Source organism: Nocardia sp. NPDC058519 (assembly GCF_042719755.1).
GTDB lineage: Bacteria > Actinomycetota > Actinomycetes > Mycobacteriales > Mycobacteriaceae > Nocardia.
This window is the reverse complement of record NZ_JBHXNK010000032.1, coordinates 1-56,685: the sequence shown is the minus strand read 5'-3', so window position 1 is coordinate 56,685 and position 56,685 is coordinate 1. Positions and strand designations below refer to the sequence as shown.

Below are 56,685 nucleotides of genomic sequence, written 5' to 3'. Positions count from 1 at the left end.
CCCATTCCCCGTTCTTGGACATACCTTTGAGCCGGGGTCCGAGTTCGGCCCGATCGTGCAGCTCGAGAATCGGCCAGTAGGCCGGTGTCGATCCGTAGAAAGCCAGCTGCTTTCGGATGGCCTGCCTGGCCGCGGTGAGTTCGCTCGCGGATCTGCCCGTCGCGACCATCGCCGAATGGTGGATCACGATGTCGCCTACGGGTTTCCGCGCGCGCACCGCACCCTGTGCCAGAGCGGGCACGGTCACCTCGCGCAGAAATCTCGGAGTGCAGAACGGGTGCGACATGAATCCGTCGGCGACCTCCCCCGCGACCGCGGTCATCCCCGGGCCGACACCCGCGAGATAGATCGGCGGCGGGCCGAACCCGGCCACCTCGGCGGCGTCGGGGCGGAACAGCGGCGGCATCAGGGTGTGCTGATAGAACTCGCCCTGATAATCGAGCCGCCCGCCGTCCTCCCAGCTCGCCCAGATGGCGCGCACCGCCAGCACCAGATCACGCATCCGGTCGGCCGGTCGGCTCCACGGCATCGAGTAGCGCCGGGTGATGTGCGCGCGGATCTGGCTACCGAGGCCGAGCACGAACCGTCCGCGCGAGTACGCCTGGAGATCCCACGCGATGGTGGCCAGCAACAGCGGATTGCGGGCGAACGCCACCGCGATCGAGGTACCCAGCTCGACCCGTTCCGTGTGCTCGGCGGCAAGCAGTAGCGGCAGGAACGGGTCGTGGGCCCCTTCGAACGTCCAGATACCCGCGTACCCGGCGGCCTCCGCGGCGGCGGCATCCTTGCCCATCGTGGCGAGCCCGCCGGTCAGCGTTGTGTCGATCTTCAAAACGCGCATCCCATCACCGTCGTGTGCCGGAACAATCCGACCATCAACGTATCGCCGCGCAGGCGCCGATCCGGGCTGATCCGGCAAACGCCGATGACACCGACGCGGTCTGCGGATCAGACCGGGACACCGCCGTAGGTCCTGCGGTGCTTGGCCTCGAGGAAGGACAACCCACCGAATGCGATGAGGCCGAGCGCGATCAGCATGAGTAGCCAAGGGCCGAAGGGGTTTCCCGCGAAATCGTGCAGTACCGCGTCGACACCCTTGGCGGCCGCCGCGTCATAGTTCACCGCCGCCACCACGGCGGCGAAGCCGATGCCGATCACGATCGCGCCCCGAGCGAGATAGCCGACCCGGCCCAGCCAGATCGCGGCCTGCCGCATACCGTGCGTCATCCAGCCCATCCGAAGGTCCTCGGCGAAGTCGAGGCGCAGACCGCGCACTGTCTGCCAGACGCCGAAGGCCAGGATGGCGACACCGATCAGCAGCACGACCACCTGCCCGCCGTCCCAGCTCAGGATTCGGCCGGTCAGATCGCGGGCGACCGCATCACTCGGCGTCGGCGTGCGGCCGTGCATCACGAACCGCAGGGTGGCCCAAAAGGCCAGGGCGTAGACGATTCCGGAGATCACGGCGTAGGCGCGGTGTCCGCCCGAATAGGTCCGCCGGGCACCGGCCACCTGCACCACGCGCCACACGACCAGCGCGGCGAAGCCGAACACGAGGATCCACAGCAGCAGATAGCCCAGCGGCTTCGCGGCGATCGCGGCCAGTGCCCCGCCGCCGTCCGGCTCGTGCTCGGCCGTTCCGATCGCCAGCAGGAAGGCGAGAATGCCGATCACGATGTAGGCGATGCCACGCGCCACGAAACCGAAACGGGCGGCTGCCTCCACTCCGCCGGAACCGGTGGACCTGCGCGGCGCCCGTTCATAGGACCGGCGGCCCCAGCCCCGGTTTCGGACCGACCGCCACCCGCGCCGGCCGGACCGGACCCGATCACGTCGTCGATATCTGTTCGCGCTGCGAAATACGCCCATGGTGTTCCCTATCTCTTCCTCTGCGGGAATGCCCGCACCGTGAAGTTCAAACACCATGAAGGAAATTTCGATACGCGAGATCTGCTGCCGGGCAAGCGAATGCGTCGAAACAAGAAAATCCGGTGCGAGTCAGCAGTCGACTCGCACCGGATTTCTGTTGTCTACCAGGTCACTTCAGCTCGGAGCTGGTCTTTCCGAGCACGCGGCGAGCCACGATCAGCTGCTGGATCTGCTGGGTGCCTTCGAAGATGTCGAGGATCTTCGAATCGCGGGCCCACTTCTCGAGGAGGGTGCGCTGGGAGTAGCCGATGGTGCCCGCGAGCTCCACTGCCTTGAGGGTGACGTCGGTGCCGGTGCGGCCTGCCTTGGCCTTGGCCATCGAGGCCTGTAGCGAGTTCGGCTTCTTGTTGTCGGCCATCCAGGCGGCGCGCAGGGAGAGCAGGTAGGCCGATTCGTAGTCGGCTTCCATGCGCAGGAATTCAGCGGCCGCGGCGGACTGGTTCATCGCGGGGGTGTCGTAGGAGATCTCGACACCCGCCTCGGTGAGGATGGTGCGCAGTTCCTCGAGCGCGGCGCGGGTGACGCCGACGGCCATCGCCGCCACGAGGGGGCGGGTGTTGTCGAAGGTCTGCATGACCCCGGCAAAGCCCTTCTCCACGTTGACTTCCGGCGAGCCGAGGATGTTGTCGGCGGGGATACGGCAGTCCTGCAGCAGCAGCACCGCGGTATCGGAAGCCTTGATGCCGAGCTTGTGCTCGAGCCGTGCCACCGACAGGCCCGGAGCGTCACGCGGGACGACGAAGGACTTGATCGCGGCGCGACCGAGGCTCTTGTCGACCGAGGCCCACACCACGATGTGGGTGGCGCGCTCACCGCAGGTGACGAAGATCTTCTCGCCGTTGAGCACCCACTCGTCGCCGTCGAGGGTGGCAGTGGTGGTGACGGCGGCGGAGTCGGATCCGAAGGACGGCTCGGTGATCGCCATCGCGGCCCACACCTTGCCGAAACGCGCCAGCTGCTCGTCGGTCGCGACGGCGGCGATCGCGGCATTGCCCAGTCCCTGGTAGGGGATGGTGAGCATCAGGCCGACATCGCCCCACGAGGTCTCGAGGGAGTTGAGCAGCGCGGACATGTTGCCGCCGTTGGCATTCGCGGTGAGGTCCGAGCCGGCCTCGTCGTTACGGCCGCCCGCGGCGCCACCGATCTTCTGGGTGCCGGAGTCGGCGAGCCCTTCGATCATGGCGGCCATCGTGTCGAGCTCGACCGGGTACTCGTGCTCGGCGAGGTCGTACTTGCGGGAAATGGGACGGAAGATCTGCGAGGCGACCTGGTGGGCCTGGTTGGCGCTCGCCTTCAGCTTCTTGGGGAGTTCGAGATTGATCATGAGGGGGCTCCTTCGAAGGTGAGAAACGGGCCTAGACCAGCACGATGCCTTCGGCGACACCGACGGAACGAAGGTCGCGGTACCACCGCTCGACCGGGTGTTCCTTGGTGAAGCCGTGGCCGCCGAGCAGCTGCACGCCGTCCAGACCGATCTGCATGCCCTTGTCGGTGGCCAGCTTGCGCGCCAGCGCCGCCTCACGGGCGAACGACAGACCCTGTTCGGCGCGGGAGGCGCCCCGCAGAGTCACCAGACGCAGTCCGTCGAGCTCGATCGCCATGTTGGCGACCATGAAGGCCACCGCCTGACGATGCGAGATGGGCTCGCCGAACGCTTCGCGCTCGTTCACGTACGGGATCACGTAGTCGAGCACGGCCTGGCCGGTGCCGATGGCCAGCGAAGCCCAGCCGAGCCGGGCGAGCTGCACGGCGTCGCCGTACTCGGCGGCGCGGGTCTTGGCGTCACCATCGCCGAGGATGGCGTCGGCGCCGACGGCCACGTTGTCCAGAATCAGCCGGCCGAGGCCCGCGGCGCGCAGACCCATGCTCGGATCGGCTTCCACGGACAGCCCGGCGGTGTCGGACTCGACGATGAACAGCGCGGGGCGCCCGTCGAGCTCGGCGGCCACGATGAACAGCTCGGCATCGGCGGCGGCCGGGACCAGGCTCTTCACACCGGTGAGCTTGAAGCCGCTGGGGGAGCGAACGGCCTTGGTCTGCAGCGCGAACGGGTCGAACAGGGCGCGCGGCTCGTTGATCACCACGGACGCCTGCGGCACCGCATCGCCGGTGAAGGCGGGCAGGTAGGTCTGCTGCTGAGCGTCGGTGCCCCACTGCGAGAGTGCGACGGTGACACCGCTGGGTGCCAGAATCGGCAGCGCCAGGCCCATGTCGCCGTGCGCGAGAGCCTCGGCGACCAGGGAGTTGGTGACGGCGCCGCGCTCGGAAGCCGCGCCTTCGAGCTCCTCGGGCACATTGATCAGGGTGATGCCGAGTTCGGCGGCGCGCTCGAGCAGATCACGCGGGGCCTTGGCGGCGTTGTCGGCGTCGTAGGCCGCGGGGCGCAGGATCTCGCCCGCGAAATCACGCACGGTCTCGACGATCATCTGCTGTTCGTCGGACGGGGTGAGATCGAAGTAGTCCTTGGTCTTGGACTCGTTGTCGACCAGACGCTTGGGCTCACCGCCGCCCGCGACCTTGGCGAACGTACGAGTGGCCGCGCCCAGGGTGCGGAACCCGGTCTTGGTGCCCTCGTAGGTGACTCGCTCGATCGGCTTGCGCAGGTTGTACTTGCCCGCGAGCTCCGACCCGGTAATGGTCGTCAAAGCGCGCATCGCGGCGCCCATCCAGTCCCGTTTGGGCTGGCTGAGGCCGACCGCGGACGTGTCGTTCGGACGTCGCTTCGTCGCGCTGTCTCGAGTGCTCATCATCACCTGATTTCCTCGGCTGTCGGGGTGCCTTCGACCCCACCATCTTACTCTTCGGTAAGTCTATCTTACTCCAGAGTAAGATGTGCGCTGACCCATTGTGGGATCGGCGACTTCTGTCACGCTGGTCGAGTGCCCGTCATAGCGTCGGTTTTCGCGCTCGTTCTGCTGGCGACCTCGGGGCGTTACGGCTGCCACCGCGACGAGCTGTACTTTCTGGCAGCTGGTCGGCGACTGGACTGGTCTTACCCCGATCAGCCGCCGTTGTCGCCGTTTCTGGCCAGATTCATGGCTGCGGTCGATCCCGATTCGTTATGTGTCATGAGATTGCCCGCGATCGCCGCGGCCACGTTCGTCGTGGTGTGTGCGGGGTTGATGGCGGGGGAGCTGGGCGGTGGGCGTGGCGCGCGAGCGCTGGCCGCCGGTGCCGTCGCGAGTTCCGCGCTGGTCATGGGCGTGGGGCACCTACTGGGGACCACCGTGTTCGATCTGGCGGCCTGGTCGCTGATCTGTCTGCTGGTGTTGAAGCTCGGGCGGGATCCGCGATGGTGGCTGCTGATCGGGCTGGTTGTGGGAATCGGGCTGCAGAACAAGGTGTTGCTGATCGTGCCGGTTCTTGTGCTGGCAGGGGCGCTCTCGGCGGTAGGAGAGCGAAAGCTGTTCGCCACCAGGTACTTCGGGTTCGCCGTCGGGATCGCGCTGGTGCTGCAGCTGCCGTATCTGTGGTGGCAGGCGGACAACGGGTTCCCGCAGTGGGAGCTGAGCAGGGCGATCGCCGGTGGTTCGTCGGGGACCTCGGATTCACCGATCACGTTCGTGCTCTTGCAGTTCGGGCTGTTCGGGCCCTTGCTGGTGCCGCTGTGGGGGTACGGGTTGTGGCGGTTGTGGAACTCGCGATGGCGGGCGTTTCCGCTGACCTACGCTGTGCTGTTCGCGGTGTTCCTGGTGACCGGCGGAAAGGCCTACTACCTCGGCGGGATGTATCCGGTGCTGCTCGCGGCCGGCGCTGTCGGTCTGTGCCGGTGGCTGGCTGATGACCGAAAGCGATGGGCGGCAGCCACTTCGGTGATCGTGGTGAACGCGGTGATGTCGGCGCTGCTGTTCCTGCCGGTGCTGCCGATCGCGTGGCTGCGGGACTCGCCAGTCCTCGCCGTCAACTACGACGCGGGCGAGACCATCGCCTGGCCCCGCTACGTCTATCAGATCGCCGCCGCACGCCCACCGGGCGCCCCGATCCTCACCGCCAACTACGGCGAGGCGGGCGCGATCGAGCGCTACGGTCCCGAATACGCCCTGCCCACACCGCATTCCGGCCACAATGCCTACTGGTGGTGGGGACCTCCGCCGGACTCCGCGACGGAGGTCCTCACCGTCGGCATCGACCGCGAACGACTCACCGAGATCTGCTCGATCGTCGAGCCCGCGGGCACCCTCGACAACGGCCTCGGCATCGACAACGACGAGCAGGGTGAGCCGATGTTCGTCTGCCGCAACCCGATCCGGCCTTGGTCTCAACTGTGGCCGCAGTTGCGCACGCTCGGATGACCTGGCTCGTTCCCGCATCCGCCGCAGCAGGGATCTAGAGCTCGTTGCGGTCGAGGAAGTCGGTCAGCAGCTTGTGCCACTCGTCGGGGCGCTCGACCATGACAACGTGGCCCGCTTCGATTTCCGCGTACTCCGCGCCGGGAATCGCGGCGGCCAGTGCCCGCGAGTTGGCCGGGTCGACGAGGAGGTCGGCGGTGGTGGCCACGACGAGCGTGGGCACCGCGATGGCGGCGAGGTCGGCTGTCGTGTCGACCGACTCGACGAGCGCCGCCTGTCGGCGGGTGCCGCCGGGAATCGACGCGGCGGTCTGCGCGACGATGTCATCGATGGTGGCCACGGGCAGATCGTTGACGAAGCCGGTGGAGAAGCCGGTGAGCACCACGAGTCGGGCGAAGGACTCGTACTCGCCCCGATCGAGGAGGTCCTGCCAGGACCGCGCGATCAGCCGGGCGCGATTGTCGGGCGTGGCCAGGCCTGCGGTGAGCAGGAGTCCGGTGACGCGTTCGGGGTGGCGGACGGCAGCGCGCACGGCCACCGCGGTGCCGAGTGAGAAGGCGACGATGGTGAAGGTCTCGACACCCGCGTCGACGGCGGCCGCCACCAGGGCATCGGCGAGGCCGTCGAGGTCCAGCGGGGTGTCGTCGCCCGGGTAGTCCGAGGCGACCACGGTGTGCGCCTCGGCGAGCGCGGGAATCACAGTGCCGAAATTGCTCTCGATCCCGCCGCCCGCGCCGTGCGCGAGGACGATTCCGGGGCCGGAGCCATAGACGGTGGTGTGGAGGGGAATCGTGGTCATGGGGGCGACGTTAGGGATACACATGGGTGTGAAGGTCAAGGCGAAGGTGCCGGTGGTCACATGCTGATCGGCGAATTGGCGCAACGCACCGGGGTCGCCACCCGGCTGTTGCGCTACTACGAGGAGCAGGGTCTGCTGCATCCGTACCGCGAGGGCAATGGCTATCGCAGCTATCCCGCGTCGGCGGTGGCCACGGTCGCCCGGATCAGGGAACTGCTCGCCGCGGGACTGAACACCGATGACATCGCCCTGCTCATGCCGTGCGCCGAGGACCCGGGACCGGTCCAGGCCTGCGAGATGTCGGTGCGAGTCATGGCCGAGAGAACCGCTGAGCTGGAACGACGCATCGCCGACCTCGACAGCCAGCGGTCCCGGCTCGCGGCGCAACTCGGCGCGAGCCTCGCACACGACCCCTATTCGCGCACGTAGTAGCGCAGCGTGAGGTAGGCGGTGACGGCGGCGAAGACGATGCCGACGGGGGCGATCGTCAGGGCCACCACCGCGATGTCGTCGCCGGTGATGCGCGGGAAGACATTGCTGTCGAACAGCGGGCCGAGCGCCCGGTCGATCACCAGCGGCCGGGCGATGACCAGTCCGAGGACCGCGAGTACCGAACCGACGAAGGCCGCGGCGACGGCTTCGAGCAGGAACGGTAGCTGGGTGTACCAGCGGGTCGCGCCGACCAACCGCATGATGCCGACCTCCGTGCGCCGCGTGAACGCGGCGATCTGCACCATGTTCAGCACCAGCAGCATCGCGGCCAGCGCCATCACCAGGGCCAAACCGAACGCGGCATTGCGTAGGCCGTCGAACAGGCTGGTCAACCGGTCGACGAACTCCTTGTCATTGGCCACGATCCGCACACCGGGCCGCGTCGCGAAGCTGTCGTAGATGTGCTGATACTGATCGGCATCGGTCATCTTCACCCGCAACGAGGCAGGCAGCGGCGAGTCGGCGATGTACTGCACCATCTCCGGCTGATCCGCGAACAGCTTCTTCGCCTCCTCCAGCGCGTCGGCGCGGTTGAGGAACTGCACGCTCTCCACGCCCGAGGTCTGCTTGAGGTCGGCGAGCAGCGACTTGCACGGGTCGGCGGCGCAGTCGGGATCGGTGTCGGAGACCGCGTCGTCGAGGTAGAAACGCACCTCGAGGCGGCCGATGAAGAAGTTCTCGGTCTTGTCGGCCATCCGCACCGACAGCATGCCGCCGCCGAGCATCATCAGCGACACCGCCGTGGTCAGGATCATCGCGATGGTCATCGTGAGATTGCGGCGCAGGCCGTCGACGACCTCGGTGAACAGGAAACTCAGTCGCATTATCGACCCACCCCGTAGACGCCGGTCGCTTCGTCGCGCACGAGTCTGCCGTGGTCTAGTTCGACCACCCGCCTTCGCATGGCGTCGACGATGTGGTTGTCGTGGGTGGCCATCAGCACCGTGGTCCCCACCCGATTGATCCGTTCCAGCAGGGCCATGATGTCGGCGCTGGTATCGGGGTCGAGGTTGCCGGTCGGCTCGTCGGCGAGCAGGACCAGCGGCCGGTTGACGAACGCGCGGGCGATCGCGACCCGCTGCTGCTCACCACCGGACAACTCCGAGGGCAACCGCTGCCCCTTACCGCCGAGCCCGACCATGTCGAGCACTTCGGGCACCGTCCGTTCGATGAACTGACGGCGCTTGCCGATCACCTCCAGCGCGAACGCGACGTTCTGTTCCACGGTCTTCTGCTGCAACAGCCGGAAATCCTGGAACACGCAGCCGATCCGCTGGCGCAACTTGGGCACCTTCCGCCCCGGCAACTTGTCGACCCGGAAGTCGGCGACCCGGATCTCGCCCGATGTCGGCGCCTCTTCCTTGAGCAGCAGTCGCATGAAAGTCGACTTGCCCGAACCGGACGGGCCGATGATGAAGACGAACTCGCCCTTTTCCACATCGACGGAAACGTTGTCCAGCGCCGGTCGCGTCGAGGTCGGGTACGACTTGCTCACGTTGCGCATGGTGATCACACCAACACCGCCAACGATCCCGACAAAACCCCAGTTGAGGACGAATTCTGTGCTGTTGACCAGTGCATTTGACTCCTGACCTGATCCTCTGCTCGCTCGCTGGAAATCGGCTCAAATCGTGCTCAATCTGCCTCAATTTGTGCCACCACTCGTGCCATGAATTGAGGCAAACCAGCAGCCAGCAAACCACAACCACGCACCGAATGGACGGACCCCCCGTGACCAGCATGAACACCACCAAGCACACCGGGCAAGCTGCCATCAACTACCTGACCAGCCTTCCCCGTACTGCGATCACTTGGACTGCAACCCATCAGCCGACACCCCAACAGGGGCACATGGCGGACATGCTGTGGTTGCTGCTCGTCCACCGGCACAACCCGCAGTGGGTCATGGTCGCTTTCACGCCCGACGAGTTCGGAGAGATCGACACCGCGTACCCGATCCTGCTAACCGTCAACGCGATCAACTGGGCTGAGACCGCGGAGGACGTAGACCAGGGCCTGACCGCAGAGAAGCGCCCAAGGACCGGCTACACGTTCACCATCCACCCCTAACCCCCTACTACCCCACAGCAACACAAAAAGAAGCCCCCAGCGCCTAACTGGGGGCTTCTTCCGTACCTAGCCAACTCAGTCGGCAAGGTCCCTCGATCATGGCCGGTACGACCAACAGCAGGCAACCCGGTCGAGACGGCTACTCATCAACCGGCCAAAACAGAATCCCCAGCAGGGCAGCAGTAGGCACCAGGAACGCGACCAGCAGACCTGCTGACATCAGTAATCTGCTTGTGTAGCAACAGGATTCAGAATCACAGGCTTCTTGTCCTGTAGCTCAGCAGCCGTTAACCAAGCCTCGATGTTCTCCAACGATCCCGAGCAGACGACACGGAACGGGTTTGCCAGCATCCAACCGTATGGCGGCTCATGCACACGACGAACAGTCATTGACCTCAGCGCGGCCCGCTTGTTCAGGGCATCCACCCGATCCTTTACCCGGTCGCTCACGATGCCTTCCGCTCTTGGACCTCGAACCGCTGAAGTGCTTCCAGCAGCCGACGAATGATCGCGGGCGGTGCTACCTCAATCGGGTGCAGGCGTTTCGTGTTCGGGGTTCGTTGTGGGAGCACTGCGAGCCTCCTGGTAGCTAGGTGAGTTCCGCTGACGGCAGCGACTCTGTTTCGTTCAACTGCCGTCAGCGTTGAGGACGACGGTACGAACCACACCAGCGACCAGTCCACAACTATGCTCAGAAATGCTCCACATGCCCCGTACAGCGACGAAACCGCCTTAGGTGGGGGATCATTGGGGGTGCGGAAGCATATCCGCGCATACATGCGACAGGAGTACATGCCATGGAGCTAACTTTTCTCGGGAGCGGCGGAACCACCGGCGGCGGATGCCCGAGCCTCTACGCCACCGACGAACACACCTACGTAGTCCAAGGCTGGAAGACAGACACGCAAGGAACCATCGAGATACCGCACCTGCTTCTTGGGTTCGCTGTCCCTGACACGTTCGTGGGCGCAACCATGACTGATACGGGCAGGGGAACTTTCACCCTCGTAGGCCGACCAGTCACCGACCCTGAGACGCTAGAACAGATGAACATCTATCCCGACGAAACCGTCATCGAGGTAGCCAAGCTAGAGAGGAAGTTCTACGGCCGTGATGCTGCTAGCGCAGAATGACGATTTCCTCAACCTGTTCCGCGATGCCAAGCGGGAAGCGTTTCACCTTGAAGTGTCAGATACCTATGACACACCGGACGAGTCTGAACCGTTCCGCAAATACCTCACGAGTGAACCCGATGATTACGAGTGGTTCCAACCGTGGTTGTCCCATGTTCGGGAGGTCACCGGAAATGGGCTCAGCGTCAAACGTGCGCGCGTAGTCACAACACCCCACACTGACTACACCAGGTTCGCTAAACACGTCGCACGCTTCAACGTAGAGGCAGGGGAAGACGTACGTTACGTGCCGCGCCATCTGATCAACGCGGATGAACTGACCAGGGATGATTGGTGGCTGTTCGATGATGAACGAGTTGCCTTCACCGTGTTCAAACCATCGGGGGAATGGTCAGGTGCAGCAGTCACTACCGATCCGGTCATCGTGGACTATGTTCGCCGTGTGAAAACCCTTGTGTGGTCTAAGGCAACTCCGCTCGGAGAATACGCCGACCAGTGACAAACCCCGTCAATGAGGCAAGAGAAGCCCTCGGCAAAGAATTGCGGGGGCTTCGCCTCAACGCTGGTCTCAAAGGTACCGAACTTGCCCGCCTTGCCGGTTGGCATCAAACCAAAGTGCCCAAGATCGAGTACGGCAAGACCAGGCCGACCGAAACCGATATTCGTGTGTGGTGTTCGCACACGAACAGCGAGGAACACATACCGGACCTGATAGCAACAGTTCGGAATATCGAGGCTGCATATCAGGAATGGCGACGGGTACTCGGAACAGGAACGAAACGACGTCAACAGACACAGGTAAAGCTAGAAGCTGACACTGAGTTCATGCGCTGGTTTGAACCGTTCCTCATTCCCGGTCTGCTGCAAACGGCTGAGTACGCGGAAGAGATCATGAGAAACGTGATCGAGTTCTATCAGATCGCCGATGACCTAGATGAAGGTGTGTCTAAGCGGATGGAACGGCAACAGATTCTGTACAGCCGCCATCACCGGTTTCATTTCGTCATAGCAGAACAGGCCCTACGCACCACGGTAGGGGATGACGGAGTGATGATCGGACAACTAGACCGACTGCTTGCTGTATCGAGCATGCCAAGAGTGACGTTCGGAATCGTGCCAGCATCCACGCGGTACCGAGTACCCCTCTCAAACATGATCTTTTTCGATCGAGACAAAGTGATGGTTGAGAATGTCTCCGCAGAGCTGACCATTACTCAACCGCGAGAACTAGCCCTCTACGGTAGGGCGTTCGATGCGCTGGCGAATCAGGCTGTGTACGGGGAGCAGGCAAGAGGGTTGATCACCAGGGCGCTAGAGCAGCGACGGTAAAGGGTGACCCCAACTATCGGGAACATGATTCTAGTGGCTCAGCGTGGAATCTAGACCCTACTTTTCTGGGCTGTTCAGGACATACAAAAAAAGAACCCCCAGCATCACTGAGAAGTGACACCAGGGGCAATAAACACAACATATTCACGACAAAAAGAACGCTCTCGGTCGCTTCTTTGACTTCTTCACCACAGCAGGCGTGTCACTATTCGATGAGCCATCATCGCTGCTGAATACACCACTAGTACCCGGCTGCTCGCTACTGAACACACCATTATCCGAAGGTGCATCACTCCGGTACGTACCATCATTGCACGGTTGATCGCTGCTGAACTGGCGAGAATCCCACCGACCGTTAAACCCGTAACCCATATCAACCAACCCCTTATGCAGGTTCCGAATCTTCATGCTCGGAATCTGTCAGCAAAGCATCCAAATCGTTCCGCAACTTGTCATTATTTGGCTGCTCAAACGACTTATTCGGGTCAAGCTCCGCAATCCGCGCGTTCAAGTCCATAAACGCCTTAGCAAACTGAGGTACAACACCTGCACTCATCTGCGGGAACCTCTCCGCAAGCTGATCACGCAGAACCTTCAGCGTCTCAAACTCGTTGCCGGTAGAAGCGGCAGCAGCAAGAGCATTTACCTTGTCATCCATATCAAATCTCCTTGTTTCGTCAATATCTGTACTGAATTGGGTATCGTTTGACCCCGATTCCCCTTGTTCTGACCCCCGCCTCCCCCCTCTTCGCGCGCGAAATGCCGGGGGTCTGAGGGTTGGCCGTTGAAGATGGGGGAGGAGGGTTGCCACCCCCTGGTAGGGCAACGTTGAACACGTCCCGCATACCGTTTAGTGGTCGACATGTTTGGATGCGTCAGCGTGGAAGCTGGATACCCTTACGCACCTGTACTGAGTCCGGTCTATGGACTGCTGCTAGTTGGGTTACAACAGGCTGAACGGCTTCCTGTACACACTGAGCTGATCGGACCTGGTGAACTCGGCTGGTATTGGGCTGTTGCCCCAATCAACCTGAATAACTTTACGGGTTGCCTCGAACATTCCTTTTAGCGTGTTTGGATAGAACCATTCAATGGCTTCAATCAGCTCAGGGTTTGTTGCCTTGTTGATCAGCGCTATGTTCTTGAACCTGAGTTGTGCATGTCTGGTGTCAGGTTGTTGTGTGCCTGCTTCACCATCGTGGTATCCAACGTCTGTTGCTTGGCAGTAGATGAGTGCTGGTCGACCAGACAGTTTGTGGTCTGCTCCGTATGATTCGGAACGGTCAGTGTGCAGGCTGAATAGCCATGCTGAGCTGAGTGACTGCGATAGCCTCCACCCGCATATGCAATGTTGATTCGGTGCCTGGTGTGCGTTCTGAGACCAATCAGAGCCGATTAGCCCACGTCTGGTTAGGTCTGCTCGGTAAGCCTCCACACCCGACCAAGCACGAAACTTGCACTCAGCCGGGGGTGTCGTTGTCCATTGGGGGGCACGATCAAACCCTGTCAGTTTGCCGCTAGGTTCTATGCCGTTCAATCGCCACCCCGCGTTAGCGTTTAACCCAGGCACTCTAATGGCTACTGGAACGCGGGCTTAATGCCGAGCTTCTCGAACAGCCCGCGCTCAAGCCCATCTGCGAATGGCGTGTTTTTGCAGTATCGTTCACGGCCCTGATCGGGGTCAGGCGCTGGCGTCTGTCGTCCGTCCATGAAGATCCGAATTGCTTCAGCGCATGCTTTCAGTTCGGTCTCGTTGGTGCCTTCGAGTAGATCAACAGGAACACCATGCTTGTTGGCGATGTCTTCTCGCATGTTGCGGTCGACTAGTGCACTTAGGTCAGCTTCCGCTTTGTCAGCTCGTTGCTTTGCTGCTTCTAGTTCCGGGCCTTCTGTGTAGCCTGCTTCAACCTTGGATTTGATGTCTTCATAGTCTGCGTATTGTTCGCGCAGGCGTCTCTTATTGTCTGCAAGGATTTTATTCACTTCTTCTTGCGTGAAGATCTTTTCTGGTGTTGCGTTGGCAACTTCAAGTGGTGTCGGGATATTTTCGCTCATTGGGGGCTTCCTGCTTGTTGCATGAGTAAAGCGCCCAACTCAGGACCGGATGAGTCAGGCGCTTAAATCGCTGCTATGCGTTATCGGTTAAAGGTTGGATTCAATCTCAATCTCAGGGTCAACCTGACGATTGATCGCGCCAGGAATCCACTCCATTGTCATCGGCTGACGGTAAGGCGTGTGGTCGGCGAGTGTACTTGCCTCGATCTTGATACCGAGCTTGTTCAGTTCGTTCCACCGGTTGTCCGAGTTCCAAGCATCCCAAGCGTTGCGCCTGCCCTTGGGACCAGGCTTAGCGAAGAGGGCGAAGGTTGCCGGAGCGCCATACAGTCCCATACCAATTTGAACACCCGCTAGTTCGGCTGCTGCGATGACCGGTGCCATCATGCTAGTGAGTTCGACACTGAGAGTTTGACCCCTACTCCAGGCCGAACGGATCTCGTCGTTGGCGTGCATCAGGTGAGCTGCTGGCGTGGCAGGGTCAATGACATCGGCACAGTTGGTGAACTCTGTAGCCTTCTCGGCCCACGCTTTTGCAAGCTTGGTGTAGTTGGTTTCGGCTACAGCTTGGTAGGCGTTCCTAAGCGCGATAAAGGTTGGTGGCTGCAACTCCTGGTAGAGGGAAGATTCATCAACCTGGCCGACCATTTCCGCAAGTGCGAGCGCTTTCAGTTCTCCAAGGTCCGCGTTGCTCTTGTGGTCGATGATCGCTTGAATGAGTGCTTCTCGGTTGGGCTTTTCGATATTCTGGTATTCGCGCCACCGGTTGAGGATTGCTCGATAGTTGGCGGGAACTTGTCCGCCTGCCTGTTCTACGGTCTCAACATTGTTGATGTAGTCAATGATTGGATGAATGCCGAACATAGGGTATTTCCTTTATGCTTGTTCTGACGGGAACGGTTGGTTAGCGGTCTACTTGCCGAGTGCGCGGCGCGCGAGGGCGGCGTCATCGTTGAGGGCGATATTGTTACTTCCGATTTCATTCATGAGAATGTCTTTAAGGCTGGTCCGATTGCTGTATGCACTCATGAGCGCAGTAGCTTCCACTTGGTCTTGCTGGCATCGAATTTCAGACTCTGTGGGTTCGTGGGGTTCGTCGTTGTAGCCTTCAAGTTCAGCCATCATGGATGCTTTGAGTTGTTCTCTGGCTGAGATGGGTTCTCCGAGTTCACCGGGAATGTACTTGCTCATTTATGCTGCTACTTTCTGATTCCATTGTTGGATTCCTAGGGCCTGTTCTCGTTCCCGGTTGTCTGCCGCGAGCTGGCGCAGGGCAATCAGTACGTCATTCATTGAGTTGCCTCTGTTCGTATGCGTCCAACAGCTCATCCAAGCGGGCAACAAATTCGGGTAGACAGTCTGTGTTGTCTCGGACGTAGGTTGTGTTTCCGTTGGCATGGTTGCTCGCAAGAATCAAGCTCCCGTTTGCGAGCAGGGTGATTTCCCATCTTCCTTTGATGGCGTGGCCTGTGTGTTGACAGTCCTCGATAGCGTCACGGATTCTTTGTAGGTCTATGTTGGTGGCGTGGATGCTGAATGGTTCTCGGCTGTCACCGATTTCGTATCGCCAACCGCGACGTGACCGTTTCTCGCGTGTGATGGTAAGTGTCATTTGTTATTCCCTGGTGGCGTAGTCGCATCGCGCTTCTCTAGCTGCGACTAGTTCGCTCCATCGGTATTCGAAAAGCCCTCTGCGTTTCCGTCGAGAGATGTAGCCCTTCTGATACCAGAGTTCGAGTGTGCGTTCTGATCGGCCAATTCGGTTGGCTGCTACTACTGCCGCCATCCAGTCATTCGGTATTGGTCCCATGGCTTCTCCGTTGGGTAGTGGAGTGGGCCGACCGAAGCAGTTGGCCTGGTCGGCTATCACTCACTCAAAGGACTACTTGCTGACAGTCCGGTAGAAGCCAAGGTGACCTTCACCAACGATTGCGGTTGGCTGCCAATCTCCATCAAACGTGTAGCCATTGGCAGTGAGGGCCGCATCTTTGGACGCAAGGTCACGGTGATCGGCTTCCGGGTGCGGGGAAACATTCACGACGCCGGGGGTACGGTCGAGCCGGTACCAAGCTTCACGGTCTGGGTAGATGGTGATTCCGTGTTGTGTTTCGCTGGTGAGTGCAATAGCCATTGTCTTCCTGACTGTTGATTATGAATGCGGCATATCCGCAAATCTTTGGGCAAAAAAGAGAGGCCAGGCTTCAGGAGGATCAACCCCAATGCCTGGCCAAGTGCCGAACCTTCGCCCCAAACATCCGACATTACAAATATCTCATATGGGGTGGTCACGTGGTTTTAATAGATCAAACCCAGGGCGTTATCCCTGAGCGCCTTATCCGGTCCTCTGAGTCTCAACCTGGTTGAAGTCGTCAAAGCTGTGTAGTCAGTCGGGATCATTCCCCAACTGATGCAAAGCTGACAGTTTCGACAACAGGACTGTTCTTCATCGTGGAACATCTCGTGTTGCTCGTATTGGTTTCGACAGTACATGCATTGCTTCATCGTTCAATGCCTTCTATATGGCTTCCCGCGGCTTCATATTATCGTTCAAGGGGAAATGGTTAGAGGCTTGCTTTGACTGCTTAGAATCGAACCTACGGCTTGTTGCTCTGACCGGTAATTGACTATGCACTTGAAGGCTGATGTTCGCCTGGCGGCTCGTTCGCTTCGCTCATACGCGGAAGAGGAACAGTCAGGCGTGAAGTATCTGAGACATGACCGGAGTGGTCAGAGATTCACCGATTCAAAAACATGCGTTGAACTCGATCGATGATCCAGCCGGCGGCGATGCCGATTAGTGGTACACCTACGCCCAAACGGTCAGCACTCGTGACGCTCCTCGGCTGTTGGTGTACCTACGCTGTTCCAGGCGCTTCACTGTTCGCCCAAGATGCTTTCTTGCATGATTCCCGTGGGCCGAGAGGTAGCCTCGAATCGGTGAAGACATGATGGTTAGTTGCCCGTTGGGTTCAAGCTCGATTACTGCTTCTACGTTCTCGTCTGATGGGTCGATTGTCAGGAGGCTTGTCCGATTGGTGTTCATGGTTCCGATCCTTGTTGATGAGGGCAACACAGAAATGAGCCGTGTTGCCCTCTAATCGTTGATCTGAGACTGTTCCTAGTTGTTCTCTACTCGGAAGTTCCTGAAGCGCGGTCTGAACGCTTAGAAGCTCACATGGATGCTCTGTGTTCAACCCGAACCTTGAGCTTGGAAAGCTTCTCGATGTCGGAACTATCGCTAGGCTTCCCCACTCCTCCAACCTGCTTCCAGTAGAGAAGTAGATCTTTCGGTTGAATAAAATTGGCTCTGGCAATCTGAATGATGTCGTCAACGATTTCACGGGGACTTAGTTCCTTCTCCGCGTCCGAACCGTCAGGTTCGCTGAACATTGAAGACTGATCAACCGGAGGTTGAACACCAATATTATGAATAGTCTTCTCTTGGTCTTCTATGTAGGTCGTTTTCCGACCTTCGGATAGGTCGTTTTCCGACCTTCTGGCATCAGCAAGAGGTGACGGTAGGTCGTTTTCCGACCTGGGGACATAGGTCGATTTTCGACCTTCGGGCGATCCCTTCACATGGATTGGCCTCGACCACTCTTCGCGCTCTTGCGGCTCAAACTCATGATCTGACACGTGGTAGACAACGTTGACAACCTTTCCGCTCCTGCCATGAACAGGCTGCCGAACGAGATAGTTGCAGTCCTCCGCGTCCGTGATCCCTCCTGAAACGGCAGATTTATGCATGCCCATGTCTGCGGCCATCTCCGCTTTGGTCGGGTGATAGCCGTCCTTGTGGGACATCAGATACATCATGACCGCTTTACCGCGTGGTGAGAGCTTCCCTCTAACCCAACTGTTCCGTACACGTACGAACTGTGCTTCCGCGATGAAGTGCCGTTTGACTTCAATGATCGGTTCACGAGTGCTCATTTACGCACCTCATCCTGAGCGTCGTCTACGTGCTTGCCCTCCATCTCACCGAATATGGTCATGATCTGTGGGTGTGCGATGCTCTGGGCGATTGCAAGGCGGAACATTGACATTGCATTCTCAACCCTGGCTACACGGTCATGCAGCCGGTCAATGTCGAGTTGGGTCACTGGTGCTGGCAGCTGGTCGAGTTCATCGAACAGGCTCGGTGACGAATTGGTCTGTTCCTCCGCGTCATCCACGGGCATTGACCAGACGTTAGACTGACCGACTTTGCGGGTACGGAATCCGCCATTGGAGCGAGCAACGTTGATGGTTCCTATTTTGTAGCCTGCTGCGGTAGCGAGCTTCAGAATGAGTTTCGCTGGTACTTCACCGTTGGCGTCTGCATGGTCTTTGATCGTTTGGGCTATAAACTCTCGTGCTGATGGTTTTGACATGGGTGTGGCTTCTTTCGAATAGGGATTAATGGGCGCTATTTGGCCCGGAGAGAGATGATTAGAAGGTTGGGGTGTACCGGGAAGGGGTTACGGGTTTTCGTCGTTCAGCGGGGGAGTGTTCCCACGCTCAAGCTGCGAACTCGTCTGCACGCTGGAAGGTGTTGGCTTCCTCGTAGGCGTGGATGTCAGACCAGCGGTAGCGGACTGCGCGCCCGTACTTGATGAACACAGGGCCGATGCCCTTGTACCGCTCCTGTGCGAGTGCGTTGGTAGTGCATTGCCGGTAGTCCGCGTACTCGTCGGGGGTTGCGAGCTTGGAGGGTTGACTGTTGGTCTGCTTTTTGTTCCGCATCTGTGGCACAACATCTTTCGTAGAGAGTGGCGAGGATTCCCGGTGATTTGGGAACACCTGAAAGGTAGCCCACTGTGTCCGACAGGTTGTGCACCTACATCAGCTCTGAACTGGGGTTATGTCCTCTGATGTCCTGGCGCATCCTGATAGATCCCTTCATGTCTCGTTGGGGCAGTGATGCAGATCACTCAGCTTCACTTCCTGACGTTGCTGTAGCATGAAAATTCGGCACACCAACCAGGAAGGCCACCATGGGCAGAAGCAAACTCGCAGAAGGCAAACGGGGAGAACCCAAAGCCTATGAAGACGCCACCCGTAAGGCAGCAGGTAAGCCCGACTATTGGCGCGGTGTATGCCCATGGCGTGGCGTCGGCATGCCCAACCCGAAGAACGCACAGGCATACCGGGAAACAGCAGCCAAGGCCAAGCGAGCAGCCAGCGACAAGGCCGACGAGAACCTGAAGGAGTGGAAGCCAACTGACGGCACCCTTGATCCGAACATCACCGTGTTCGAGCTGTGCGACCTCTGGATTGAACGCCACGAGAAGATCAGCGGGATTCGAGGTCAGTCCATCGGGTACTACAAGCGGATCATCTACCGCGCAGTGCAGCGGCCCAAACCGGGGGTTGTGAAGATCGAGGGATCAACGCTCGGGAACATGAAGGCCGTAACTGTGCTGACATCGCATATTGACGCACACGTAGACCTTGTGCGACACACACCAGCCGTAGCGAAGAACCATCGAATCGTGTTGCGTGAAGCCTTCCGGCTGCTCGTCAAAAGCGGGCTGAAGGAATACAACCCGGTCAACGAATCCGACGTCGTGAAGATCGTTCGACCTGAACCCAAACCGTTCACGCCAGCCCAGTACGCCCGGTACTTGGAACTGGAAACCGCCTACTTCATCAAGCGACCGAACGCCAACCGGGAACGGTACGCAGACACCCGGCAACTCATGTACGACATCGTAGGTAGGCCAGGAGAGGCCCTAGCGGTACGCAAGGAAGACGTAGACACCAAGGCGGGGGTTGTGTCTGTCACGGGCACAATCGTCACGAGCGATGCCACTGGGAAGCGTTGCAAGGCGTTCCGGCAGGACATACCGAAGACTGACGAATCTGTTCGGTATGTGAAAGTCAGTGCCCCGACGGCGGCCATGCTCAACCGGCGCATCCTCGCCATGCCGACAGGCCAAGAACTGATCTTCGTGACTCGTGACGGCAACCCGATCGCACCAGGGGACTTCAACGAGACATGGGGAAAAATCGTTGAAGGCTCAGAGTTGGACTGGTCCACACCGAAGGCCATCCGCAAGACCGCTTTCAAGCGGATCGACGAGAAACACGGTGAAGCAGCCGCGCAGGCAGCAGGAGGGCACCGCAAGGGCTCCCGCGTGACGCGCGACCACTACACCGGCAAGGACATCGTTGTTACCGACTTCACGGACGCTTTGCACGGTTGAAATCGTGCTATATTCGCGCCATGACCCCGAGATGCCAACAAACCTGCTGGTTAGAGGCTAGAACCGTGAAGACGCATGGTGATCACGGGGAGCCAGTGTAACCAGCGATGGGGGCGTCCCAGCCGGACGCGACGCGCCGATCAGCGTTCGGGTTCGGAATTCACCCAGGTCGGGACCGCATTGAGGAACGTCGTTGGACCGTCCGCCGCCGTATCGGTGGGTTTGACGAACAGGTACACGACAAATGTCGACAGCCACGCCGCCATCAGGATCGCTGTGGACTTACGTGGTTTCACTGATTCCCTCCTTACGCAGGGCCGCGGCGACGCGTACGCGCAGTTCGCGGCCCACTTCGAATTGTTTGCCTGGCAATGTGCGGGCAACCATCCGGATGTTCATCACGTCGAGCGAGAGATCTTCGACACCCATCACCGACGGCTCGTCGAGGAGCAGCGGTTTGAGGCGGCGATCCTCGTAGGCCTTGGTGCAGACCGCGTGCAGGATCTCGTTGATCTTGGTGATGTCGGCCTGCGCGGAAACCGGTACGTCGATCGCGGCGCGCGCCCAGTCCTTGGACAGATTGGTGACCTTCACGATCTGCCCGTTGGGGACGATGATCACCTCGCCGTCGGAGTTACGCAGCGTGGTGATGCGCAGGGTCACGTCCTCGACCGTGCCCTCGGCCGGATCGGCCGAGCCGGTGACCGAGATCTGCACCACGTCACCGAAGCCGTACTGGCGCTCGGTGATCAGGAAGAACCCGGCCAGAATGTCCTGGACGATGCGCTGCGCGCCGAAACCGAGCGCGGCACCGAGCACCGCCGCGGGCGCGACCAGGCCCGTCACCGCGAAGCCGAGCCTGCGCAGCACCTCCATGCCGACCAGCACGTACACGATGGTCAGCACCACCCAGGTGACGACCTGGGCCAGCGCGTGACGGTGCTTGGCCGCTTCGGTGCGGACCAGGGCGTCGCTCGTCTGGAAACCCGAGTCGATCTTGGTGGTCACCCGGTCGCGCAGGAACGCGGCGAACCGGCCGAACAGCATCGCGCCGACGATCAGCAGAACGATTTCGAGCCCGCTGGAACGCAACCAGCTGGTGATCTCGGATCCGTTGTTGGCCGCGAGGACGTCGGTCATCGCGTCTCCTTCATGGGCCTGTACAGGCACAGTTTCGGTTCGGTCGAACGCACACCAGAAAGGTTACAGGTCGGTCACGGCGTGCGGTCAAACGTGCTGAAGCACACGGTTTGTGAGCGAACAGCTGGCTACGCGTCGTCCTGATCGCGCATCCGCCAACGGATTCCGGATTCGATGAAGCCATCGATGTCACCGTCGAGCACCGCGGTCGGATTGTTGACTTCGTGGTTGGTGCGCAGGTCCTTGACCATCTGGTACGGGTGCAGCACGTACGAGCGCATCTGGTTGCCCCACGAGGCGCCCTCGTTGGTCTTGAGCGCGTCCATCGTGGCGCGCTCCTCCTGGCGCTTGCGCTCGAGCAGCTTGGCCTGCAGCACGCGCATGGCCGAGATCTTGTTCTGCAGCTGCGACTTCTCGTTCTGGCAGGTGACGACGATGCCGGTGGGGATGTGGGTCAGGCGCACCGCGGAGTCGGTGGTGTTGACCGACTGGCCGCCGGGGCCCGACGAGCGGTACACGTCGACCCGGATCTCGCCCTCGGGGATCTCGATGTGGTCGGTGGTCTCCACCACGGGCAGGACCTCGACCTCGGCGAAGGAGGTCTGGCGGCGGCCCTGGTTGTCGAACGGGCTGATCCGGACCAGGCGGTGCGTGCCCATCTCCACCGACAGCGTGCCGTAGGCGTAGGGCGCCTTCACCGCGAAGGTGGCGCTCTTGAGGCCCGCTTCTTCGGCGTAGGAGGTGTCGTAGACCTCGACGGGGAACTTGTGCCGCTCGGCCCAGCGGATGTACATGCGCATCAGCATCATGGCCCAGTCCGCGGCGTCGACGCCGCCGGCGCCGGAACGGATGTTGACCAGCGCGTCACGCTTGTCGTACTCGCCGGAGAGCAGGGTGCGCACCTCCATCGCCTCGACGTCGACGCGCAGTGCGGCGCGCTCGGCGTCGGCGTCGGCGGTGGCTTCGGCGGCGGCCGCGTCTTCTTCGGCCTCGGCCAGTTCGTAGAGCACCGGCAGGTCCTCCAGCCGCTGGCGCAGATCCTCGACGCGGCGCAATTCGCTCTGCGCGTGCGAGAGCTCACTGGTCACCTGCTGGGCGTGCTCCTGGTTGTTCCACAGCTCGGGATCGGCGGCCTGGTGCTCGAGTTCGTCGATGCGGCGGCGTAGCTCCTCGACATCGAGGACCGACTCGACCGTCTTCAGGGTGGTGTCGAGTTCGGCGAGGTCGGCGATAACGTCAGGATGCACGATGTCCTAGGCTACCGGTCCCGTCCGACACGGTGCGTATTCGGCTCAGCTTGCGATGGCCCGCAGGCCGCCGGGGCGGCGTCCGACCAGCTGGTCGAGCGCGCTCGCGCTGGCCTCGTCGGCGGGGAGCAGGACGTAGAGCGACTGGTCGTCGTCGATGGACAGGTCCAGTGATTCGTAGGCCAGCCGCAGCGTGCCTGCCTCGGGGTGGCTCAGGCGATTGATCCCGCCCGACGGTGGCAGTCCGGGCAGGGTCGCGAGGCGATCGGTGAAGGGGCTGCCCGCGGTGACGGTGAGTTCGTCGACCAGGGCTGCGACCATCGGGTCGGCGCGAAACGGGCCCTGTTTGAGCGAGGCGACCAGCTTGTCGGCGGCGGCGTCCCAGTCCGGGTACAGCTCGCGGGCACCGGGGTGGGTGAAGACGAATCGGGCGACGTTGGCGGGTTCGCCCTGCTCGAACAGGCCGCTGGGCGCCATCAGCTTCCGGTAGCCCTCGGTGCAGGCCAGGATCTCGGTGAAGCGGTTGGTGATCGCGGCGGGCGCGGGTTCGAGCTGGGCGAGGATCGCCAGAATCGTCGGACGCACCGTGCGGTTGGGACCGTTCTCGGCGGCGCCACAACTGAAACCGGACACGCCCTTGCTGAGCTGGTGCAGGTGGACGCGTTCGCGCGGGCTCAACCGCAGTGTCTCGGCGAGCGCGGACAACACCTGGGCGGAGGGATGGCTGTCGCGGCCTTGTTCGAGCCGGATCAGATATTCGACGCTGACGCCCGCGAGCATCGCCACCTCGGCGCGGCGCAGACCCGGCGTGCGCCTGCGTTGTCCGGCGGGCAGCCCGACTTCGGCGGGGGCGACCGCTTCGCGGCGGGTCCGCAGGAACAGCCCGAGTTCGTTGTCGCTCACCTCATCGACGGTACCCAGCTCGGCGCGCCGGAGAGTGGCCGTGCCACTACCACTCTCAGCGTGGTCTCCCTGCGATGCTCGCGGTCCGCGAGATTTGGTCGTACCGGCTGATCAGGCCGGTACGACGACAGAGGAGAACATCGTGTCCACACTGAAGCTCGCGATCATCATCGGCAGTGTCCGCGAGGGCCGGTTCGGCCCCGTGGTCGCGAACTGGTTCGCGCAGGAGGTCGACGACCGTTTCGAGGTCGACATCATCGACCTCGCCGACACCGCCATGCCCGCCCTGCCCGCCGTGCCGCCCGCGCTGGACCCCGACCCGGTCCGCCCCGCCGACATGCGCGATCTCACCGAACGCCTGGCCGCCGCCGATGCCTACGTCATCGTCACCCCCGACTACAACCGCAGCTACCCCGCCGCCCTCAAAGCGGCCATCGACTGGCACTTCACCCAGTGGGACGCCAAGGCGATCGGCTTCGTCGGCTACAGCGGCGGCTCCGGCGGACTCCTGGCCATCGAACACCTGCGTCAGGTCTTCAACGAACTCAACGCCCACACCGTGCGCAACTACGTTTCGTTCCCGCGCTACTACATGCTCTTCGACGAGAACGGACAGCTGCGCGACCCGCAGGAGCCCGAAGAGGCCGCCGCGGCACTGCTCGACCAGTTGCACTGGTGGACAAGTGCTCTGGTCGCGGCGAAAACAGCCGAGGTCGTGGCCTGACCAGGCTCTTCGCCACGTTCCTGCTCACCCGGCCGGAGCCGCTGAGTTCGGGCAGGGAACGGCAACGGCGTTCGCGGCGCCGCGAACTTGAGAACGTCGGCTCGGCGAATACACTCCCACCGTGGCTGCCTACTCCGCTGACCTGGACCTTGCCCTGCGACTGGCCGACGAGGCCGACGCCATCTCACAGGAGCGCTTCGGCGCCGTCGACCTCAAAGTCGACTCGAAGCCGGACCTCACCCCGGTCTCGGATGCCGATCTCGCGGTGGAACAGCTGATCCGCCGCGTGCTCGCCGAGGAGCGCCCCGGCGACGCCGTGCTGGGGGAGGAGTTCGGTGGTGACGCCGAGTTCAGCGGCAGGCAGTGGGTGGTCGACCCGATCGACGGCACCAAGAACTTCGTCCGCGGGGTGCCGGTGTGGGCCAGCCTGATCTCCCTGCTGGTAGACGGTGTTCCGGTGGTCGGCGTGGTAAGCGCGCCCGCGCTGGGCAGGCGCTGGTGGGCCGCCGCCGGTTCGGGCGCGTGGGTGCGGGTCCACCCCGGGGCGCCCAAGCCGATCTCGGTGTCGGCGGTCGCCGACCTCGACGCCGCGAGCCTGGCCTTCTCCAGTCTGTCCGGCTGGCACGAGCGTGGCCTGCGCGAGAAGTTCATCGACCTCACCGATGCGGTCTGGCGGGTTCGCGGCTACGGCGATTTCTTCAACTATTGCCTGGTCGCGGAGGGTGCGGTGGACATCGCCGCCGAGCCGGAGGTCTCGCTGTGGGACCTGGCCGCCCTCGACATCCTGGTCCGCGAGGCGGGCGGCGCGTTCACCTCCCTGGACGGACGCTCCGGCCCGCACGGCGGCGACGCCGTGGCTTCCAACGGCCTGCTCCAAGACGAGGTCCTGGCCCGTTTGCGCGGGTGAATCGAGTTATCCACATGTGAGCAACTTCGGCATCCGCCGCCGTCGGCTCCGGTCGACGGGCTGCGCGCCCCGCGCTCGCTCGTAGGATGGCCCGGTGAGCAATTCCGGCGCCACAGCCCCCGATGTCGACGACTTCCCGCCCGAAGACTTCCCGCCCGACGACGCGTACCCGTCCGACGGCGGTTACGTCTCCGAGCACGACTTCGCCGACACCGGCGGCTTCCACTTCGACGATCTCGCCCCGGCCACCCCGGGCCGGGTCGCGGCTCCCGACCGCGCCGAGACCGCCGACGAAGTACTACGCAGGGTCTTCGGTTACGACAGCTTCCGTGGCGACCAGGCGGCCATCGTCGAACAGGTCGTCGGTGGTGGCGACGCGCTGGTACTGATGCCGACCGGTGGCGGTAAATCCCTCTGCTACCAAGTCCCGTCACTGGTACGCGATGGCGTCGGCGTTGTCGTCTCACCGCTGATCGCACTCATGCAGGACCAGGTCGACGCGCTCAGTGCCCTCGGCGTGCGGGCCGGGTTCCTCAACTCCACCCAGTCGCCGGATCAGCGGCGGACCGTGGAGGCGCAGTTCGTGTCAGGCGATCTGGACCTGCTCTATCTGGCGCCGGAACGCCTGCGACTGGAAGCCACACTGCGGCTACTCGACCGCGGCAAGATCGCCCTGTTCGCCATCGACGAGGCGCACTGTGTGTCGCAGTGGGGCCACGACTTCCGGCCCGACTACCTCGCGCTGTCGCTGGTGCACGAGCGCTGGCCCGATGTCCCGCGCATCGCGCTCACCGCGACCGCCACCGAGAAGACCGCCGCCGAGATCGTCGAACGTCTCGATCTCGGCGCCGCGAAACAGTTCATCTCCAGCTTCGACCGGCCCAATATCCAGTACCGGATCGAATCGAAGAACCGCGCCGACCGTCAGCTGCTCGACTTCATCCGCGCCGAACACCCCGGCGACGCGGGCATCGTCTACTGCCTCTCCCGCAATTCGGTGGAGAAGACCGCGGCCATGCTCAACGAGAACGGCATCCGCGCGGTGCCCTATCACGCGGGCCTGGATTTCCGGACCCGCGCCGAGAACCAGTCCAGATTCCTGCGCGAGGACGGCCTGATCGTGGTCGCCACCATCGCCTTCGGCATGGGTATCGACAAGCCCGACGTGCGTTTCGTCGCCCACCTCGACCTGCCCAAATCGGTGGAGGGCTACTACCAGGAGACCGGCCGCGCGGGCCGCGACGGTCTGCCGTCGACGGCCTGGATGGTCTACGGCCTCAATGATGTTGTGCAGCAACGCAAGATGATCGATTCCAGCGAGGGCGACGCCGCGCATCGCAGGCAGCTGCAACTACACCTCGACGCCATGCTCGCCCTGTGCGAGACCGTCGGCTGCCGTCGCGCGCGGCTGCTCAACTATTTCGGCCAGACCGGTGGCACCTGCGGCAACTGCGATGTGTGCCTGAACCCGCCCGAAACCTGGGACGGCACGGTACCCGCCCAGAAGCTGCTGTCCACGGTGCTGCGGCTCAAACGGGAACGCGGACAATCCTTCGGCGCGGGCCATCTCGTCGACATCCTGCTCGGCAAGACCAACCAGAAGATCACCCAGCATCGGCACAACGAGCTTTCGGTGTTCGGCATCGGTACCGACCTGCGCGATACCGAATGGCGCGGTGTGGTCCGGCAGTTGCTCGCGGGTGGCCTGCTCGCGGTGCAGGGCGAATACGGTGTCATCGCGCTGACCGACGAGAGCAACGAGGTGCTGTTCGAGGGCAGGAAGGTGCCGATGCGGCGCGAGCCCGAACGCGCCGCACGCCCCGCGCGCACTTCGAAATCGGCCAAGGCGACCGTCGACCTGCCCGCCGCCGACGTCGGACTGTTCGAGCGGCTGCGGGCCTGGCGTGCCGCTACCGCCAAGGAACAGGGCGTGCCCGCCTACGTCGTCTTCCACGACGCCACCCTGCGCGAGATCGCCGCGCGTAAGCCCGCCGACCTCGCCGCACTCGGCACCGTCGCCGGGGTCGGCGAGAACAAGCTGGCCCGCTACGGCGAGGGGGTGCTGACCACACTGGGCGAGGAGTAACGCGCACTTCCGCCGCCGTCTCTGCGCCCCATATGGGCGTACACGCGCGGCGGAAAGGAACCCGCACCGAATCCGGCGACGCCGAGTTACTGTCGAGTCATGGCGAATGGTGAAGGCTCCGACAGCGATACGTCGGGCAGCAGCCCGAGTGCGGGCGGCGATTCCCCGACACCCCCGATGCCGCACCGCCACATCGACCCGGTCGTCGCGCCCACCCTGCTCGGCGTGCACCACGGCGCGATCCACCGCGGCAGGCCACGGTGGTCCACCATCGCGCTGATCGCCATCTTCGCCACCGCCCTGGTCCTCTACCTCGTACTGAGCCCGGGCTGACGTCCGCGCCCTCGCCGACCGATCGTCCGCGTTTCGACAATGTCCCATGCACCGCTGCCGGATCCAGTGCTGCGTCACTGACGGTCGTACTCCGCTGATCGCCACGGGTGTCAGCTGTGCGATCGTGCGCTCGCCAAGTCCTCGTTGACCCGGGCATCCGATTCCGGAAGTTTTGCGATGCCCCGCACCAGTCTCGGGCGACATACGCATGTGAGTTGTCGTAACCGCAGGTCGAAGAGATACCGGCGGCTGCCGCCCCGGCGCACCGTTGCCGAGCGGGACCGATCACGCCAGATCGGCCCGAGCTCGAGGAGGCGACGGCAATGGTGCGATGGACTTGGCGCAAGCGTGTGGTGTGCGCGGCGATAGCGGTAACCGGATTGGCCTGCGTGCCGGTACCCGCCGGCGCCGACTCCTCGGCCCCACCCGGTCTCGACTTCGCGCGGGCGCTCGGCACTCCCGCGCTGCCCGGCATCTACGGCCCCGACACCGCGGTGGTGGTTCTCGGCTACGGCCTGACACCGGAGGGCACGATGCGCGAGGAACTGGTCCGGCGACTGCGCGCGGGATTGGCCCAGGCCGTCTTCGCGCCGTGGTCGCCGATCATCGTCACCGGTGGCAACCCGCAAGCCGGTATGTCCGAAGCCGACGCCATGGCCGACTGGCTGGTGGCCGCGGGCATCGACCAGCGCCGGATCCTGCGCGAATCCGAGGCCGACTCGACGGTGGCCAACGCAGGCAATACCGCGGCGATGATGGCCGAACGGGGCTTGCGCTCGGTCGTCCTCGTCACCTCGGAAGACCACATCGCCCGGGCCAGAGGCGCCTTCGCCGCCGCGGGCGTGCTCGTCGTCGGCGACCACACTCCCGACCGCGCCCAGTGGGACTCGGTGCCGCTGCACGTCGGCGTCTTCGGCCCAGCGCCCCATCAGTGGTCGCTGTGACCGATCATCGCCGCCTGTCGGCAGTGTGATGAGTAGTCGCGGAATTCTCGGCAATCACGCGGAGAACCCACCCCCGGACTCGTAACGTCGACCCATGACGCTCCACCTGTCCGACAGCGACATCCTCGCCGAGCTCGAGCCGACCGCCGAAGCGAACCTCAACGACCACCTGGCCAAGGCCAAATCCTGGCACCCCCACGACTACGTGCCGTGGGATGAGGGCCGCAACTTCGCGGCCATGGGCGGCGACGACTGGGATCCCGAACAGTCGAGGCTGAGCGAGGTCGCCAAGGCGGCGATGATCACCAACCTGCTCACCGAGGACAACCTGCCCTCCTACCATCGCGAACTCGCCGACACCTTCGGCTTCGACAATGCCTGGGGCACCTGGGTCGGCCGGTGGACCGCCGAGGAGAACCGTCACGGCATCGTCCTGCGTGACTACCTCGTCGTCACCCGCGCCGTCGACCCGGTCGCCCTCGAAGAGGCCAGGATGGCGCACATGACCGCGGGCATCGCCAAGCCCGAGAAGGGTTCGCAGTTCCTCAAGGGCGTCGCCTACGTCACCCTGCAGGAACTCGCGACCAGAATCAGCCACCGCAACACCGGCGCCCTGTGCAACGACCCGGTCGCCGACCGCATGCTCGCCCGCATCGCCGCCGACGAGAACCTGCACATGATCTTCTACCGCAAGCTCTGCGCCGCGGCCCTCGAGCTGACCCCGGACGCGGCCATGCAGGCCATCACCGACGTGATCCTGCGCTTCCAGATGCCGGGCCTCAATCAGCCCAACTTCCGCCGCAACGCCGTCATGCTCGCCAAGCACGGCGTCTACGACCTGCGCCAGCACCTCGACGTCGTGCTACGCCCCACCCTGCGCACCTGGCGAATCTTCGAGCGCACCGATTTCGGTCCCGAGGGTGAGATCGCCCGCGACGAGCTGCACACCTACCTGCTCGACCTCGAGGTCAAGTCCGCCCGTTTCGAGGAGCAGCGCGACCGCGCCCTGGCCAGGGCCGCCGCCAGGGTCTGAGTCAGCCATGGAATAAAGCGCTGGCGCCGTCACTTACAGTTGACCGTTATGAAGGAAAAGGGCCGGAAGGTCATCGCGACCAACCGCCGGGCGCGGCACAACTACACGATCCTCGACGTCTATGAGGCGGGGATCGCGCTGGTCGGTACCGAAGTGAAGAGCCTGCGCGAAGGCAAGGCCTCCCTGGTCGACGCCTTCGCGACTGTCGACCATGGTGAGGTCTGGTTGCGTGGCCTGCACATCCCGGAGTTCAGCCACGGCACCTGGACCAACCATTCGCCGCGCCGCACCCGCAAGCTGCTGCTGCACAAGCGTGAGATCGAGCATCTGGTCGGCAAGTCGCGCGAGGGCAACCAGACGCTGGTGCCGCTGTCGATGTACTTCTCCGACGGCAAGGTGAAGGTGGAGCTCGCGCTCGCCAAGGGCAAGCAGGACTACGACAAACGTCAGGATCTGGCTCGCAAGCAGGCAGAGCGCGAGGTCACCCGCGAGATCGGTCGGCGGGTCAAAGGCATGCGTTGATCTCCGTCGTGCTCGCCCTCGTCGCGGCGGCGGGCTACGGAGTCAGCGATTTCTTCGGTGGGATCGCGGCACGCAGGGTCACCGCCTTGCGGGTGGTCGTGGTGTCGTACCCGTTCTCGGTGCTGTTGGTCTTGCTGATCGCGCCGCTGGTCGGCGGGCATGCCGATACCGCGTCGATCCTGTGGGGCCTGGCAGCGGGCGTGGCCAGCGGTTTGGCGGTGTGGTGGTTCTATGCCGCGCTCGCCGACGGACCCATGTCGGTGGTGTCGCCGCTGACCGCGGTGCTGGTGGCGGGCATCCCGGTCATCGCCGGGTTCTTTCTCGGTGAGCGGCCCGGCGCGGTCGCGATCGCGGGCATCGCCGTCGCTCTGGTCGCGGTGGTGCTCGTCAGCCGGGAGGCGCCCGACGAAACCACCGAGGAGATCACCGGCGGCAGGCCACTGCGCTTCACCCGCCGGGTCGCGCTGCTCACCATCGGGTCCGGTGCCGCCTTCGGTTTCGCGTTCTACTTCCTGCACGAAACCCACGCGAGCGCGGGCCTGTGGCCGCTGCTCGCCCAGCGCGTCGCGGCAACAGCGGTCGTGTGGACCTCGGCGCTGGCCGCAGGTGAATTCCGCGGCCTGCACGGCGAACCGCTGCGCCTGGCATTGGCGGTCGGCGTGCTCGACGTGATCGCCAACGCCGCGCTGCTCTACGCCTTCCACGGCGCGATGCTGTCGGTGGTGAGCGTGATCGGCTCGCTGTATCCGGCGGCGACCGTGCTGCTGGCGATGGTCCTGCTCGGCGAACGCATCAGCGCCACCCAGAAGATCGGCATGGTGCTCGCGCTCACCGCGGTCGCCATGATCGCCGCGAGCTGATCCCTACAGCCGGGTGCAGGGCTCGTGCAGGTTCAGCCGACCCAGCGTCTTGCCCTGGTAGCCGACGCTCACCGCCCTGGCTCCCATCGGCGCCGCCTTGTCCGGTTCGAACACCGCCGACCATTCCGTTTCCAGATCAGGTCCCGCCGCACCGGCCGGATGGATCACGACCATGCCTTCACCGTCGGGTTTCATCGCCCCGATGCTGCGCCGCAGGCCGGCGCGGGTGAGCTCGCCGTTCGCCGCCGCCGTCGTGAGCAGGGCTTTGAGGGGATAGGTGATCGCCCAGCCCAGCGAATACCCGAAGTTGGCCGGTTCGCCGGTGATCGCGTCGCGGGCGTGCTTGGCGCCCACGCTGTCGCCGGACCAGCTGTCGACCGGGGTCGTGTAGTTGTAGAGCGCGGTCAGCGCGGGCGCGGCCGCCGACTGCAGCAGTGCCGCGTTCCAGGTGGGCAGCGAGCCGAGGAACCGGCCGGTGAAGCCCGACTTCACGAGCTTGCCCACGATCTCCGCGGTCTCGGCGGGTCCGGTGGCCAGCATCACCAGATCCGGTGCCGCCGCCAGGATCTCCGCCACCGGCCCGTCCTGATTGCCGACCTCGGCATTGGGCCCGGTGTCGATGCGATCGGCGATGGTCGCGTCGTTGGCCAGCGCCCACTTCAGCGCACCGCTGGCATAGTCGCCGCCGTAGTTGCCGCGATAGGCGACGACAGCGATATTGCGTGGCGCGTAGTGGGTTTCGGCGAACCAGTCGAGGCCGGTCACCGCTTCGGTGCAGTAGGAGTAGCCGGCGCTGAGCACCAGATTGCGGTCGGCGCTGCGATAGTTCCAGCCCGACCACTGGGTGGCCGCCGTGCTCACCATGTCGTCGACGTCCATCTGATTCAGCATCGCGACGGTCTGCGCGGTCCCGAAACTCATCGACAACGCGAGCACGTGCGGCTCGATCTCCTGATATTTGCTGCGATGGGTACGCGGATCGTAGGAGGTGTTGCGGGTGTAGGTGCTGATGTCGATGTCGTAACCGCCGATGCCGCCCGCCGCGTTCACCTGCTTCCAGAACGCCACCTGACCGTCGTTCATCGACGCACCGAGCGGGGTGAACGGCCCGTTCTCCAGATCCGAGAGCACCCCGAGGTAGATGCAGCCGCGATCTTTGTTCGCCGAGCCCGGACAGGGCGTGCTGGTGACGCCCGGCCCGGCGGTGGGCTCGCCCGACGAGCAGGCAGCGGCCAGTACGAGGCTCGCAACAGCCGGGATCGCCGCGAGTCGGCGCAGTCCACGCTGACCGGTGAATGCCATGAGATAACTCCTTGCTCCAGTCGCCCAGGACATTTCACAGTTCCGGGGCGGCCGAACGAGAACAGTACCCGTCACCACCGGCGCTCCTACCCCGATTCGCCGACCTGGTCCGGAGTGGTTCGCCATGAGGTCACTCGGCGCCACCGCGAGCCGGCGGAAATAATGGGAAGATCTGGCACCGCGCCGGTGTTAATATGACTAGCCCGCACGGTGCGGGCACGTACGGGGCTGAACGGTTTCGACTGCGTACGTTGATTCAGGGGAAGCGTGTCGGTGCAGGCAAGAGACCACCGTAAGCGTCGCTGCAACCAATTAAGCGCCGATTCCAATCAGCGCGAGTACGCCCTCGCTGCCTAAGTAGCCAGGACGTCTCTGTCAGTCCGGGTTCGTCCCTCGACTCGGGTACTGGCATCAGCTAGAGGGAATTACCGTTCGGCTCGGTCGCGGAGTCGAAGGGGACATCTAACAGCGACTGGGATCGTCATCCAGGCTTGTTCGCGAGACCAGGAGATCCAAGCAGAGACACAGCGAACTGCACACGGAGAAGCCCTGAAGACGCGGCGGAGGACCCGGGTTCGATTCCCGGCAGCTCCACTCTAGGCCCCTCACCTGACACGCAGGTGAGGGGCTTTTTCATGCCCCGACGACGGCATTGATGTGTACACGACAGCGTGTACGCTGATGGCATGGACGAGATCAGTACCCGTGAACTACGTGCCAATCTGGCGAAATACCTCGACGCGGCTGAGGCCGGCGAGCAAGTGATCATTCTCCGCGACGGCACCCCGGCTGCCGCGCTCGTCCCGCTGTCCGTCGTGGAAGCCGTAGACGAGGCCGAGGACGCGATGCTGGCACGGGAAGCTGCCGCCCGGCTGGTCGACGGCACTGCGACCGTCAGCATGGCCGAGGTACTCGCCGACATTTTCGAGGCGCGTAAGTGAAGTACGAGTTTCGGTTCCACGAATCGGCCAGGCGTGAACTGCGTGATCTGGAACAGCGGGACGCGATGCGTATCCTCACCGCGCTGACGACCCTCGGTGACGATCCATATGCCGAGGGTCTGGCCATCCGGAAGCTGGTCGGCGTAGACGCGTACCGGCTGCGGGTGGGACGGTTCCGGGTGGTCTACCAAGTACAGGACGAAGTGCTGGTGATCCTGGTCGTGAAAGTCGGGTGGCGGCGGGACGTGTACCGCGATCTCTAGGTGGACATCTGCGAGACTCGGGCAACGGTGCCGGTTGCTGCCCGACATTCTGATGCTCGCCGAGGAACACCCGGAATTTCGGGTCCATCTCTGGAAGACGCGGGCACGTCGCCATGTTCAAGGCTGGGCGTGGGGTCTCTCGCGCTCCCCGGAGGTGGTTCGTTCCCGGCCTCGATCGGACTCCGACCTGATCGGTGCGACCCTGGTGCAAGGGCGTGGTGGTGGGCCACGTAGAACTGAGCGAATGACGCGGTATGCATACGACTCGGGGGCGGGGACGCTGGTCGCTACCTGGGGGACCGGTCGGGGTGATGTCGCCGAGACGATCGCCGAGGTGCCGGGGGCGGAGCACGGGGTGGAGCTGGCGGCGGCGCTGGCCAGTTTGGCGCGGTTTCAGTGGCGGACATACACGCATCCGGCGACCGCGGCCGGGGATCCCGATGTCGAGAACGGGGAGGCGTGGCGGCGGGCCGAGGAGCGTGGTCGGTTCGCGAAGGTCGAAGACGCGCTGCGCACGCCCAACCTGCCCGATGAGGACGGGTGCATGCTCGTCTTCTACAGCCCCATCGAGGAATCGGCGCATCACCTCGGCCGCGTGCTCCATGCGATCGGCGATGCGGCCCTGATCGACCGCTTGGTGAACGAAGTGCTGACCGAGCAGGCGGCGATCACGGCCGCGGAGCTGGGCGATCTGGGCGGCCGGGCGCGACAAGCCGTCGAACTGACCAGACCGGAGATCTCCCCGGTCCAGGTGCACGCGGCCGACACGCTGCTGCGCGCCAATCCCTTGGGCACGATCGACCTGTTCACCGAGCTGGACCCCGCCGCCGCATCGGTCGCCGCCGCGCACTGGCTGCGCGCCGCGGCAACGGTGGCGGGCGAGGTCACGGGCCTCGAGCCGGTGGACGTGGTCGCCGAGGCGGACGACATCGAAGCACTCCAGGTCGAAACGCCGACCGTGGTCTTGGAACGGCTCAGCGAGGGGGAGACGCCGACACAGGTGGTGGTCGACCTGATCGCCGATGCCATCGCCGTCTCCGAAGGCAAGGTCCGTGACCTGGACGGAATCATCGACGCCGCGCAGGAAATCGAGGAACGCGACGAGGACGACGATCCCGACGCCTGGACCGACGGCTACCGCATCTGCCGCCTCGACCCCACCCGCCCCGCGATCGACCTGCTCGAAGACCTGCTCGGCGCCATCCGGGGCTGCTGGCTGGTCTTCAGCGAAGCGGACAGCGGCGTCACCTTCGAGAACGCCGTTCGAGCCGAAGCGGACGCTGATACCTCCCGCTTGCAGTAATTCGCGAAAAGCCCTGCGCCACAAGGTGATTACCTGTGACGGCAGGGCTGCTCACGCAACGGCAAGGCGCGAAAACTATCCGCCAGCGCGACGGCGGAAGGTTCGCTTCCCACCCGCCTGAGCATGCGTACCACGCACTTTGGCGGAATTCTGGGCGGCCCCACCCGCGGAGGAGTGGCCGTTCTTCCGCTCGAGCGCCTCGCGGAACTTCCGCTTGGTCGCCTCTTCCGGAGTTTCGTTCGCGGCACCGGACTGTTCGGCGGAGACTTCCTGTTCATCGGGCATACCTACAGCCTGCCACCTCAGCGCACGTTCGCACACCATCGCCCGGCCCACGATGACCCCTCGGTAGGATCCACCGATGCGGGGCATGCCAGGAGGGACGTGGCGGTGATCGAAGTATGGGGTGCGCGGGTCGCGGTCCGGTATGCGGACGGGCGGCTGGTGACGACGCCGCTGCGCGCCGACAACGAGATCGCGCTCGACGTCGGCGTGGCCGAGCTGGGCAGGATCGCGCTCGCGACCACCGAGGACGGGCAGATGGCGCTGCTGCTGTTCTTCCGGTCGGCACAGTTCGTGGTCAACGGTGCGCCGACCGATCGTCATCCGGTGCCGGTGTTCCTGGAAACCGATCTACGCGAGCAGGCGCAGGCGCTGATCAGAGCTGTCGAACGCGACCTCGTCGGCCTACGCAGGGTGTTTCCGCCCCGCCCGAATCTCGTTCCACCGCAAGCGGTTCAGGCTCCGAACGGCCGGCACCGTCCCGATGTCACGGCGGCGGCCCGCCGAATGCGCCACGCGGGCAACTCCCTACGCGAGATCGACATCCTGCACAGCTGTGCCCGCCCCGACGAGTACGTTCTCGAACTGGCCCAAGCCGGCCACGAGGGTGCGCCGGGTCTGGTCGCGATCACGACTCTGCGCCTGCTGTTCGTCTCCGCGTGGGCGGTGTACGAATTCCCGGTCTCGGTTCTCACCGGTGCCGAAGTGCTGACGGAACCCGGAAAGGTCGCGACCCTGCGGATTTCGGGCGCAGGCACCGACCTGGACTTCGTCGACTGGGAACCGGCCGACTTCACCCGCATCACCGAGGCCGTCCGCCTGGCCTGCGAAATCGAGCACGTCGACGGATCCATCGCCCAGTCCATGCCCTGCTCGGCAGACCTCTTCGGCGAATGGCAACTGCTGGTGGAACGCCGCAAACTGGGAATGGTCGACGACGACCCGTTCCGCCGTCAAGCCGTCGGCATCATGCTGACGATGCCGGGCTGAACACCGGCGCACCCCGATGCAGGGCCACCCGCCGCCACGGACTCGACGGCCGGAGGTGCAGCCCAGCGATCATCCGCCTACGTTCGGCCACTTGGCTTTTCGCGGCCGACAGATCCTGGGTGGCCGCCCAGAAGATCGCGCCCGTGAGGAAGCCGTCGCCGAACTGCCGCCAGTTGCGGTAGTGCTGACGCGCACGATCCAGCCCGGTCAGCATGTGCTCCCACGCCTCGTCGTCGGTCAGATAACCCGCCGTGCACGCCGCGCGGGCGATGAACACCAGCCGGGCCAGATCCCACGCGGTGGCGTCGATCTGCAGTGGCGTCGGCAGACTGTCGGTGATGCCGAGCTTGATGGCTTGCAGCCACGCGTCGTAGTCGCGATCGATCCCGGCAGGCCCGCGATAACCGCGGAAACCCGAGAGCGTGTGCAGGAATTCGCGATGTTCGTCGGCCAACCCCGACCGGTCGACCCGGCCGGTGTCGGACGCGGCCATGACGGCGAGTGGATGGACCAGTTCGAACAGCGGCGCGTGCATCCCGGCCAGCAACCGCCGCACGGTGTCGTGCGCGTCCTCGGCATTGTCGACGCCCCACGACTCGTGCAGTCCTTCGATCGCGGTCTCGCGCCGGGTCGACGCGCTGTCGGGCTCCTCCGGCAGGAACGCGACGTCATCGCACTGTGCACCCCAACTGCGCCCGTAATACGCGCCGACGGCCAACGCCCGGATCCGGTCGTCATCGACCCGCGCCCCCGACCACACGTCCGGCTCGATATCTATATCGGCGCCGGGAAATCCCGCCACCCGCGGCCGTCCACCCCGCACTGCTGCTGTCGGTTGCATGTGGCACCCCTCTGCCGAGCGAACGTCGTGCCGTCAGATCTTACGGTGTTGGTTGGAGCGCTGGCGCGCTCGAGTCGGGGCCCTTCGGGCCCCTCCAAGTAGAGACATACGGGGTTGTTGTCGGTAAGTAGGGCTACCGTCGAAGTGTGGCCGAATACCGGGAACGCGAATCGCGGCTGGACCGTGCGGTGGTCTGGTCGCGAACCATGCCCGCCCACACCGGTCCGGTCACGGTGTTCCCCGACGGTTGCATGGATCTGATCTGGACCGAGGGCACGCTGATGGTGGCGGGCCCGGACAGTCGGGCGTTCCTGGCCCCGACCGCACGAGCGAGCGAATTCGTCGGCATCAGATTCGCGCCGGGCACCGCGCCCACGTTGCTCGGGATTCCGGCGGTGGAACTGCTGAACCAGCGGGTCGACCTGGCCGAGCTGGCGCCGTCGCGCACCACCCGCGAACTCGTCGACCGCATCGACAACGCGCCCGACCGCGTTGCGGCGCTCGAGACGATCGCATTGCGATTCGCCACCGAAAACGGCCCCGCGGATCCAGCTCTCACCGCGGTTGTCGATTCGCTGTCGGCCGGTGCGACGGTCGCCGAGACCGCCGATCGGACGGGTATGTCGGCCCGGATGCTGCACCGGCGCTCCCTGTTCGCCTTCGGCTACGGACCCAAGATGTTGGCTCGTATTCTGCGCTTTCAACGTGCGCTGGCAGCGGTTCGCACCGGAATTCCGGCCGCGCGAATCGCCGCGACGAACGGCTTCGCCGACCAGGCACACCTGTCGCGGGAGTTCCGTGACCTGGCGGGATGCTCGGTAGGCGCCCTGCAACACCGCTGATCGGGCGTCTCGCTGCCCGGAAAGTCTCATTCGGCACAGCGTGACGGAAGGTTTAGGCTCAGTAGTGCACGCCCCGTCGCAAGTGCTTAGGCCAGTCCGAAACACCGACGAGAGGATGTGACCCGATGATCGACGAATCCGTGTACTCCACCCTCCGTATCGAGGCAGAACGAGACGAAATCCGCCGGCTTGTCGTCGGCGCGGTCGTCGTCCGCCATCATCGTGTGCTCATCCTGCGCCGCCGACGACAGGATTTCCTCGGTGGCCGGTGGGAGTTGCCCAGCGGCGTCGTCGAGCCGGGTGAGGCACTCGACGAAGCGCTTGGCCGCGAAGTCGCGCAGGAAACCGGGCTCGAGGTCACCGGAGTCAGCGACTACCTCGGCGATTTCGACTACCTGACCGGCGAAGGCGCCCGCACCAGGCAGTTCACCTTCGTCGTGGAGGTGGCCGCGACCGGACCGGTGACGCTCACCGAGCACGACGCGCACCTGTGGACCAGGCTCACCGGAGAACCCCCGGTGAGCGACGAGGTCCGCGAGATGCTCGGCCGCTATCAGCAGCGCCAGCGCGACCCCCACGACTGGTCGGCCTATTCGGCGGGCAACGGCGCGTAGAGGTCGATTCCGTGCCCGTCGGGGTCGGCGAGCGAGGCGTAACGCTGGCCCCAGAAGGCATCCCACGGTGGGAGTTCGCCGTGATGGCCGGCGTCGACGAGCTCGGCGTAGAGCTTGTCGACCTCGGCCGGATCGGCGCATCGAAACGCCAGACTGCTGCGGCCGGGACCGGTCGGCGGTTGCCAGCCGGGCATGAAGGAGGCGATCGTCGCCTCGGTGTCCAGCGCCAGCCGTAGGCCACCGCCGAGCACGGCCTCGGCATGCCCCTCGGATTCGGCACCGTCGGGGAAAACCAGTCCCAGCCTGCGGTAGAAGGCCACCGAAGCGGCCATATCGGAAACAACAACGGACACGACATCGAGCTGTGGAGTCATATTCTCAGCCTAGGCACCCGAGCGGGGTGCGGTCTTGAACGAATCGGACGTCAGCGCGCGGGCACCGGCACCAGTTCCGCGATCAGGTTCCCGATCAGAATCTGCAGGTGGTCGCGAATGCCGCGAACCACTTCGATCGGCTGCCCGGCCGGATCCGACAGCACCCAGTCGCGATAGCTGATTCCGGGAAAGTACGGACACACCTCGCCGCACCCCATCGTGACCACCACATCCGAGAGCCCGACGGCATCATCGGTGAGCGGGGTCGGCCGTGCGCCGGAGATATCGATCCCGATCTCGGCCATGGCCGCCACCGCGGCGGGATTCAGCTCGGCCGCCGGTTCGCTGCCCGCGGTGCGCACCTCGATCCGGTCACCGGCCATGGCGCGCAGGAAACCCGCCGCCATCTGTGATCGGCCCGCATTGCTGACGCAGACGAACAACACGCTGGGAGTGTGGGCCATGGTCGCCCTTTCGGCGCAGGGGCGAAGTGCTTGTGGCGCTTCGGATATCACCCGTCATCATTCCATCAGGGCGCTGCGGCGGGGGCGGTGCGGGGGATCCGGCGACACTGTTGTCCGAGCGGTGTCCGCACCGCCGCGGCGTCAGTCGAGTGAGCCGAGCACCCGGTGCACGTAGTCGTTGGCGAACACGCCGGTGGGGTCGAACCGCCGTCGTACGGCGGTGAAGCGGTCCCATTCGGGGTAGCGCGAACGCAGCGTCTCGGCGGTCTGGAAGTGGTGTTTGCCCCAGTGCGGCCTGCCGTCATAGGCGTCGAACACCGCCTCACACGCGCGGAAGTACGGCTCCCACACCATGCCCTGGTACTGGTGCACCGCGATGTAGCAGGTCTCGCGTCCACCCGCGGGGGACAGGAAGGCGTCGTCGGGCGCGACCCAGCGCACCTCGATCGGCATCGGTGTGCCGAATCGCCTTCCCAATGCCAGGATTTCGCGAATCGCCTCGGCCGCGTGGGCGCGCGGGATCGCGTATTCCATCTCGTTGAACTTCACCAGCCGCGGGGTGGAGAACACCCGGTAGGAACGGTCGACCTGCCGGTTGTTGCTGCCCGCCAGGGTGGCCGCGCGGTGAATCATGGGGATGGCGGCAGGAATTCGCCGGCCCAGCCTACACATGCCGTCGTAGACATGGTTGGCGATCAGGATGTCGTTGATCCACTCGCGCACCTTGCCGCGCGGTTCTTCGGGCGACTCCGTGCGATCGATGGACTTGGTCATCGCCGTCTCGCTGTGCGGGAACGCGAAGAACTCGAAATGATCGCTGCCGTCGGCGAATTCGTCGATATCGGCGAGCACGTCGTTCAGTGGCACCGGCCGCTCGACGCACTCCAGCACGAATGACGGCTCGAGCTGCAAGGTGGCCGCGGTGACGATGCCGAGCGCGCCGACACTGACCCGCGCCGCCCGCCAGCCGTCGGGGTCGGTCTGCTCGTTGAGCTCCACCCGGGTGCCGTCGGCACGAAGTACCTCCACCGAGTGCAGTGCCGCGGAGATGTTGCGCAGCCGGGCGCCGGTGCCGTGGGTGGCGGTGGCGGTCGCGCCCGCGAGGCTCTGGGTGTCGATGTCGCCGAGATTGGGGAAGGCCAGCCCGTGTCCGTGCAGTAGCGGGCTCGCCGCGTGCAGCGAGATCCCGGCTTCCACCCGGACCCGTCCGGTGTCGGCGTCGACATCGAGCACCTTGTCCAGACCACTGAGATCGACCAGCGTGCCGTCGGTGAGCACGGCGTCGGTGAACGAGTGCCCCGACCCGGCGACGCGTACCGTCCGCCCCGCGGCGGCCGCATCCGTCACGATCGCGGCCAGTTCCTCGACGTCACGCGGCGCGGCGACGACGGCGGGTGCGCAGCGCTGCTCGCCTGCCCAGTTCACCCAGGTGCTCTTGGTCATGTGTCCAACAGTAGAGGATGCGCTGTGACGCGCGCTACTCGATGGACAGGTTTCGGCTCAGCGGCGGCGGCCGAGGCAGCCGGCGGCCTTGGCCTGCTCGACCTCCTCGTTGGTCATCGGCGCGACCAGCAGTGGCCTGCGCGGCACCGCGTCGGTGCGGACGCCGTTGAGCGCGATGGCCATATACCGTTGCCACACTTCGGAATTCACCGGACCGGCGAACTCGGCGATGGAATTGACCATGTGGATCAGCGCGAAGAAGTCGGAGGTGGCGACGTCGGCGTCCACCGCGCCCGCCACGCGCGCACGATCGATGATGCCCGCGACCGCCGGTTGGATCCGGTCGCGCAACTCGGCGAAACGGGCCGGATCTTCCTCGAGTTCGAGCATCACCTCGCCGAAACCGCGGTTGGTCGCCAGGTGTTTGCACGCACTCTCGAAGAACTCGACGAGCGCGAGCCAGGCGTCCGGGTTGCTCATGGCCGCGTCGGCCGCGTCGGCGAAGTCCTTCACATGCTGGTCGAAGACCTCGGCGATGAGTTCCTTCTTGTTCGCGAAGCGCCGGTACACCGTGCCGACGCCGACTCCGGCGCGCTCGGCGACGTCGTCGAGGGTGATCTCGAGGCCGTGATCGGCGAATAGCTCACGGGCGGCCGCGACGATGCGTTGCTGATTGCGCGCGGCGTCGGCGCGCAGTCTGCGGGGTGGTGTGGCAGTCGTCGTGGCGTGATTCACAAGTACATCCTATCAATCCAGGGATTAAGTGGAGGTCGTTTCTCCGTTACTCTGGTAGCTTCGAATGAAGCGGAGGCGGTATCTCCGATTATGCCACCAGAAACCACCCGCAGACCTACTAGGGGAGTTATGACCACCACACTCGACACCGGGCTCGAGAGCCCCGCGGATACCGGTCGCCGCGGCTCGCACGCCCTGCGCTGGTGGGTGCTTGCCGTACTCGGCATCGCCCAGCTGATGGTCGTGCTCGATGCGACGATCGTCAATATCGCACTGCCTGCGGCTCAGGCAGACCTCGGCTTCGGCGACGGTGACCGGCAGTGGGTCATCACCGGCTACGCCCTCGCCTTCGGCAGCCTCCTGCTGCTCGGCGGCAGGCTCAGCGACCTGTTCGGTCGCCGCAACACCTTCATCGTCGGGCTGATCGGCTTCGCGGTGGCCTCGGCCATCGGCGGTGCGGCCACCAGCTTCGAGATGCTCGTCGCGGCCCGGGTCGGCCAGGGTGTGTTCGGTGCGTTGCTCGCCCCCGCCGCGCTGTCGCTGCTCACGGTCACCTTCACCGAACCCGGTGAACGGTCCAAGGCGTTCGGCATCTTCGGTGCCGTGGCCGGTGCCGGTGGCGCGATCGGTCTGCTGCTCGGTGGCGTGCTCACCGAATGGGCGTCGTGGCGCTGGGCGATGTACGTCAACCTGATCTTCGCCGCCGTCGCGCTCGTCGGCGCTGTGCTGCTGCTGGCCAAGCACACTTCGACCTCGCGCCCCAAGCTCGACTGGTACGGCACCGTCACCGTCACCGCCGCGCTGTTCGGCATCGTCTACGGCTTCTCCCACGCCGAGTCCAACGGCTGGAGCGACCCGACCACGCTGGCCTTCCTGATCGGTGGCGCCGTGCTGCTCGCGGCCTTCGTGTGGATCGAGACCAAGGTCGCGCATCCGTTGCTGCCGTTGCGCATCGTCGCCGACCGCACCCGTGGCGCGTCGTACCTGACCGTGTTCGTCATGGGCATCGGCATGTTCGCGATCTTCCTGTTCCTCACCTTCTACATGCAGCTGACCCTGGCGTACACGCCGATCGTGACCGGTCTGGCGTTCCTGCCGATGGTGGCGGGCATGGTGGTCTCCTCGACCACCGCGCCGTCGCTGCTGCTGCCGAAGGTCGGCCCCAAGATCGTCATCAGCGGTGGCTTCCTGATCGCCGCCGCGGGCATGCTGTGGCTCACCCAGATCGGTCTCGACTCGGGCTATGTCACCCATATCCTGCCCGCGCTGGTACTGCTCGGCCTCGGCCTCGGTGGTGCGATGTCGGTCGCGTTCCAGGGCTCGACGGCCGGTGTGCAGCACGAGGACGCCGGTGTCGCCTCGGCGATGGTCAACACCAGCCAGCAGGTCGGTGGCTCCATCGGCACCGCGCTGCTCAGCACCATCGCGGCCTCGGCGATGACCGACTACGTGTCGGCGCATCAGCCGGGCCCGCTCACCATGGCGCAGGGCGCGATCGAGAGCTACACCACCAGCTTCTGGTGGGCGACGGCCACTTTCGTGCTCGGTGCGATCGTGATCGCGGTGCTCATGCCGAACACCGTGCCCGCTCCGGCCGAAGGCGAGCCGGTGCTGGCGCACTGATCCAGCACAACCGCGACGCGATGGCCCGAACCGACAATCGGTTCGGGCCATCGTCGTTCGCCGGTGGGGTCTGCTGAAAGTTTGCCGCGACCGCACCGCGCGCCCTGGTGTCGGTGGGTCTCGATACCATGAGCAACGACCACCACACGGATCGGCCAACGGGAGGGCAGCGCATGACATCGCGGCCTCCGGCGCTCGATCCCGCCGTCCTCGCGGCGATCTCGGTAGGGGGCGGCCTCGGTGCCGTCGCGAGGTTCGGGATGGGTCACTGGTGGCCGGTGCTCCCCGGCCGATTCCCGTGGTCGACATTGACGGTGAATGTGCTCGGCTGCTTCGCGATCGGGGTGCTGATGGTCGTGGTCACCGAACTGTGGGAGGCACCGAAACTCGTGCGGCCGTTCCTGGGAATCGGTGTGCTGGGCGGCTTCACGACTTTCTCCACCTATAGCCTCGAGATTCGTAGACTCATCGGCACCGGTGCGACGGGCACCGCGGTGGCCTATCTCGGTCTGTCGGTACTGGCGGCACTCGGTGCCGTGGCAGTCGCCATGATCGCGACCCGGTGGGTCGCGCGGCGGGGGTTCGCATGAATTCGACGACGGAAGGGGGTGGGCCGATGGTCGAGATGTCGGCTCCCACACAGGGAGGCGTGGCATGACGGTGGCGCTGGTGATGGCCGGTGGCATGCTCGGCGCACCTGCCCGGTACCTGATCGACCGGCAGATGTCGGCGCGGTTTCCGACTGGGCTGCCATGGGGGACGCTAACCGTTAACATTGTCGGTTCGGCGTTGCTCGGGGGTTTGATCGGCGCGAGTGCGGGCAGTTCGCTGCTGGCATTCGCGGCAACCGGCTTCTGTGGTGCGCTGACCACGTTCAGCACGTTCGGTTACGAGACGATCCGTCTGGTAACCGAGGGCGCCTACGTGTATGCCGTGGGCAATGTCGTGATCAGCGTCGCGGCGAGCCTGGCCGCGGTTTACGCCGCCGCGTCCCTGACCCAGTGGTTGTGCGCATGATTCTCATGACCAGCCGCGCGCAGCCGACACGGAAGGGAACACCCACCATGGCCCACGATCGCGCCGGACGGCCCGCCCGCCCGACCGACCTGGTGGACATCGCCCACCTGGTCACCGCGTATTACAGCCTCGTCCCCGATCCGGACGAGCCGAGCCAGCAGGTGGTGTTCGGTACCTCGGGGCACCGTGGGTCCAGCGAGGACGGCGCGTTCAACGAAGCCCACATCATGGCGATGACGCAGGCGATCGTCGAATACCGCGCCACCCGTGACATCACCGGCCCGGTCTACCTCGCGCGCGATACCCATGCACTGTCCGAACCGGCCTGGACCACCGCACTCGAGGTCCTGGCGGGCAACGACGTCACGGCCGTGATCGACGCCCGTGGCCGCTACACCCCCACACCCGCGCTGAGTCATGCCGTCTTGAACCACAATCGCGGCGGCACCAAGCACCAGGCCGACGGCATCGTGGTCACCCCCTCGCACAACCCACCGCGCGACGGCGGCTTCAAATACAACCCACCACACGGCGGCCCCGCCGACACCAAGGCCACCGACGCCATCGCCGCCCGCGCCAACGAACTGCTGCGCGGCGGCCTGGCCGGGGTCAAACGGGTCTCGCTCGATCAGGCGATGAACTCCCACGTGCAGCGCTACGACTACCTCGACCAATACGTCGCCGATCTGCCGAACGCGTTGAACCTGGACGCGATTCGCGGCGCGGGCATCCGGATGGGCGCCGACCCGATGGGCGGCGCGAGCGTGGACTACTGGGAGGAGATCGGGCAGCGCTTCGATCTCGAGCTCGAGGTGGTGAACCCGTTCGTCGACCCCACCTGGCGTTTCATGACCCTCGACAGCGACGGCCAGATCCGGATGGATCCGTCCTCACGCCACGCCATGGCGGCCCTGGTCGGGATCAAGGACGACTACGACATCTCCACCGGCAACGACGCCGACGCCGACCGGCACGGCATCGTCACCCCCGACGGTGGCCTGATGAACCCCAATCACTTCCTGGCCGTCGCGATCGAATACCTCGTGGCGAATCGGATGTGGTGGGACGCGCTCACCAAGATCGGCAAGACGGTCGTCACCTCGTCCATGGTCGACCGCGTGGTCGGCGTGCTCGGGCGGGATGTGCACGAGGTGCCGGTCGGGTTCAAGTGGTTCGTGCCCGGATTGTTCAGTGGCAGTTTGGCTTTCGGCGGTGAGGAGAGCGCGGGCGCGTCGTTCCTGCGGATGGACGGCACCGTGTGGACCACCGACAAGGACGGCATCCTCCTCGCGCTGCTCGCCGCCGAGATCGCCGCCGTCACCGGCCAGACCCCGTCGGCCAGGTACGGCGAACTCGAACGCCAGTACGGCAGCCCCGCCTATGCGCGCATCGACGCCCCCGCCACCGGTGAACAGAAGGCCAAACTCGCGCGCCTGACTCCCGATGCCGTCACCGGCACCGAGATCGCGGGCGAGGAGATCACCGGCATCCTCACCACCGCGCGCGGCAACGGAGCGCCGCTGGGCGGGCTGAAGGTCACCACGGAGAACGCCTGGTTCGCCGCACGTCCCTCGGGCACCGAGGACAAATACAAGATCTACGCCGAGTCGTTCCTCGGTCCTGAACATCTCACCCAGGTGCAGGCTGCGGCCGAGGAGATGGTGAACCAGGCGCTGATCGAGTGAGCGCTCCGGCCAAAGTCCGGCTACCCGCCGAGATCTGGGTCCTGATCGCGGCCGCTTTCGTGATCGCGCTCGGGTTCGGTCTCGTCGCACCCGTGTTGCCGCAGTACGCGCGTGAATTCGGGGTCGGCATCGCGGCCGCCTCGGCGATCGTGAGCGCGTTCGCGTTGATGCGGTTGCTGTTCGCGCCCGCCAGCGGGCGGCTCGTGCAGAAGCTGGGCGAGCGGCGGGTGTATCTGGCCGGCATCGCGATCGTCGCCCTGTCGACCGGTGCGTGCGCGCTGGCGCAGACGTATTGGCAACTGCTGGTGCTGCGTTCGCTGGGCGGTATCGGGTCGACGATGTTCACGGTGTCGTCGATGGCGCTGATCATCCGGGTGTCACCGCCCGCGGCGCGTGGCCGGATCTCCGGCGTCTACTCGACGAGTTTTCTGATCGGGTCGCTGCTCGGTCCGCTGGTCGGAAGTAGTTTGGCCGGGTTCGGGCTGCGTGCGCCGTTCCTCATCTACATGGCCGCGCTGCTGGTGGTGTGTGTGATCGTGTTCGCCGGGTTGCGTGAATCGCCGGTGCTCACACCCGAGAACGGTGTGCAGCCGATCGAATTCACCTTCCGTCAGGGGTGGGCCGAACCCGCCTACCGCGCGGTGCTGCTGTCGAGTTTCGCGGGTGGCATCGCGGTATTCGGTGTGCGGATGGCGTTCGTGCCCCTGCTGGTCGTCGAGACCCTGCACCAGGAAATCGGCATGGCGGGCGTGGCTTTGACGGTGTTCGCCGCGGGCAACGCGGCAGTGCTGTTCCTGTCCGGTCGGCTCTCCGACCGGTTCGGGCGCAAGCCGTTCCTGATCGCCGGGTCGGTCATCTGTGCGCTCGGGACCGGTGCGCTCGGCTTCGCGCCGAACCTGCTGTGGTTCCTGATCGCGTCGTTTATCGCTGGCCTCGGTTCGGGGATGTTCAGCCCCGTGCAGCAGGCCGCACTGGCCGATGTGATCGGTTCGCGTGCTCGCGGCGGCCCGGTGCTTGCCGCGTTCCAGATGGCGGCCGATTTCGGCACCGTGCTCGGCCCGATCGTCATCGGCTGGCTGGCCGAGCGCACCTCGTTCGGGGTGGGCATGGCGGTCACCGGCGCGGTGCTCGCGGTGTCGGCCGCGCTGTGGCTGGTGACTCCCGAGCCCTCGCAGATCATCCATCCCGAAGATCCCGAGCACCCCGATCACGCGGGTGACGGCATCGACCCGCAATGCAGCTGCGATGGCAGCCCCGACGGGTTGCCGGTGGTGCGTGACGGCATGGTTCCCGCGGGTCGACCCAGCGACTACCACAAGCCCCAGTAGCAGGTCAGCGCCATTTCGGCCTGCCCGGGCGGCGAGCCGGCGGCGACTCGAGGCAGAGTGGACGGGTGAGCACAGCCGGTTCTTCGCACAATCCGCGCCCCGTTTCCAGCAACACCACCTACGCGCTGGCCGCGGTGGCGGTCGTCCTCATCGGGTTGATGGTGTTCGCTGCCTACAAGTGGAGCGCCGAACCGCCGCCCGCCGTCCGCAACGAGGGCTACGGCCCCGTCCGCGAGGCCGCCGTGCAGGTCAGCGCCACCCCCGAGGGCGTCATCCGCCTCGGCCGCCCCGACGCCATCGAGACCGTCGAGATCTTCGAGGACCCCATCTGCCCCGCCTGCGGCACGATGGAAACCAGCTTCGGCCAGGAACTCGCCCAGAAGATCGACGAAGGCAAGCTCGCGGTGAACTACCACCTCGTCAGCTTCCTCGACCCCCAGTCCAGGAGCAAGGACTACTCCACCCGCGCGATCGCCGCGAATCTCTGTGTCGCCCAATCGGGTTCGGGCCCCACCTACAGCAAGTTCCACGAGACGCTGTTCACGAAGCGGCAGCCCGCCGAAGGCGGCTCCGACCTGAGCAACCCCGCCCTCGCCACCATCGCCACCGAATCCGGCGCCCCCGAATCCGTCGCCGCCTGCATCAACAACGGCACCCGATCCGATGCCGCCAAGACCGCCGCCGCGAAAAACCTCGCCGACCTCGACGCCCGCACCGGCAACAAGGCCGCCACCCCCTCGATCTACGACGGCACCACCAAGATCAACTGGCAAGACGAGAACTGGGTAGTGAACCTGGCCCCATGAGCCCCCGCGTGAGGTTCGGCACATTCTACCCCTGACCAGCCGATCCGTCCCGCCTCACGTGCCCCCGAAGTCCCCGCCCCCACCCCACATTTTCGCCATCTACCAGCCGATTTGTTGTCTCTCAGACGCATGGTGTAACTTCATTCAGGCAGCAGCGAGAGCAGCTGAACAACTGAACACGGGGCTATGGCGCAGCTGGTAGCGCACCACACTGGCAGTGTGGGGGTCAGGGGTTCGAGTCCCCTTAGCTCCACTTAAATGGCAGGTCAGGCCCGGTCATAGACCGGGCTTGACCTGTTTTCGTGTCCGGCCCCCGCTTACCCCCGATTTGATTCTGAATTCTGTTCGATGATGTCGCTTCCGTCGGAAGACTGACCGTCTGATTCCGGGTGAATGCTGGCCCATCCCGTGAATGATCATGAGGTGCTGAACGTAGAGGATTGGGCGGAGATCCGCCGGTCGCGCAGTGCACGGTGGGAATGGTGATCCGCGCGATCGTTCGTCGGCTGGGGCTTGGTGGTCTTGCCGTGAAGGGAGCTGAGGGACAAATCGGGTGGTGCTGTCTCAGTTCAGATCGGTAGCGTGTGCTGATGTCCACGAGGCGGATCCCGTATCGAAAGTTTGCGCAGGCGGTTCGACGATTCGATGTCAGCCGTGTCTTGGACATGATCACCTCTACCAGCGCAGAGCTGCAACGCGCGGACTTCGGTCTGGCCTCCCGCCGGTGGAGTGAGACCGGTCCCGTTCGTCAGTTCACCCTCGCGGCGGTCGCCCGAGTCGCGATCGTGGAAGCTGGACGTCGACGAGGCCGAGTGGTAGATCGCCCGCTGACAGACAACGAGTTGTTCGCGTTGTGCGTCATGGCGATCGAACTCGACCACTGTGATGTGCCGGAGACCGGGATCCTCTCTGATCCAGGGTTGACGCGCATGTTCGCTCGCATCATGTACCAGCAGGCCTTGTTCCAGTACTCGGACTTCGAGAACATCGCTCGGACCATCGGGCTGCTGATCGATGTCGATCCGGCCGTTCGTGGGATTCCGACGGATGCTGACTGGTGTGCCGCACTCGGGGCGACACTCTCTGAGTTCATGACCATCGTCTTTCAACTCACCTCACTCACCAACACCTACGGCGGTCATCTGACGCCCAGCCACATCCACGAGGCTCACCAGATGGGGTTCTTCGCGGGACTGGACCTCGACACTGTCCGGTCGGTGATCGAGCGCAACCTGGCTGCCGACCTGCCGTCGCTTCAATCCGTTGCGCGTACCCATGAACAGGCCGAGGCCAAAAATTGGTCCTACAATCCCTTGCTGGGAAATCCTCTGGTCAAGGACGGAAAGGGCGGTTACCTCTTGCCTGTGTACAACTACCTGGTCCAGAAGATCACCCCACTCGGGCTCTTCTACACGGGCATGGAGCACTTCGGCGAAGACTTCTCTCGTGCGCTGGGTGACTCGTTCGAGCGCTACGCCGGTCGACACCTCGCGTTCCTGGAGAGTGCCGGCGCCGTGGTCTACCCAGAGGTCGCGTACAACAGAGGACAAAACAAGACGATCGACTACTTCCTCGTCTTCGATGAGGTGGTGGTGCTCATCGAGACCAAGGGTTTCCGCCCCAAAGATGACGCCCGCGCTGGAACGGAATCCGGCCTCAGCAACCTAGTAGCCAAGGTTCAGCACGCGCGGAACCAAATCGACAGAACCGCTGCCCTGATCGGCGAAGCTCCTGAACTCGCCCATATTCCCGCCGACCGCGAGATCCGGGGCCTGGTAGTCACTTTGGAGCCCGTTCATAATATCGATACCTTCCTGTACCGAGACATGTTCAGTGCGAACGAAGTTGAAAGTTCGACGATCAGTGCCCATGACATCGAGCGGATCTGCCCAATCCTCGCCGCGGAGCCCGGTGCTGGCCGCAAGGTGCTCGAAGCACTAACGTTCGCGGACCCGACCCCACCGGCGCTTGACCGCGCAGTAAAGGGGCTTCCTTCAAGACGAAACCCGATCAGCACTGCCCTCTGGGACTCTTGGAAAAGAGTGGTTCCTCGAAAACCGACACCGGCGCCCGACTATTACCGCCGGGCGCAACGCGAGGAAGCAGCGCACGAACCCTAGGCGCGCCCTAGATGGAGCCTTTTTCATCCTGCCGAGGCGGCGAGCTCGCGGTCCTGCAATACCCCGATTGCCTTGACGAGCCTCGTGGTCTTGTCCGGGCAGCACCGCAACTTCCGCAACACCTTCCACGTCTTCAGCTGCGCGAACGCCCGCTCACCACGACCGCGTAGCCGCGCGTTAGCCCGGTTGGCCTGCTTCTGCGACACAGGTTTACCGCGCCCTTTGTACGGGGTGAGGACACCCTCGACGTCCTGATAGCCCTTGTCCGCCAGCGCGATCCAGCCGCCCGTGACCAGTTCGTAGACGATACGAAAGATCCACGCGGCTTTGCTGTCGTGGACACTGCCCGGCAACGCTGGTGAGAGCCACACGATCTCACCGGCGGGTGTGGCCACGACCTGCACGTTCATCCCGTTGAACCGGTGCTTGCCCGAATAGAACGGGCGATCCGCAGCGAGCCGGTCGATCGCGATGACGGTGCCGTCGCAGGATCAGATAGCTATGACCAGCGGCTTTCGCCTTCCGTAACGCGGTCTTGAGCGAGGGTGCCTGTTCGGCGAGCAGGGCTGCGGTTTCCTCGACTTAGCGTCATGTGGTGCTCGCGGATACCTCGAAGCCGGCCCCGAGGTCGGTGAACGGTTCGCCTTTGCTCAGGTAGACCAGCACGAGCATGGCTTGCTGGCCTGGATCGAGTGCGCGCCAGCGTGATCCGATCTCGCGGAGGTGCCCGCGGATGATCGCGGCGACGTAGTGCAAGGTCGAGGGTGACAATGGCAGCGCGGCACGGTAGAACAGCATGGAAGCCCCTGGTTGGTGCGAGTTGGCGTGGTAATCGACTCTCTACCAGGGGCTTCGCCGATTCAGGGGTCGGGTCGGCTCAATCACGCAGTACGGCAGCGATGTTCGACTTCAGGATGAAAAAGGCTCAATTGCCGCAGCAACGTTTTCCGTAATCCAGGTCGGTGCCGCTATACAGTGTGTTCAAGGGTGGACAGACGAGGCTCCTCGGTCGCAGTGGAAACGTCTTCCGACGCAGGTTACCGAGGCACGGCAGGTTTGGTGAACATCCCCGCGTGAGCGGGGTCAACGCTTCCGACTTCTGTGAAGTCCGGATTGGGCTGGACATACGGGTTTGGGGTCGTGGAGCGCGTGGCTGTCGGCGGAAATGATCAAACCGTGCGGGGGGCGGGCGTGTCGAGAAGTACTCGCACGGTGAGGCGGTGGGCAATGAGAATGTCGTCTTATTCCGGACGGGACCAATACCGAGAATGCGGCATTTACCAACCATGAACCATTGAACGCCTGTCGTTCTATTGATCATGAATAAGTCGGAACTCGTCACGCACCGCTCTCACCGCCTCCGGTTCGATACGGACCAGCGCTGGTAAACAGCTCCCCCAGTGGCCAAGCGATAGTGCTTGCGCGAGGACTGCTGCGGCCCTGTCAATTTCGATGCCCAGAGCAAGTGCGGCCAAGGTCTTTGCGCGTTCACCCGGATCAGTAATGGTGGCGGCAAGTTTCTCGGCACGTTCAGAATCGCCAATTTTTGCGCATATCTGAGCAAGCTCGCCCAGGGAGCGTGCTCGCACGATCGGATCCGCGATTGAATGGATTACCCGCTCTGACTCGGCTATGAATCCGCATTCCGCCGCAATATTCGCGATGGAAGCCAGGGTTTTGGCTCTTCTGGGGGCATCGGAGACCCTTCGAGCGACTTGCTCCGCTAGAGCGAACTCGCCGCCACCTGCTACTGATTGGGCAATAGCTCCGTATCCCCGTTGGCGAAGCGGCGGACTTACAATGGAGCCGATGAGTCGCTCAGCATGACGAAATTCTTTCAGTGCAACAAAATGTTGTGCGATCTCAATAATCGTCTGGTCTCGATTCAATGCGCTGGATAGCGAATTTGTTTGGTTAAGTGCAATATTGGCGTACTCAAGAGCGCCTTGCGGGTCTTCTGCTTGCACCAATGCTGTCGATATGGACAGTAGAGCTCTCGCTTTGAGTACTGGGACAATAATCGCTTCGACCGCTGACCATGCTCCCAGCATGTCGCCATTTACGGCAGCTGCGCAGGCGCGGTCGGTCAGGCCAGTGGCCTGCCTGTACAGCTCAGCGGGAGATTTTAGATCTAACAGTTCAACGCGGTTCGTATTGGAACTATGCGAATCGACTGGCCTGTCCTCGAATGAATGACCGTGGGGAGATGTGTTGTTCTTTAGGCGTTCGAAATTCGCGTCACCGGTCTCGCCCCGGTTCTGCCGCAGCAATGCCATTGCTTTGATGCGAACCTTGGGTGTTTCGATTGAATTTGCAATTCTTTCGGCGACATCGGTTTCGCCGCGAGAGAATCCCGCCTTAACTAGCAGTATAAGCGCCTTCGATCGCTGGGGAACATCGGTAATCGAGGCTGCGATTTCTTCGGCTCGAGTCATGTCACCGTGTACTGCAATGGCCTCGGCGATAACCGTTAATGTGCTGTTCCTTCGTGGTATTTCCGATATTGTTCGGGCCATCACCTCCGCTCCGTCGAGGTCTCCGATCGAAACCATGGCCTGCACAAGCATGGCGACCTCGCTGCCGCTGAAGTATAGGATGCTCGTAGACCTGGCGATGGACTCTGCCTCGGTGGCAATCATTTCGGCACGATGTAAGTCGCCGTTTGTGGCAATGCTAGAAGCGACGACAGCCAGTGCCTTCGCCCGCCTCGACCGATTGGTCAACTTTCGGGCGAAAGCAACCGCTGGTTCTGAATCGCCGGACTGCGCCATGCCACGGGCTATCGCGAGAAGAGCATCATCTCTGGTGGCCCCGTGTGTTATCTGGCGGGCCGACAGCTTGGCCTCGCGCAAGATCTTTCTTGCCCTTGCATTCTCGTCAGAATTTGCTGCTTCATGTGCAACAGCGGCCAGAATCCAGGCCCTACGTCCAGGATTCTTGATAGCCATCGCTACGTCCTCAGCCTCTTCTGCGATGACCGTTGCGGCGTGGGAGGCCCCTGTGGTCATTGCCGCCCGAGCAACCACTGCGAGCGCTTGCGCTCGATCACCCCTCGGAGTAATCGTGCGGGCGATACCTCTGCCTTTTTTCCAATCGCCGGAATTTGATGCTTCATTTGCCACTGCCCCTAGGGCTTGAGCTTTCTCGGACCAGTGCGTAAGAGAATTTGCGAGGCTGACAGCTCGCTCGATTTCCCCTGCGGCCGCGGTGGCGCGCGCGACAGAGACGAGTGCACGCTCTCGCTGTACTCCATCCACCTGTGCCCGTGCTATATCCATCGCACTGACTACCAACCGCCGCGCACGACGCGTGTCTCCTGCACTAGCGAAGGCGCGGGCGACATTCGCATACCCGTGTGCTTCGGTATGCATGTCGACAATCCTGGCAAGGAGACTCTCGGCCTGCTCTGCCAAGATGTGAGCGCGCCGCAAATCGCCGACTGTCGCCATGTGCCGAGCTAAAGATGCGAGGGCCTTGACCTGTTTTTCGGATACGGGGATGGATCGGGCTGTAGCTTCGGCGCGATCGAATCTGTCCAATTGCGCCCAAACGACCGCGAGGTGGGTAGGGATGTGGTTGTTTCTCTGGATTAGTCTGATCCGGTGGACGGAGAGGCGACTCAGCGCTACAAGATCTGGAACGGATTGATTGGAAATGGATTCTTGTGTCGCCACGATCTCGGCGAGGGCGACGCTGTCGCCACCGGTGATATCCAACATGCGGAGGTGCCGGTTGGGGTCCGTCGCACAACTCAGCATTTGGATAATATCGACCTCGGTTTGCAAGAGCTTAAAGTATCCCCGGAGCGCATACTCAGGCGTCTCTGCCGGCCATTTGTTGGCTCGATATCTATCGACCCAGGAATGTATCCGATCACGGTACATTGCCAGTTGATCCTGGCCAAGGAATCGCGCCGCTTGCTGCTGAATCTCTTCGTGACACAGGACATAGACCGCTATCTGCTGCCGCCAGCGTCCAGCGCGTGGAGAAAATGTACGTGCAGATACTGTTCCGAGGTGGTCCTCAATTTCCCACTCAGTCAACCCTGTGAGTTCCGCTAGATCCGCTTCGGAAAGGCCTCCTCCGGAAGCGGTTAGTAGGCCCAGCAAGTCCTTCTCGACTGGACTAGCCTTTAGAAGCCTCTTCAGCTCGCGTTGGGCGTCGGAACGAACTACCTCCGCGTGTGGTGAAGCCACGAGCGGCCGCGTTATGCTGGGCCAGCGTAGAGGGTGGTCGTCAGGAACATCTTCGGGAATTCGGGGGTTAGGGCGGCCTGCTACGACTATACGCATTCCAGCTGGTGGATTGCGCGGTAACATCGCAGCTATACTATAAGTGTCCAGTGCTGAACTGACTCCCTGGTCCTCATCCAGCCCGTCCACTACAAGTACAAGAATTTCGCCTCTGCGTCGACAGGCTTCAGATGCGCGCTCGAAAGCGCCTAGAAGATGCGCTTCGCGTGTAGCATCCGTGAGTAGTGTCGGTAATGGCTCACCCAGAAGCTCCAACACCTGCTCTAGGGTGACCTCACCAAACGCGGTCCTGTCTGCATTTCCTGCCAGGCGTGCCGTAATAAAAAATGACAGCACCCGAACGCCGGAAGGGGGGGACAGTACAAAAGTTGCCAGCAACGCTGATTTTCCAGCCCATGCCTCTGCGCGCCACCAGATATACGAATCCGATTCTGGACTAGCACAGAAATGTGCCAGCTCTTCCAACTCCTTTTCGCGTCCAAGGAGCCGTCGCGGGGCGATGCGCCGCACCTGGGACAGATAGTCGGACCGCACCATGGGACGACGCTCCCTCATCAGGTCCTGATTATCAGGGGCGCTCTCTTGCCTGGGTCGGTCCGAAAGAGGAAAGCCGTTGAGGTCCTGCGTCAGTGAATCAACCGTCTTGGTTGCTGCCGCAGGAGCGTACCGGCCGACCAGCTCGTAGAGCCGGCTGAGAAGCTGGTCCGCGACTGCGGCGGTTCCCGGTTGAACGACACTCATGAGTCGGCCAACAGCTGCTGTTCTGTCGGTCTGATCTACCCCTTCGAGCCTCACCTCCCGTAGACGCAACACTCTTAGGACTCGCCAAGTCCACTCCTGGGGTGGCACTCGATTCGTGTTGATAACAGTGCTTGAGATCGCCAAAACAATGACGCGATCGAAGTGCTGCAATCGCTCCCGGACTGACTGGGTCGTTCGGCCGGAACGAGTAACTTCATTACGGAACTGTTCATTGCTCTTCGTGTCCCTTGCGATGCCAGCCAGTTCGCGTAGCTGCCGTACATGTGAGTTAGGGCTTGCAACGACAAGGGCGAGCCGCCAGTCGCCGTTGGCGACTTCCTCGGGATGGTCGTGCACCACCCGAACGTACGAGCTGATCAAGTCTCTGGATGCCCGGTCACTGGGTACGAATTTCGGATCCCTACGGACTCCGATCGATACCCGTCGCTTCGTGCCGATCGATGAAAATCCACTTAGTACGAGGTCATCCACGGCGCTGAAGCTGCTCGCCTGGAAGGCGATTTCGTTTGGGGTTACGTCATCGCCAAGCTCCGGCAAAGGCTCCGCAGTAAGGAGATGAGACAGCAGCAGCGCGCCGTAACTATGTTCCAAGACCGTGCCGCCACCTCCCGTCGAATACGGGCTTGAACCTTCTGCACCCCTCCGAGGCTCAGTGTTGGCCGACACTTGTCGAGCTTACGTCATGGTTCGAAAACTTTGACCCAGCCTAGCGATAGCTGACGAGGCTCGTGGTTCGGCCAGGGCCGCGTCAAAGTCGGGAGAAGAGGGTATGGACCTGCGGATTCAGGGGTGTGTCGTTAGCGCGGGCACAGCGACAACCCCGAGATGATCGTGGTTCCTACACCTGATCGTCGAAAGCAGTTGCTGTGCGCGCACTCTCATCATCGCTTGGTCAAGTCCAAATGCGTGGTGTATCGAGGTGACCGCCGCGTGACCGTAGTCGGTCAGGCTGTCAGTGCTGCGGGGTCCTCCTGTTCGTCGGTGGGTTCGGCGAGGTTGCGGGAACGGGCGAGGACGTCGAGGCCGAGGTAGCGGCGGCCTTCGATCCATTCGTCGTGTTGTTCGGCCAACACCGCGCCGACCAAGCGGATGATCGCAGTCCGGTCGGGGAAGATCCCGACCACGTCGGTGCGCCGCCGGATTTCTTGTTCAGCCGTTCCTGGGGGTTGTTCGACCAGATCTGACGCCAGATCTGTTTCGGGAAGCTGGTGAACGCGAGCAGGCCCGCGCGGACCGCGTCCAGATGAGCGGCGACTTTCGGAAGTTTCTCGGTCAGGGCGTCGAGCATCCGATCATATTGAGCGGTAACTGATTCCGGGTCTGCTTGGTCGAATACCGAGTGCAGCAGGGTCCGGACCCAGCGCCATGATGTTTTCGGAGTGATCGACATCAGATTGACGGTGTAGTGGGTTCTGCAGCGTTGCCAGGACGCGCCGGGCAGGGTTGCGCCGACCGCGGCGACCAGCCGGGCGTGGGCATCGGAGGTGACCAGCTTGACCCGGACCAACCCCGGGCGACTTGGTCGCGGGAGAACGCCAACCAGCCGGCACTGTCTTCACCACTGGTGACCTGCAGGCCGAGGATCTCGCGGTAGCCCTCGGCGTTGACCCCGGTCGCGACTAGGTCATGTCTCCCAATAGCTTCAGCCATTCGACCGTGAGGGCCATGACGAACCCGGCCCGGTAAGTGCAGGCCAGCTTGTCATAGCGAGTTG

At 63.7% G+C, this 56,685-nt stretch carries 56 protein-coding genes, 1 tRNA gene, 1 other RNA gene and 2 pseudogenes (1 of these 60 only partly in view); 30 read left to right on the top strand and 30 right to left on the bottom strand.

The features are described from left to right. The 4 genes from ACFWPK_RS28355 to ACFWPK_RS28340 all read right to left on the bottom strand — a co-directional run. Window positions 1–841: the 5' portion of a TIGR03617 family F420-dependent LLM class oxidoreductase gene (locus ACFWPK_RS28355; RefSeq protein ID WP_378920866.1), read on the bottom strand. 182 nt of this gene lie to the left of the window's left edge; the window shows 841 of its 1,023 coding nt (coding positions 1–841); the start codon lies at window positions 839–841; the stop codon falls past the left edge of the window. A 107-nt stretch (window positions 842–948) separates the two neighbouring features. Continuing rightward, a complete protein-coding gene (locus ACFWPK_RS28350; RefSeq protein ID WP_378920865.1) occupies window positions 949–1,725 on the bottom strand; it encodes a DUF1206 domain-containing protein in 777 nt (258 codons plus the stop codon). A gap of 313 nt (window positions 1,726–2,038) precedes the next feature. Further along, on the bottom strand, window positions 2,039–3,253 hold the full coding sequence (locus tag ACFWPK_RS28345; protein WP_378920864.1) for an acyl-CoA dehydrogenase family protein: 1,215 nt from the start codon (window positions 3,251–3,253) through the stop codon (window positions 2,039–2,041). 31 nt (window positions 3,254–3,284) lie between these two features. Next, a complete protein-coding gene (locus ACFWPK_RS28340) occupies window positions 3,285–4,682 on the bottom strand; it encodes an acyl-CoA dehydrogenase family protein (protein ID WP_378920863.1) in 1,398 nt (465 codons plus the stop codon). Between the two features lie 126 nt (window positions 4,683–4,808). Between ACFWPK_RS28340 and ACFWPK_RS28335 the strand changes: the two genes are divergently transcribed. Further along, the gene (locus ACFWPK_RS28335; RefSeq protein ID WP_378920862.1) at window positions 4,809–6,221 is read left to right on the top strand and encodes a glycosyltransferase family 39 protein; all 1,413 of its coding nucleotides are present in this window, start codon (window positions 4,809–4,811) and stop codon (window positions 6,219–6,221) included. A 34-nt stretch (window positions 6,222–6,255) separates the two neighbouring features. Here ACFWPK_RS28335 and ACFWPK_RS28330 read toward each other — a convergent pair whose 3' ends face one another. After that, the gene (locus tag ACFWPK_RS28330) at window positions 6,256–7,017 is read right to left on the bottom strand and encodes an alpha/beta fold hydrolase (RefSeq protein WP_378920861.1); all 762 of its coding nucleotides are present in this window, start codon (window positions 7,015–7,017) and stop codon (window positions 6,256–6,258) included. A 60-nt stretch (window positions 7,018–7,077) separates the two neighbouring features. Between ACFWPK_RS28330 and ACFWPK_RS28325 the strand changes: the two genes are divergently transcribed. Further along, window positions 7,078–7,446 (top strand): MerR family transcriptional regulator, encoded by a 369-nt coding sequence (locus ACFWPK_RS28325; protein ID WP_378920859.1) that lies wholly within the window; start codon window positions 7,078–7,080, stop codon window positions 7,444–7,446. On the opposite strand, the gene ftsX is transcribed toward ACFWPK_RS28325, so the two are convergent. After that, on the bottom strand, window positions 7,431–8,333 hold the full coding sequence (gene ftsX / locus ACFWPK_RS28320) for a permease-like cell division protein FtsX (RefSeq protein ID WP_378920857.1): 903 nt from the start codon (window positions 8,331–8,333) through the stop codon (window positions 7,431–7,433). The genes ACFWPK_RS28325 and ftsX overlap by 16 nt on opposite strands. Next, window positions 8,333–9,022, bottom strand: coding sequence for a cell division ATP-binding protein FtsE (ftsE, locus tag ACFWPK_RS28315; RefSeq protein WP_378920855.1), 690 nt, complete (start codon window positions 9,020–9,022; stop codon window positions 8,333–8,335). Before ftsE ends, ftsX begins: the two co-directional genes overlap by 1 nt. A gap of 227 nt (window positions 9,023–9,249) precedes the next feature. Here ftsE and ACFWPK_RS28310 point away from each other — a divergent pair, with 227 nt between their 5' ends. Beyond that, entirely contained in the window at window positions 9,250–9,579 is a 330-nt protein-coding gene (locus ACFWPK_RS28310) for a hypothetical protein (protein WP_378920853.1), read from the top strand. 219 nt (window positions 9,580–9,798) lie between these two features. On the opposite strand, the gene ACFWPK_RS28305 is transcribed toward ACFWPK_RS28310, so the two are convergent. Beyond that, window positions 9,799–10,029 carry a hypothetical protein gene (locus tag ACFWPK_RS28305; protein WP_378920851.1) on the bottom strand — a complete coding sequence of 77 codons (231 nt, stop codon included), beginning with the start codon at window positions 10,027–10,029 and terminating at the stop codon, window positions 9,799–9,801. 347 nt (window positions 10,030–10,376) lie between these two features. Here ACFWPK_RS28305 and ACFWPK_RS28300 point away from each other — a divergent pair, with 347 nt between their 5' ends. From ACFWPK_RS28300 to ACFWPK_RS28290, 3 genes are read left to right on the top strand one after another with little or no spacing between them, the layout of a single operon-like run. Continuing rightward, window positions 10,377–10,712, top strand: a complete 336-nt coding sequence (locus ACFWPK_RS28300; protein WP_378920849.1) for a hypothetical protein — start codon at window positions 10,377–10,379, stop codon at window positions 10,710–10,712. After that, entirely contained in the window at window positions 10,693–11,211 is a 519-nt protein-coding gene (locus ACFWPK_RS28295) for a DUF6879 family protein (RefSeq protein ID WP_378920905.1), read from the top strand. The genes ACFWPK_RS28300 and ACFWPK_RS28295 overlap by 20 nt, the downstream gene beginning before the upstream one ends. Beyond that, window positions 11,208–12,041: a helix-turn-helix domain-containing protein gene (locus tag ACFWPK_RS28290; protein ID WP_378920847.1), complete on the top strand. Its 834-nt coding sequence runs from the start codon at window positions 11,208–11,210 to the stop codon at window positions 12,039–12,041. Before ACFWPK_RS28295 ends, ACFWPK_RS28290 begins: the two co-directional genes overlap by 4 nt. A gap of 385 nt (window positions 12,042–12,426) precedes the next feature. Here the strand turns inward: ACFWPK_RS28290 and ACFWPK_RS28285 are convergent, their stop codons facing one another. The 8 genes from ACFWPK_RS28285 to ACFWPK_RS28250 all read right to left on the bottom strand — a co-directional run bounded on the left by ACFWPK_RS28285 (window position 12,427) and on the right by ACFWPK_RS28250 (window position 18,821). Next, a complete protein-coding gene (locus ACFWPK_RS28285; RefSeq protein ID WP_378920845.1) occupies window positions 12,427–12,699 on the bottom strand; it encodes a hypothetical protein in 273 nt (90 codons plus the stop codon). A 920-nt stretch (window positions 12,700–13,619) separates the two neighbouring features. After that, complete coding sequence (locus ACFWPK_RS28280) at window positions 13,620–14,096, bottom strand: hypothetical protein (protein WP_378920843.1); 477 nt, start codon at window positions 14,094–14,096, stop codon at window positions 13,620–13,622. Between the two features lie 87 nt (window positions 14,097–14,183). Further along, entirely contained in the window at window positions 14,184–14,960 is a 777-nt protein-coding gene (locus tag ACFWPK_RS28275) for a hypothetical protein (protein WP_378920841.1), read from the bottom strand. Between the two features lie 48 nt (window positions 14,961–15,008). Continuing rightward, window positions 15,009–15,287 carry a hypothetical protein gene (locus ACFWPK_RS28270; RefSeq protein ID WP_378920839.1) on the bottom strand — a complete coding sequence of 93 codons (279 nt, stop codon included), beginning with the start codon at window positions 15,285–15,287 and terminating at the stop codon, window positions 15,009–15,011. A gap of 691 nt (window positions 15,288–15,978) precedes the next feature. Further along, a complete protein-coding gene (locus tag ACFWPK_RS28265; RefSeq protein WP_378920837.1) occupies window positions 15,979–16,227 on the bottom strand; it encodes a hypothetical protein in 249 nt (82 codons plus the stop codon). A gap of 1,040 nt (window positions 16,228–17,267) precedes the next feature. Next, a complete protein-coding gene (locus tag ACFWPK_RS28260) occupies window positions 17,268–18,029 on the bottom strand; it encodes a helix-turn-helix domain-containing protein (protein ID WP_378920835.1) in 762 nt (253 codons plus the stop codon). Then, entirely contained in the window at window positions 18,026–18,469 is a 444-nt protein-coding gene (locus ACFWPK_RS28255) for a hypothetical protein (RefSeq protein WP_378920834.1), read from the bottom strand. The genes ACFWPK_RS28260 and ACFWPK_RS28255 overlap by 4 nt, the downstream gene beginning before the upstream one ends. A gap of 127 nt (window positions 18,470–18,596) precedes the next feature. Beyond that, window positions 18,597–18,821 (bottom strand): DNA-binding protein, encoded by a 225-nt coding sequence (locus tag ACFWPK_RS28250; RefSeq protein WP_378920832.1) that lies wholly within the window; start codon window positions 18,819–18,821, stop codon window positions 18,597–18,599. 251 nt (window positions 18,822–19,072) lie between these two features. Here ACFWPK_RS28250 and ACFWPK_RS28245 point away from each other — a divergent pair, with 251 nt between their 5' ends. Continuing rightward, window positions 19,073–20,284 (top strand): tyrosine-type recombinase/integrase, encoded by a 1,212-nt coding sequence (locus ACFWPK_RS28245; protein WP_378920830.1) that lies wholly within the window; start codon window positions 19,073–19,075, stop codon window positions 20,282–20,284. Window positions 20,285–20,424: 140 nt separating this feature from the next. On the opposite strand, the gene ACFWPK_RS28240 is transcribed toward ACFWPK_RS28245, so the two are convergent. From ACFWPK_RS28240 to ACFWPK_RS28225, 4 genes are all read right to left on the bottom strand, one after another. Beyond that, complete coding sequence (locus ACFWPK_RS28240) at window positions 20,425–20,580, bottom strand: hypothetical protein (protein ID WP_378920828.1); 156 nt, start codon at window positions 20,578–20,580, stop codon at window positions 20,425–20,427. Further along, window positions 20,567–21,424 carry a mechanosensitive ion channel family protein gene (locus ACFWPK_RS28235; RefSeq protein WP_378920827.1) on the bottom strand — a complete coding sequence of 286 codons (858 nt, stop codon included), beginning with the start codon at window positions 21,422–21,424 and terminating at the stop codon, window positions 20,567–20,569. Before ACFWPK_RS28235 ends, ACFWPK_RS28240 begins: the two co-directional genes overlap by 14 nt. 128 nt (window positions 21,425–21,552) lie before the next feature. Next, complete coding sequence (prfB, locus tag ACFWPK_RS28230; protein ID WP_056812604.1) at window positions 21,553–22,671, bottom strand: peptide chain release factor 2; 1,119 nt, start codon at window positions 22,669–22,671, stop codon at window positions 21,553–21,555. A 45-nt stretch (window positions 22,672–22,716) separates the two neighbouring features. Beyond that, on the bottom strand, window positions 22,717–23,574 hold the full coding sequence (locus tag ACFWPK_RS28225) for a helix-turn-helix transcriptional regulator (RefSeq protein WP_378920825.1): 858 nt from the start codon (window positions 23,572–23,574) through the stop codon (window positions 22,717–22,719). A 142-nt stretch (window positions 23,575–23,716) separates the two neighbouring features. Between ACFWPK_RS28225 and ACFWPK_RS28220 the strand changes: the two genes are divergently transcribed. The 8 genes from ACFWPK_RS28220 to ACFWPK_RS28185 all read left to right on the top strand — a co-directional run bounded on the left by ACFWPK_RS28220 (window position 23,717) and on the right by ACFWPK_RS28185 (window position 30,983). Continuing rightward, window positions 23,717–24,298, top strand: a complete 582-nt coding sequence (locus ACFWPK_RS28220) for an NADPH-dependent FMN reductase (RefSeq protein WP_378920823.1) — start codon at window positions 23,717–23,719, stop codon at window positions 24,296–24,298. Between the two features lie 121 nt (window positions 24,299–24,419). Then, entirely contained in the window at window positions 24,420–25,205 is a 786-nt protein-coding gene (gene hisN, locus ACFWPK_RS28215; RefSeq protein ID WP_378920821.1) for a histidinol-phosphatase, read from the top strand. 94 nt (window positions 25,206–25,299) lie between these two features. Then, entirely contained in the window at window positions 25,300–27,291 is a 1,992-nt protein-coding gene (gene recQ / locus ACFWPK_RS28210; protein WP_378920819.1) for a DNA helicase RecQ, read from the top strand. Window positions 27,292–27,390: 99 nt separating this feature from the next. Then, a complete protein-coding gene (locus ACFWPK_RS28205) occupies window positions 27,391–27,624 on the top strand; it encodes a hypothetical protein (RefSeq protein WP_378920817.1) in 234 nt (77 codons plus the stop codon). Between the two features lie 323 nt (window positions 27,625–27,947). Continuing rightward, window positions 27,948–28,568, top strand: coding sequence for a YdcF family protein (locus ACFWPK_RS28200; protein WP_378920816.1), 621 nt, complete (start codon window positions 27,948–27,950; stop codon window positions 28,566–28,568). Window positions 28,569–28,662: 94 nt separating this feature from the next. Beyond that, window positions 28,663–29,601, top strand: coding sequence for an acyl-ACP desaturase (locus ACFWPK_RS28195; RefSeq protein WP_378920814.1), 939 nt, complete (start codon window positions 28,663–28,665; stop codon window positions 29,599–29,601). A 48-nt stretch (window positions 29,602–29,649) separates the two neighbouring features. After that, on the top strand, window positions 29,650–30,123 hold the full coding sequence (gene smpB, locus ACFWPK_RS28190; RefSeq protein WP_378920812.1) for an SsrA-binding protein SmpB: 474 nt from the start codon (window positions 29,650–29,652) through the stop codon (window positions 30,121–30,123). Next, window positions 30,120–30,983 (top strand): EamA family transporter, encoded by an 864-nt coding sequence (locus ACFWPK_RS28185; protein WP_378920810.1) that lies wholly within the window; start codon window positions 30,120–30,122, stop codon window positions 30,981–30,983. Before smpB ends, ACFWPK_RS28185 begins: the two co-directional genes overlap by 4 nt. 3 nt (window positions 30,984–30,986) lie before the next feature. Here ACFWPK_RS28185 and ACFWPK_RS28180 read toward each other — a convergent pair whose 3' ends face one another. After that, window positions 30,987–32,285, bottom strand: coding sequence for an ABC transporter substrate-binding protein (locus ACFWPK_RS28180; protein ID WP_378920808.1), 1,299 nt, complete (start codon window positions 32,283–32,285; stop codon window positions 30,987–30,989). A 224-nt stretch (window positions 32,286–32,509) separates the two neighbouring features. Between ACFWPK_RS28180 and ssrA the strand changes: the two genes are divergently transcribed. From ssrA to ACFWPK_RS28160, 4 genes are all read left to right on the top strand, one after another. Beyond that, window positions 32,510–32,882, top strand: a transfer-messenger RNA (tmRNA) gene (gene ssrA / locus ACFWPK_RS28175). Window positions 32,883–32,971: 89 nt separating this feature from the next. After that, the gene (locus ACFWPK_RS28170; RefSeq protein WP_378920806.1) at window positions 32,972–33,226 is read left to right on the top strand and encodes a type II toxin-antitoxin system Phd/YefM family antitoxin; all 255 of its coding nucleotides are present in this window, start codon (window positions 32,972–32,974) and stop codon (window positions 33,224–33,226) included. Continuing rightward, entirely contained in the window at window positions 33,223–33,489 is a 267-nt protein-coding gene (locus ACFWPK_RS28165) for a type II toxin-antitoxin system RelE/ParE family toxin (protein ID WP_266292233.1), read from the top strand. Before ACFWPK_RS28170 ends, ACFWPK_RS28165 begins: the two co-directional genes overlap by 4 nt. Window positions 33,490–33,733: 244 nt before the next feature. Continuing rightward, window positions 33,734–34,792: a hypothetical protein gene (locus ACFWPK_RS28160; protein ID WP_378920804.1), complete on the top strand. Its 1,059-nt coding sequence runs from the start codon at window positions 33,734–33,736 to the stop codon at window positions 34,790–34,792. A 75-nt stretch (window positions 34,793–34,867) separates the two neighbouring features. On the opposite strand, the gene ACFWPK_RS28155 is transcribed toward ACFWPK_RS28160, so the two are convergent. Beyond that, window positions 34,868–35,077, bottom strand: coding sequence for a DUF5302 domain-containing protein (locus ACFWPK_RS28155; RefSeq protein ID WP_378920802.1), 210 nt, complete (start codon window positions 35,075–35,077; stop codon window positions 34,868–34,870). A gap of 99 nt (window positions 35,078–35,176) precedes the next feature. On the opposite strand from ACFWPK_RS28155, the gene ACFWPK_RS28150 reads away from it, so the two are divergent. Beyond that, window positions 35,177–36,064, top strand: coding sequence for a hypothetical protein (locus tag ACFWPK_RS28150; protein ID WP_378920800.1), 888 nt, complete (start codon window positions 35,177–35,179; stop codon window positions 36,062–36,064). On the opposite strand, the gene ACFWPK_RS28145 is transcribed toward ACFWPK_RS28150, so the two are convergent. Next, window positions 36,042–36,905 carry a DUF1266 domain-containing protein gene (locus ACFWPK_RS28145; protein ID WP_378920798.1) on the bottom strand — a complete coding sequence of 288 codons (864 nt, stop codon included), beginning with the start codon at window positions 36,903–36,905 and terminating at the stop codon, window positions 36,042–36,044. The two genes, ACFWPK_RS28150 and ACFWPK_RS28145, sit on opposite strands and share 23 nt — an antisense overlap. A gap of 146 nt (window positions 36,906–37,051) precedes the next feature. Between ACFWPK_RS28145 and ACFWPK_RS28140 the strand changes: the two genes are divergently transcribed. Both ACFWPK_RS28140 and ACFWPK_RS28135 read left to right on the top strand, forming a co-directional pair. Beyond that, on the top strand, window positions 37,052–37,747 hold the full coding sequence (locus ACFWPK_RS28140) for a helix-turn-helix domain-containing protein (RefSeq protein WP_378920796.1): 696 nt from the start codon (window positions 37,052–37,054) through the stop codon (window positions 37,745–37,747). 125 nt (window positions 37,748–37,872) lie between these two features. Further along, a complete protein-coding gene (locus ACFWPK_RS28135) occupies window positions 37,873–38,361 on the top strand; it encodes an NUDIX hydrolase (protein ID WP_378920794.1) in 489 nt (162 codons plus the stop codon). On the opposite strand, the gene ACFWPK_RS28130 is transcribed toward ACFWPK_RS28135, so the two are convergent. The 4 genes from ACFWPK_RS28130 to ACFWPK_RS28115 all read right to left on the bottom strand — a co-directional run bounded on the left by ACFWPK_RS28130 (window position 38,337) and on the right by ACFWPK_RS28115 (window position 41,377). Further along, on the bottom strand, window positions 38,337–38,735 hold the full coding sequence (locus ACFWPK_RS28130) for a VOC family protein (RefSeq protein ID WP_378920792.1): 399 nt from the start codon (window positions 38,733–38,735) through the stop codon (window positions 38,337–38,339). The two genes, ACFWPK_RS28135 and ACFWPK_RS28130, sit on opposite strands and share 25 nt — an antisense overlap. 50 nt (window positions 38,736–38,785) lie before the next feature. Then, on the bottom strand, window positions 38,786–39,199 hold the full coding sequence (locus ACFWPK_RS28125; RefSeq protein WP_378920790.1) for an arsenate reductase ArsC: 414 nt from the start codon (window positions 39,197–39,199) through the stop codon (window positions 38,786–38,788). Window positions 39,200–39,340: 141 nt separating this feature from the next. Continuing rightward, window positions 39,341–40,642 (bottom strand): D-arabinono-1,4-lactone oxidase, encoded by a 1,302-nt coding sequence (locus ACFWPK_RS28120; RefSeq protein ID WP_378920788.1) that lies wholly within the window; start codon window positions 40,640–40,642, stop codon window positions 39,341–39,343. A gap of 57 nt (window positions 40,643–40,699) precedes the next feature. Beyond that, window positions 40,700–41,377: a TetR/AcrR family transcriptional regulator gene (locus ACFWPK_RS28115; protein ID WP_378920786.1), complete on the bottom strand. Its 678-nt coding sequence runs from the start codon at window positions 41,375–41,377 to the stop codon at window positions 40,700–40,702. 129 nt (window positions 41,378–41,506) lie between these two features. On the opposite strand from ACFWPK_RS28115, the gene ACFWPK_RS28110 reads away from it, so the two are divergent. The 8 genes from ACFWPK_RS28110 to ACFWPK_RS28075 all read left to right on the top strand — a co-directional run bounded on the left by ACFWPK_RS28110 (window position 41,507) and on the right by ACFWPK_RS28075 (window position 49,956). Further along, the gene (locus ACFWPK_RS28110) at window positions 41,507–43,000 is read left to right on the top strand and encodes an MFS transporter (RefSeq protein WP_378920785.1); all 1,494 of its coding nucleotides are present in this window, start codon (window positions 41,507–41,509) and stop codon (window positions 42,998–43,000) included. A gap of 173 nt (window positions 43,001–43,173) precedes the next feature. After that, on the top strand, window positions 43,174–43,590 hold the full coding sequence (gene crcB, locus ACFWPK_RS28105) for a fluoride efflux transporter CrcB (RefSeq protein WP_378920783.1): 417 nt from the start codon (window positions 43,174–43,176) through the stop codon (window positions 43,588–43,590). Between the two features lie 64 nt (window positions 43,591–43,654). Beyond that, the gene (crcB, locus tag ACFWPK_RS28100) at window positions 43,655–44,017 is read left to right on the top strand and encodes a fluoride efflux transporter CrcB (RefSeq protein ID WP_378920780.1); all 363 of its coding nucleotides are present in this window, start codon (window positions 43,655–43,657) and stop codon (window positions 44,015–44,017) included. Window positions 44,018–44,064: 47 nt separating this feature from the next. Beyond that, complete coding sequence (gene pgm / locus ACFWPK_RS28095; protein WP_378920779.1) at window positions 44,065–45,702, top strand: phosphoglucomutase (alpha-D-glucose-1,6-bisphosphate-dependent); 1,638 nt, start codon at window positions 44,065–44,067, stop codon at window positions 45,700–45,702. Further along, the gene (locus ACFWPK_RS28090; RefSeq protein ID WP_378920777.1) at window positions 45,699–47,030 is read left to right on the top strand and encodes an MFS transporter; all 1,332 of its coding nucleotides are present in this window, start codon (window positions 45,699–45,701) and stop codon (window positions 47,028–47,030) included. Before pgm ends, ACFWPK_RS28090 begins: the two co-directional genes overlap by 4 nt. 65 nt (window positions 47,031–47,095) lie before the next feature. Then, window positions 47,096–47,836, top strand: coding sequence for a thioredoxin domain-containing protein (locus ACFWPK_RS28085; protein ID WP_378920775.1), 741 nt, complete (start codon window positions 47,096–47,098; stop codon window positions 47,834–47,836). Between the two features lie 180 nt (window positions 47,837–48,016). Beyond that, a tRNA-Ala gene (locus tag ACFWPK_RS28080) sits at window positions 48,017–48,089 on the top strand. Window positions 48,090–48,426: 337 nt separating this feature from the next. Further along, window positions 48,427–49,956: a hypothetical protein gene (locus tag ACFWPK_RS28075; protein WP_378920773.1), complete on the top strand. Its 1,530-nt coding sequence runs from the start codon at window positions 48,427–48,429 to the stop codon at window positions 49,954–49,956. Window positions 49,957–49,979: 23 nt separating this feature from the next. Here the strand turns inward: ACFWPK_RS28075 and ACFWPK_RS28070 are convergent. The 3 genes and pseudogenes from ACFWPK_RS28070 to ACFWPK_RS28060 form a co-directional block, all read right to left on the bottom strand. Next, window positions 49,980–50,754, bottom strand: a pseudogene (locus ACFWPK_RS28070) (transposase family protein). Window positions 50,755–51,266: 512 nt separating this feature from the next. After that, window positions 51,267–55,637, bottom strand: a complete 4,371-nt coding sequence (locus ACFWPK_RS28065) for a tetratricopeptide repeat protein (protein ID WP_378920771.1) — start codon at window positions 55,635–55,637, stop codon at window positions 51,267–51,269. Window positions 55,638–55,915: 278 nt separating this feature from the next. Then, window positions 55,916–56,609: pseudogene (locus tag ACFWPK_RS28060) on the bottom strand (transposase); the annotation flags it as partial. Between the last annotated feature and the right edge of the window lie 76 nt (window positions 56,610–56,685).

Coding starts and splice junctions, on each gene's coding strand:
- ACFWPK_RS28345 (WP_378920864.1), bottom strand. CDS start 3,253: ATGATCAATCTCGAACTCCCCAAGAAGCTGAAGGCGAGCGCCAACCAG.
- ACFWPK_RS28330 (WP_378920861.1), bottom strand. CDS start 7,017: ATGACCACGATTCCCCTCCACACCACCGTCTATGGCTCCGGCCCCGGA.
- ACFWPK_RS28325 (WP_378920859.1), top strand. CDS start 7,078: ATGCTGATCGGCGAATTGGCGCAACGCACCGGGGTCGCCACCCGGCTG.
- ftsX (WP_378920857.1), bottom strand. CDS start 8,333: ATGCGACTGAGTTTCCTGTTCACCGAGGTCGTCGACGGCCTGCGCCGC.
- ACFWPK_RS28310 (WP_378920853.1), top strand. CDS start 9,250: ATGAACACCACCAAGCACACCGGGCAAGCTGCCATCAACTACCTGACC.
- ACFWPK_RS28300 (WP_378920849.1), top strand. CDS start 10,377: ATGGAGCTAACTTTTCTCGGGAGCGGCGGAACCACCGGCGGCGGATGC.
- ACFWPK_RS28295 (WP_378920905.1), top strand. CDS start 10,693: ATGCTGCTAGCGCAGAATGACGATTTCCTCAACCTGTTCCGCGATGCC.
- ACFWPK_RS28285 (WP_378920845.1), bottom strand. CDS start 12,699: ATGGATGACAAGGTAAATGCTCTTGCTGCTGCCGCTTCTACCGGCAAC.
- ACFWPK_RS28280 (WP_378920843.1), bottom strand. CDS start 14,096: ATGAGCGAAAATATCCCGACACCACTTGAAGTTGCCAACGCAACACCA.
- ACFWPK_RS28275 (WP_378920841.1), bottom strand. CDS start 14,960: ATGTTCGGCATTCATCCAATCATTGACTACATCAACAATGTTGAGACC.
- ACFWPK_RS28270 (WP_378920839.1), bottom strand. CDS start 15,287: ATGAGCAAGTACATTCCCGGTGAACTCGGAGAACCCATCTCAGCCAGA.
- ACFWPK_RS28265 (WP_378920837.1), bottom strand. CDS start 16,227: ATGGCTATTGCACTCACCAGCGAAACACAACACGGAATCACCATCTAC.
- ACFWPK_RS28260 (WP_378920835.1), bottom strand. CDS start 18,029: ATGAGCACTCGTGAACCGATCATTGAAGTCAAACGGCACTTCATCGCG.
- ACFWPK_RS28255 (WP_378920834.1), bottom strand. CDS start 18,469: ATGTCAAAACCATCAGCACGAGAGTTTATAGCCCAAACGATCAAAGAC.
- ACFWPK_RS28250 (WP_378920832.1), bottom strand. CDS start 18,821: ATGCGGAACAAAAAGCAGACCAACAGTCAACCCTCCAAGCTCGCAACC.
- ACFWPK_RS28245 (WP_378920830.1), top strand. CDS start 19,073: ATGGGCAGAAGCAAACTCGCAGAAGGCAAACGGGGAGAACCCAAAGCC.
- ACFWPK_RS28235 (WP_378920827.1), bottom strand. CDS start 21,424: ATGACCGACGTCCTCGCGGCCAACAACGGATCCGAGATCACCAGCTGG.
- ACFWPK_RS28205 (WP_378920817.1), top strand. CDS start 27,391: ATGGCGAATGGTGAAGGCTCCGACAGCGATACGTCGGGCAGCAGCCCG.
- ACFWPK_RS28200 (WP_378920816.1), top strand. CDS start 27,948: ATGGTGCGATGGACTTGGCGCAAGCGTGTGGTGTGCGCGGCGATAGCG.
- ACFWPK_RS28195 (WP_378920814.1), top strand. CDS start 28,663: ATGACGCTCCACCTGTCCGACAGCGACATCCTCGCCGAGCTCGAGCCG.
- smpB (WP_378920812.1), top strand. CDS start 29,650: ATGAAGGAAAAGGGCCGGAAGGTCATCGCGACCAACCGCCGGGCGCGG.
- ACFWPK_RS28180 (WP_378920808.1), bottom strand. CDS start 32,285: ATGGCATTCACCGGTCAGCGTGGACTGCGCCGACTCGCGGCGATCCCG.
- ACFWPK_RS28170 (WP_378920806.1), top strand. CDS start 32,972: ATGGACGAGATCAGTACCCGTGAACTACGTGCCAATCTGGCGAAATAC.
- ACFWPK_RS28160 (WP_378920804.1), top strand. CDS start 33,734: ATGACGCGGTATGCATACGACTCGGGGGCGGGGACGCTGGTCGCTACC.
- ACFWPK_RS28155 (WP_378920802.1), bottom strand. CDS start 35,077: ATGCCCGATGAACAGGAAGTCTCCGCCGAACAGTCCGGTGCCGCGAAC.
- ACFWPK_RS28145 (WP_378920798.1), bottom strand. CDS start 36,905: ATGCAACCGACAGCAGCAGTGCGGGGTGGACGGCCGCGGGTGGCGGGA.
- ACFWPK_RS28135 (WP_378920794.1), top strand. CDS start 37,873: ATGATCGACGAATCCGTGTACTCCACCCTCCGTATCGAGGCAGAACGA.
- ACFWPK_RS28130 (WP_378920792.1), bottom strand. CDS start 38,735: ATGACTCCACAGCTCGATGTCGTGTCCGTTGTTGTTTCCGATATGGCC.
- ACFWPK_RS28125 (WP_378920790.1), bottom strand. CDS start 39,199: ATGGCCCACACTCCCAGCGTGTTGTTCGTCTGCGTCAGCAATGCGGGC.
- ACFWPK_RS28120 (WP_378920788.1), bottom strand. CDS start 40,642: ATGACCAAGAGCACCTGGGTGAACTGGGCAGGCGAGCAGCGCTGCGCA.
- ACFWPK_RS28110 (WP_378920785.1), top strand. CDS start 41,507: ATGACCACCACACTCGACACCGGGCTCGAGAGCCCCGCGGATACCGGT.
- crcB (WP_378920783.1), top strand. CDS start 43,174: ATGACATCGCGGCCTCCGGCGCTCGATCCCGCCGTCCTCGCGGCGATC.
- crcB (WP_378920780.1), top strand. CDS start 43,655: ATGACGGTGGCGCTGGTGATGGCCGGTGGCATGCTCGGCGCACCTGCC.
- pgm (WP_378920779.1), top strand. CDS start 44,065: ATGGCCCACGATCGCGCCGGACGGCCCGCCCGCCCGACCGACCTGGTG.
- ACFWPK_RS28075 (WP_378920773.1), top strand. CDS start 48,427: ATGTCCACGAGGCGGATCCCGTATCGAAAGTTTGCGCAGGCGGTTCGA.